General features: G+C 69.8%; 51 protein-coding genes (1 of these 51 running past the window's edge). 30 read left to right on the forward strand and 21 right to left on the reverse strand.

Going from position 1 to position 57,671, the window contains the following annotated elements; genetic code table 11:
* Positions 1-39 precede the first annotated feature (39 nt).
* From lpxK to JCR33_RS18430, 5 genes are all read right to left on the reverse strand, one after another.
* Complete coding sequence (gene lpxK, locus JCR33_RS18410; protein WP_198883592.1) at positions 40-1,050, reverse strand: tetraacyldisaccharide 4'-kinase; 1,011 nt, start codon at positions 1,048-1,050, stop codon at positions 40-42.
* Complete coding sequence (locus tag JCR33_RS18415; protein WP_198883593.1) at positions 1,047-2,765, reverse strand: 3-deoxy-D-manno-octulosonic acid transferase; 1,719 nt, start codon at positions 2,763-2,765, stop codon at positions 1,047-1,049. Before JCR33_RS18415 ends, lpxK begins: the two co-directional genes overlap by 4 nt.
* Positions 2,762-2,998 carry a DUF4170 domain-containing protein gene (locus JCR33_RS18420; RefSeq protein WP_198883594.1) on the reverse strand — a complete coding sequence of 79 codons (237 nt, stop codon included), beginning with the start codon at positions 2,996-2,998 and terminating at the stop codon, positions 2,762-2,764. The genes JCR33_RS18415 and JCR33_RS18420 overlap by 4 nt, the downstream gene beginning before the upstream one ends.
* Before the next feature lie 119 nt (positions 2,999-3,117).
* On the reverse strand, positions 3,118-3,909 hold the full coding sequence (locus tag JCR33_RS18425) for an inositol monophosphatase family protein (RefSeq protein ID WP_198883595.1): 792 nt from the start codon (positions 3,907-3,909) through the stop codon (positions 3,118-3,120).
* Positions 3,899-5,260, reverse strand: coding sequence for a TldD/PmbA family protein (locus JCR33_RS18430; RefSeq protein ID WP_198883596.1), 1,362 nt, complete (start codon positions 5,258-5,260; stop codon positions 3,899-3,901). The genes JCR33_RS18425 and JCR33_RS18430 overlap by 11 nt, the downstream gene beginning before the upstream one ends.
* Positions 5,261-5,459: 199 nt before the next feature.
* Here JCR33_RS18430 and JCR33_RS18435 point away from each other — a divergent pair, with 199 nt between their 5' ends.
* The 3 genes from JCR33_RS18435 (at position 5,460) to JCR33_RS18445 (ending at position 7,883) form a co-directional block, all read left to right on the forward strand.
* Positions 5,460-6,089 carry a DUF6101 family protein gene (locus JCR33_RS18435; RefSeq protein ID WP_198883597.1) on the forward strand — a complete coding sequence of 210 codons (630 nt, stop codon included), beginning with the start codon at positions 5,460-5,462 and terminating at the stop codon, positions 6,087-6,089.
* A 212-nt stretch (positions 6,090-6,301) separates the two neighbouring features.
* Complete coding sequence (locus tag JCR33_RS18440) at positions 6,302-7,258, forward strand: hypothetical protein (protein ID WP_198883598.1); 957 nt, start codon at positions 6,302-6,304, stop codon at positions 7,256-7,258.
* Positions 7,259-7,436: 178 nt separating this feature from the next.
* The gene (locus JCR33_RS18445) at positions 7,437-7,883 is read left to right on the forward strand and encodes an acyl-CoA thioesterase (RefSeq protein ID WP_198883599.1); all 447 of its coding nucleotides are present in this window, start codon (positions 7,437-7,439) and stop codon (positions 7,881-7,883) included.
* 165 nt (positions 7,884-8,048) lie between these two features.
* Here JCR33_RS18445 and bcsN read toward each other — a convergent pair whose 3' ends face one another.
* The gene (gene bcsN / locus JCR33_RS18450; protein WP_198883600.1) at positions 8,049-9,137 is read right to left on the reverse strand and encodes a cellulose biosynthesis protein BcsN; all 1,089 of its coding nucleotides are present in this window, start codon (positions 9,135-9,137) and stop codon (positions 8,049-8,051) included.
* Between the two features lie 560 nt (positions 9,138-9,697).
* Between bcsN and bcsA the strand changes: the two genes are divergently transcribed.
* From bcsA to JCR33_RS18465, 3 genes are all read left to right on the forward strand, one after another.
* Positions 9,698-12,031 (forward strand): UDP-forming cellulose synthase catalytic subunit, encoded by a 2,334-nt coding sequence (bcsA, locus tag JCR33_RS18455; protein WP_198883601.1) that lies wholly within the window; start codon positions 9,698-9,700, stop codon positions 12,029-12,031.
* 11 nt (positions 12,032-12,042) lie between these two features.
* Complete coding sequence (locus JCR33_RS18460) at positions 12,043-14,823, forward strand: cellulose biosynthesis cyclic di-GMP-binding regulatory protein BcsB (RefSeq protein ID WP_198883602.1); 2,781 nt, start codon at positions 12,043-12,045, stop codon at positions 14,821-14,823.
* Between the two features lie 211 nt (positions 14,824-15,034).
* Positions 15,035-17,821 carry a tetratricopeptide repeat protein gene (locus JCR33_RS18465; protein WP_198883603.1) on the forward strand — a complete coding sequence of 929 codons (2,787 nt, stop codon included), beginning with the start codon at positions 15,035-15,037 and terminating at the stop codon, positions 17,819-17,821.
* A gap of 523 nt (positions 17,822-18,344) precedes the next feature.
* Here the strand turns inward: JCR33_RS18465 and JCR33_RS18470 are convergent.
* The 7 genes from JCR33_RS18470 to JCR33_RS18500 all read right to left on the reverse strand — a co-directional run bounded on the left by JCR33_RS18470 (position 18,345) and on the right by JCR33_RS18500 (position 25,877).
* Positions 18,345-18,665, reverse strand: coding sequence for an ArsR/SmtB family transcription factor (locus JCR33_RS18470; protein ID WP_198883604.1), 321 nt, complete (start codon positions 18,663-18,665; stop codon positions 18,345-18,347).
* Between the two features lie 216 nt (positions 18,666-18,881).
* Entirely contained in the window at positions 18,882-19,529 is a 648-nt protein-coding gene (locus JCR33_RS18475) for a BA14K family protein (protein WP_211110407.1), read from the reverse strand.
* Between the two features lie 134 nt (positions 19,530-19,663).
* Positions 19,664-22,090, reverse strand: a complete 2,427-nt coding sequence (gyrB, locus tag JCR33_RS18480) for a DNA topoisomerase (ATP-hydrolyzing) subunit B (RefSeq protein ID WP_198883606.1) — start codon at positions 22,088-22,090, stop codon at positions 19,664-19,666.
* Positions 22,091-22,320: 230 nt separating this feature from the next.
* Positions 22,321-23,919, reverse strand: coding sequence for an NTP transferase domain-containing protein (locus tag JCR33_RS18485; protein ID WP_198883607.1), 1,599 nt, complete (start codon positions 23,917-23,919; stop codon positions 22,321-22,323).
* Positions 23,916-24,629, reverse strand: a complete 714-nt coding sequence (locus JCR33_RS18490) for an XdhC family protein (protein WP_198883608.1) — start codon at positions 24,627-24,629, stop codon at positions 23,916-23,918. Before JCR33_RS18490 ends, JCR33_RS18485 begins: the two co-directional genes overlap by 4 nt.
* A complete protein-coding gene (locus tag JCR33_RS18495; protein ID WP_198883609.1) occupies positions 24,626-24,952 on the reverse strand; it encodes an XdhC family protein in 327 nt (108 codons plus the stop codon). The genes JCR33_RS18490 and JCR33_RS18495 overlap by 4 nt, the downstream gene beginning before the upstream one ends.
* Before the next feature lie 175 nt (positions 24,953-25,127).
* Entirely contained in the window at positions 25,128-25,877 is a 750-nt protein-coding gene (locus tag JCR33_RS18500) for a HugZ family pyridoxamine 5'-phosphate oxidase (RefSeq protein ID WP_198883610.1), read from the reverse strand.
* 147 nt (positions 25,878-26,024) lie between these two features.
* On the opposite strand from JCR33_RS18500, the gene JCR33_RS18505 reads away from it, so the two are divergent.
* From JCR33_RS18505 to JCR33_RS18575, 15 genes are all read left to right on the forward strand, one after another.
* Positions 26,025-26,723, forward strand: a complete 699-nt coding sequence (locus tag JCR33_RS18505) for a response regulator transcription factor (RefSeq protein ID WP_198883611.1) — start codon at positions 26,025-26,027, stop codon at positions 26,721-26,723.
* Positions 26,724-26,731: 8 nt separating this feature from the next.
* Complete coding sequence (locus tag JCR33_RS18510) at positions 26,732-28,444, forward strand: stimulus-sensing domain-containing protein (protein WP_198883612.1); 1,713 nt, start codon at positions 26,732-26,734, stop codon at positions 28,442-28,444.
* Between the two features lie 26 nt (positions 28,445-28,470).
* Positions 28,471-28,986: an HPr kinase/phosphorylase gene (locus tag JCR33_RS18515; protein WP_198883613.1), complete on the forward strand. Its 516-nt coding sequence runs from the start codon at positions 28,471-28,473 to the stop codon at positions 28,984-28,986.
* The gene (locus JCR33_RS18520) at positions 28,983-29,384 is read left to right on the forward strand and encodes a PTS sugar transporter subunit IIA (protein WP_198883614.1); all 402 of its coding nucleotides are present in this window, start codon (positions 28,983-28,985) and stop codon (positions 29,382-29,384) included. The genes JCR33_RS18515 and JCR33_RS18520 overlap by 4 nt, the downstream gene beginning before the upstream one ends.
* Positions 29,365-29,667 (forward strand): HPr family phosphocarrier protein, encoded by a 303-nt coding sequence (locus tag JCR33_RS18525; protein ID WP_198883615.1) that lies wholly within the window; start codon positions 29,365-29,367, stop codon positions 29,665-29,667. The genes JCR33_RS18520 and JCR33_RS18525 overlap by 20 nt, the downstream gene beginning before the upstream one ends.
* A 90-nt stretch (positions 29,668-29,757) precedes the next feature.
* Positions 29,758-31,851 (forward strand): putative bifunctional diguanylate cyclase/phosphodiesterase, encoded by a 2,094-nt coding sequence (locus JCR33_RS18530; RefSeq protein ID WP_198883616.1) that lies wholly within the window; start codon positions 29,758-29,760, stop codon positions 31,849-31,851.
* Between the two features lie 96 nt (positions 31,852-31,947).
* On the forward strand, positions 31,948-33,294 hold the full coding sequence (locus JCR33_RS18535; RefSeq protein WP_198883617.1) for an SH3 domain-containing protein: 1,347 nt from the start codon (positions 31,948-31,950) through the stop codon (positions 33,292-33,294).
* Entirely contained in the window at positions 33,279-34,082 is an 804-nt protein-coding gene (locus JCR33_RS18540) for a hypothetical protein (protein WP_198883618.1), read from the forward strand. The genes JCR33_RS18535 and JCR33_RS18540 overlap by 16 nt, the downstream gene beginning before the upstream one ends.
* A 61-nt stretch (positions 34,083-34,143) precedes the next feature.
* On the forward strand, positions 34,144-35,763 hold the full coding sequence (locus JCR33_RS18545; RefSeq protein WP_198883619.1) for an AMP-binding protein: 1,620 nt from the start codon (positions 34,144-34,146) through the stop codon (positions 35,761-35,763).
* A 208-nt stretch (positions 35,764-35,971) separates the two neighbouring features.
* On the forward strand, positions 35,972-36,244 hold the full coding sequence (locus JCR33_RS18550) for a hypothetical protein (protein ID WP_211110408.1): 273 nt from the start codon (positions 35,972-35,974) through the stop codon (positions 36,242-36,244).
* A 115-nt stretch (positions 36,245-36,359) separates the two neighbouring features.
* Positions 36,360-37,373, forward strand: a complete 1,014-nt coding sequence (locus JCR33_RS18555; protein WP_408628772.1) for an ArsR/SmtB family transcription factor — start codon at positions 36,360-36,362, stop codon at positions 37,371-37,373.
* Complete coding sequence (gene metF, locus JCR33_RS18560; RefSeq protein ID WP_198883621.1) at positions 37,370-38,242, forward strand: methylenetetrahydrofolate reductase [NAD(P)H]; 873 nt, start codon at positions 37,370-37,372, stop codon at positions 38,240-38,242. Before JCR33_RS18555 ends, metF begins: the two co-directional genes overlap by 4 nt.
* A 23-nt stretch (positions 38,243-38,265) precedes the next feature.
* Positions 38,266-41,967 (forward strand): methionine synthase, encoded by a 3,702-nt coding sequence (metH, locus tag JCR33_RS18565; RefSeq protein ID WP_198883622.1) that lies wholly within the window; start codon positions 38,266-38,268, stop codon positions 41,965-41,967.
* 23 nt (positions 41,968-41,990) lie between these two features.
* Positions 41,991-42,863 (forward strand): 2-keto-4-pentenoate hydratase, encoded by an 873-nt coding sequence (locus tag JCR33_RS18570; RefSeq protein ID WP_198883623.1) that lies wholly within the window; start codon positions 41,991-41,993, stop codon positions 42,861-42,863.
* Positions 42,864-42,917: 54 nt separating this feature from the next.
* Positions 42,918-44,591 carry a tetratricopeptide repeat protein gene (locus tag JCR33_RS18575; RefSeq protein ID WP_198883624.1) on the forward strand — a complete coding sequence of 558 codons (1,674 nt, stop codon included), beginning with the start codon at positions 42,918-42,920 and terminating at the stop codon, positions 44,589-44,591.
* A 9-nt stretch (positions 44,592-44,600) separates the two neighbouring features.
* Here JCR33_RS18575 and coaA read toward each other — a convergent pair whose 3' ends face one another.
* Genes coaA through hisB form a run of 7 tightly spaced genes read right to left on the reverse strand, consistent with a single transcriptional unit; the run spans position 44,601 to position 49,189 of the window.
* The gene (gene coaA / locus JCR33_RS18580) at positions 44,601-45,572 is read right to left on the reverse strand and encodes a type I pantothenate kinase (protein ID WP_211110410.1); all 972 of its coding nucleotides are present in this window, start codon (positions 45,570-45,572) and stop codon (positions 44,601-44,603) included.
* A gap of 28 nt (positions 45,573-45,600) precedes the next feature.
* Positions 45,601-45,921, reverse strand: a complete 321-nt coding sequence (locus JCR33_RS18585; RefSeq protein WP_198883626.1) for a phosphoribosyl-ATP diphosphatase — start codon at positions 45,919-45,921, stop codon at positions 45,601-45,603.
* 20 nt (positions 45,922-45,941) lie between these two features.
* Complete coding sequence (gene hisF, locus JCR33_RS18590) at positions 45,942-46,709, reverse strand: imidazole glycerol phosphate synthase subunit HisF (protein WP_198883627.1); 768 nt, start codon at positions 46,707-46,709, stop codon at positions 45,942-45,944.
* Positions 46,709-47,446 carry a 1-(5-phosphoribosyl)-5-[(5-phosphoribosylamino)methylideneamino]imidazole-4-carboxamide isomerase gene (gene hisA, locus JCR33_RS18595; RefSeq protein WP_198883628.1) on the reverse strand — a complete coding sequence of 246 codons (738 nt, stop codon included), beginning with the start codon at positions 47,444-47,446 and terminating at the stop codon, positions 46,709-46,711. Before hisA ends, hisF begins: the two co-directional genes overlap by 1 nt.
* The gene (gene hisH, locus JCR33_RS18600; RefSeq protein WP_198883629.1) at positions 47,443-48,093 is read right to left on the reverse strand and encodes an imidazole glycerol phosphate synthase subunit HisH; all 651 of its coding nucleotides are present in this window, start codon (positions 48,091-48,093) and stop codon (positions 47,443-47,445) included. Before hisH ends, hisA begins: the two co-directional genes overlap by 4 nt.
* Positions 48,090-48,584, reverse strand: a complete 495-nt coding sequence (locus JCR33_RS25065) for a DUF2628 domain-containing protein (protein WP_198883630.1) — start codon at positions 48,582-48,584, stop codon at positions 48,090-48,092. Before JCR33_RS25065 ends, hisH begins: the two co-directional genes overlap by 4 nt.
* Positions 48,585-48,595: 11 nt before the next feature.
* The gene (hisB, locus tag JCR33_RS18610; protein WP_198883730.1) at positions 48,596-49,189 is read right to left on the reverse strand and encodes an imidazoleglycerol-phosphate dehydratase HisB; all 594 of its coding nucleotides are present in this window, start codon (positions 49,187-49,189) and stop codon (positions 48,596-48,598) included.
* Between the two features lie 94 nt (positions 49,190-49,283).
* On the opposite strand from hisB, the gene pyrF reads away from it, so the two are divergent.
* The 9 genes from pyrF (at position 49,284) to JCR33_RS18655 (ending at position 57,488) form a co-directional block, all read left to right on the forward strand.
* Positions 49,284-49,982, forward strand: coding sequence for an orotidine-5'-phosphate decarboxylase (pyrF, locus tag JCR33_RS18615; RefSeq protein WP_198883631.1), 699 nt, complete (start codon positions 49,284-49,286; stop codon positions 49,980-49,982).
* Between the two features lie 84 nt (positions 49,983-50,066).
* Positions 50,067-50,720, forward strand: a complete 654-nt coding sequence (locus JCR33_RS18620; protein ID WP_198883632.1) for an arylesterase — start codon at positions 50,067-50,069, stop codon at positions 50,718-50,720.
* Between the two features lie 96 nt (positions 50,721-50,816).
* Positions 50,817-51,866, forward strand: coding sequence for an aldo/keto reductase (locus tag JCR33_RS18625; RefSeq protein WP_198883633.1), 1,050 nt, complete (start codon positions 50,817-50,819; stop codon positions 51,864-51,866).
* The gene (locus JCR33_RS18630; protein WP_198883634.1) at positions 51,863-52,618 is read left to right on the forward strand and encodes a sulfite exporter TauE/SafE family protein; all 756 of its coding nucleotides are present in this window, start codon (positions 51,863-51,865) and stop codon (positions 52,616-52,618) included. The genes JCR33_RS18625 and JCR33_RS18630 overlap by 4 nt, the downstream gene beginning before the upstream one ends.
* Positions 52,619-52,667: 49 nt before the next feature.
* A complete protein-coding gene (locus tag JCR33_RS18635; protein ID WP_198883635.1) occupies positions 52,668-53,594 on the forward strand; it encodes a threonine/serine dehydratase in 927 nt (308 codons plus the stop codon).
* A gap of 12 nt (positions 53,595-53,606) precedes the next feature.
* Complete coding sequence (gene leuB / locus JCR33_RS18640) at positions 53,607-54,710, forward strand: 3-isopropylmalate dehydrogenase (RefSeq protein ID WP_198883636.1); 1,104 nt, start codon at positions 53,607-53,609, stop codon at positions 54,708-54,710.
* Between the two features lie 148 nt (positions 54,711-54,858).
* Complete coding sequence (locus JCR33_RS18645; RefSeq protein WP_198883637.1) at positions 54,859-55,380, forward strand: hypothetical protein; 522 nt, start codon at positions 54,859-54,861, stop codon at positions 55,378-55,380.
* A 64-nt stretch (positions 55,381-55,444) separates the two neighbouring features.
* A complete protein-coding gene (locus JCR33_RS18650) occupies positions 55,445-56,410 on the forward strand; it encodes a DMT family transporter (RefSeq protein ID WP_198883638.1) in 966 nt (321 codons plus the stop codon).
* Between the two features lie 31 nt (positions 56,411-56,441).
* The gene (locus tag JCR33_RS18655) at positions 56,442-57,488 is read left to right on the forward strand and encodes a ligase-associated DNA damage response exonuclease (protein WP_198883639.1); all 1,047 of its coding nucleotides are present in this window, start codon (positions 56,442-56,444) and stop codon (positions 57,486-57,488) included.
* A 6-nt stretch (positions 57,489-57,494) separates the two neighbouring features.
* On the opposite strand, the gene JCR33_RS18660 is transcribed toward JCR33_RS18655, so the two are convergent.
* Positions 57,495-57,671, reverse strand: partial view of a S24 family peptidase gene (locus JCR33_RS18660; RefSeq protein WP_198883640.1) — the end only. The gene runs 462 nt beyond the window's last position; 177 of the gene's 639 nt are visible here — the last part of the coding sequence; the start codon falls outside the window, past its right edge; its stop codon occupies positions 57,495-57,497.

Raw genomic sequence — 57,671 nt, forward strand, 5'->3', positions numbered from 1 at the left:
TGGAGACGGTTCGGTGAACGCGGGTTCATTGACCCGGCTCTAGCGGCGGGCGGCTACCTCTTTGTCGCAGTCGCCCTGCCACACCGCCAGCACGCGGGCGAGGAAGGCGGGGTCGAGCTCGGCGTGCACCTCGGCGATGACCGACGCCGCGGCGAGGCGCTGCGCCGCGTCCGACCCGGTCGCGAGCCGCACCCAGTCCTTGCGCGTGGTGACGAGGCGCAGGCCGCCATCGACCGCGGCCCGCACGAGCGCCTCGGCCTCGCCGTCGCGGTAGGGGTGGTGATCGGGAAACGGCGCCGTCGCGACGAGCTCTGCTCCGAGCGCCGCGAGCCCGGCGAAGAATTTTTGCGGCCGGCCGATCCCCGCATAGGCGAGGACGCGCACCCCCGCGAGCGGCACGGGAGCGGACGAGACGAGCCGCGCATCGTAGGCGGGCACGCCGTCGAGCCCCGCGAGCGGCGCGGCGACGCCCTCCCCGGCATCGACGACGAGGAGCGCATCGGCGCGGGCGAGGTGAGCAGCGAGCGGAGCGCGCAGCGGGCCGGCCGGCGTCACCCGGGCGTTGCCGACGCCGACGGCCCGGTCGACCACGAGCACGCTGAAATCCTTCGCCAGGCCGGGATTCTGAAAGCCGTCGTCCATCACGATCACGTCGCCGAGGGTGGCGGCGAGCCGGCCGCCGGCGGCGCGGTCGCGCGCCACCACCGTCGGCGCGGCGCTCGCGAGGATCAGCGCCTCGTCCCCCACCGCGGCCGCGTCCTCGCCGACGACCACGACGGGTCCGGCGAGCCGACCACCGTAGCCGCGGGTGAGGAAGGCCGGCCGCGCGCCCGCCGCCTTGAGCGCCGCGGCGACGGCGAGCGCCACCGGCGTCTTCCCCGCGCCGCCCACCGTGGGGTTGCCGATGCAGATGACGGGACAGGGTGCCCGATAGCGCGCAGCCTCCGCCATCCGCCGCGCCGCGACGCGCCCGACCATCGCCCCGGCCGGAGAGAGGAGCCGCGACGCGAGCCCGGCGTCTGTCCGCCACCAGAAGCCCGGCGCCTTCACACCGACCCCTTTTCCGGCGTGATCGGGCTTTCCGGCGTCGTCAGGCGCGAAACCTCCTCCGCCTCGTTCTGCGACACGGGCCCGTCGCTTCGCTCGGCCTCATCGTCGGGCTTCGGCTCGGGCTCCGGTGCCCGCTCCGGCGCGGGCTCGGGTTTCGTCTCGTCCTGCGGCTCGAGCCGGTCGTCTGGTGCGGGCTCCGGCTCGGCGGCGGCGGGCGGCTCGTCGGCAGACGTGGCTTCGGCCGCCCGAGCCGCATCGCCCGGCTCCTCGCTCACCGCCTCCGCCACGTCGTCGGCGGGGCCGACGGCCGCATCGTCGCCCGTCTCGGAAGTGATGACGGACCCGACCGCACCGTCTTCCCCACCGCCCGGAATGGCGCTGGGCTCTTTCGGCACGGGGGTTTCCGCCCCCCCATCCTGCGGGCTCCTCGCAGCCGCGTCCTGCGGGCGCCTTCCCTCCGATGCCGCGGCGAGGAAGGGGGCGAGTGCCGCCATGACCTTGGCGAGCACGCCGCGCTCGGCCTCGAGCGTCGCCGCGGCGAGCTCGGCGACGGCCGCTCGCTCGGCGCCGGAAGCGAGGAGCGAGCTCACCGCGATGCCGAGCGCCGTCCGGTCGGCGACCACCCTCGCCGCGCCCGCCGCGATGAAGGGCTCGAACATCTCGCCGTGCGAGGGGCCGGTGAGGAGCGCCGCGTCGAGCGCCGCGGGTTCGGCCGGGTTGTGCCCGCCGAGAGGAACCAGCGAGCCGCCCAGAAACACCACCGGCGCCAGCGCGAAGAAGGTGCCGAGCGCCCCCATCTCGTCAACGAGGTGGATCGCTCCGGTCGGTGCCTCACCGCGGCTCATGCGGGTGGTGGGCGCCGTGCGCGCGGCGAGCGCGGCGACCTCGTCGCCCCGCTCGGGATGGCGCGGCGCGATGATGGTGAGTACCCCCGGATGGCGCGCCGACACCCGCCGATGGGCGGCGAGCACCATCTCCTCCTCGCCGGGATGCGTGCTCGCGGCGAGCCACACGGGGCGCCCCGCCGTCGCCTCACGCAGGGCGCCGAGACGCGCCGCGTCGGGCACCGGCGGCGGGGCATCGAACTTCATGTTGCCGACCGCCCGGACATCGGGCGCGCCGAGCGTCGCAAACCGCTCCGCCTGCCGCTCCGACTGGGCGAGAACGAGGCCCATCGCGGCAAACAGCGGATGCGCCAGCGCCGGCCGCTTGGCCCATCGGGCGAAGGAGCGGTCGGAGAGGCGGGCATTGACGTGCGCCTCGGCGATGCCGCGCCGGGAGAGGGTCAGGAGCGTGGTGGGCCACACTTCCGATTCGGTGAAGAGCGCCGCCCGCGGCCGCCAGTGGTCGAGAAAGCGGGCGAGGAAGGGCGGCGTGTCGAGCGGGGCATATTGGTGGACGAGCCGCGGTCCGGTGACCGCCGCCACCCGGGCCGCGGCGGTGGGCGTCGCGGTGGTGAGGACCACCGGCCACCCCTCCGCCACCAGCGCCTCGGCGAGCGCCGTCGCGGCGACGCTCTCTCCGACGCTGACGGCGTGCAGCCAGACGGGCGCCTCGTCAAAGGCCGGCGCCGAGGCGATGCCGCGCTTCTCGCCCGCCCGCGCCGCCTCTTCCTTGCCGCGCGCCGCCCGGCGCGCGAGGTAGGGCGCGGCGAGCGGCGAGGCGAGCCGCCCCGCAGCGCCATAGAGGCGCCAGAGGCCGGCCTCGGTGCTCATGCCCCCGGCTTGTTCGCATCCGGATCGAGCAGACGGTGCAGGTGGACGATGAAATAGCGCATCTCGGCGTTGTCCACCGTCTGCTGCGCCTTCGCCTGCCACGCTTTGTGGGCGGCCGCGTAGTTGGGATAGACGCCCACGACGTCGACCTTGTCGAGATCCTTGAAGGTGATGCCGTCGAGGTCGGCGAGCTCGCCGCCGATCACCAGATGAAGAAGTTGTTTGTCCGTCATTGAAGCCGCCTGTCGCCTCTCGCCTTGCTGCGCCGGGATATCGAATATCGTACCGCGCGTTGGTCGCGTCCCGCTGCACCGAAGACCGGCGAGGGGGGAGCGCCGCGGACCGGCGGGGCTCAGGCGGCGCGGGACTCGTGCGCGACGGCGAGACGACGGAGGGCGTCGACCAGGCCGAGAGGCCCAGCGACGGCCGGACCGTGGCTCGTCGCATCCGTGTCGTAGCGCAGCACGGTGCCCGTCAGGGTCGTGAGCGTTCCGCCAGCCTCGTGCACGATCAGATCGGCCGCCGCAAGGTCCCAATGGTGCGGGCCTTGCTTGGTCACGCAGCCGTCGATCCGGCCCTCCCCCACCCGCGCCAGCCGCAGGGCCAAAGAGGGGATCCACTTGCAGCGCTCGACCCCAGCCTCGCGAAAGCCTCCGTCGCGGTAGAGCGGCCCGGGTAGCGCCACCTGCGCGCCGTCCAGGCTCGTCCGCATCGAGACGTGAAGCCGCTCCCCGTTGCGGAACGCGCCGGTGCCGACGGTCGCCGTGTAGCAGGCATCGCGCATCGGCTCGAACACCGCCGCGGCAACGGGTCGCCCTCGCTCCACAACCGCCGCGACCACCGACCAGGCCCGCTCCTTGCGCAGGAACGCGCGGGTGCCGTCGATGGGATCGACCACGAAGGTGCGCATCCCCTCCCCGGCGAAGCCGAGCTCCTCCGACAGCCAGCCGTAGCCCGGCCGAGCCGCCCGCAGGATCTCCGACAGGCGCTGATCGACGGCGATGTCCGCTTCCGACACGGGGCTCGCGTCGTCCTTCATCCACGACTTCACGTCGCCGTCGAAAAAGCGGCGCGCCAGCGTGCCGGCAGTCCGGACGGCCTCGACGAGCAGGGCGGTGTCGCGCGCGACGTCGTCAGCGGCCACCGATGGTCAACCCCTCGATGGCGACCGATGGGGCGTCGACGATGTAAAGACCCGGCGCATCGTCGGCGAAGCGGGCGCGGGCGAACATGTCGGCGAGGTGGCCGGCGATGGTGATCTCGGAGACCGGGTGGACGATCTCGCCGCCCTCGAACCAGAAGCCTGCCGCCCCGCGGCTGTAGCTGCCGTTGACGATGTTCGCCCCCATGCCGATGAGGTCGGTGACGAGCAGCCCGGTCCCCGCGTCCTTCAGAAGATCCTCCATCGTGCCGCTTCCGCCGTGAACGGTGACGTTCGTCGTCGTCGGCGCCGGGGAGCCCGTCCCCCGGCCTGCCCGGCCGTTCGGATCGAGGGCGAGCTTGCGGGCCGTGGCGAGGTCGAGGACGTAGGCGGCGAGGACCCCGTCCGCGACGATGTCGAGCGGGCCGCAGCCGAGCCCCTCCCCGTCGAACGGGCGCGAGGCGAGGCCGCGCACGAGAGAGGGATCGTCCCGGATGGTGATGCCGTCGGCGAGCACCTTGGCGCCGAGCTTGCCGGCGAGGAGGCTCGCGCCGCGCGCCACCGCGGACCCGTTGACCGCTTGCAGCAGGTGGCCGACGAAGCCCGATGCGGCTCGCGGCTCGAACACGATGGTGGCGGTGCGCGTGGTCAGCCGCTCGGCGTCCATCTTCCTCACCGCCCGCTCGGCGGCGATGCGGCCGACCGCCGCGATGTCGGCGAGGTCGGCGAGGTGACGCCTCACCGACGACCAGGAGTCCCGCTCCATCCGCGTTCCCTCGCCGGCGACGGCGGTCCCGCTATGGGCGTGGCGGCTCGTGAGGTAGCCGGCCGAGAAGCCGCCGCTCGTCGCGAGCCATCGGCCGGCCCGCGTGGCCGAGGCGAAGGCGCCGCCGGAATTGGTGACGCCCGGCACCTTGAGCATGGCGTGTTCAAGCCGGTGGGCGCGGTCGGTGAGCTCGTCCATCCGCGGCCGGGCGGCATCGGCGATGTCGAGGGCGTCGGCATCGATCGCGGTGGCGAGGAGCGCCGGGTCGGGGAGGCCCTGGGTCTCGTCCTCGGGCGCGGCCTTCGCCATCGCGACGGCCCGCGCCGCGGCCTCGGCGAGGTCGGCCTTGGGGCTCACCCCGACGAGCGCGCTGCGCTGGCCGACGAAGACGCGCAGCCCGAGATCGGTGGCTTCGGCGCTCTCGGCCTCCTCCACCACGCCGTTGCGCACCGTCGCCGACAGCGCGCTCGACGTTAACGCGACGGCATCGGCGGATTGCCCGCCGGCGGCGAGGGCGGCATCGACCGCGCGCTCGGCGAGCGCACGCAGTCTATGAAGATCGATGGGATCGGGCGCGTCATTGGACATGATGAGATGGTTTAGAAATCCTGAATGGCGGAGACAAGCCGGCGAAGCGATCGCCAGGGTTTCTGCGGCGGTGGCCGCAAAATGGTTAAGCGGTCGTCAATCTCCCCGGTTTGATTCGGACGCTTCACTTAGCGAGGGCGAAAATCGGGCGGGAGTAGGGTCATGGCGTTGAACGAGTTGTCTCGCGGAGCGCAAACCCATGAACGCCGTTGGCCTGAAATTCGCCGCCATCCGGACCCCTGCCCCCGTGACCGCCACTCCGCCCGCCGCCGCCCTCGTCGCGCAGGCCGCCAACGATGTCGGCGCCGCGCGGTCGGAGCCGATGACGGTGAGCTTGCCGACACGCCTCCATGTGGGTGGCCACCGCCATCCGGCAATGGCCGTCGACATCTCTCGCGAGTGGGTGACGATCCGCGCCCACGCCGATGCGGCGGTGACGAAGCCCGTCACGTCCTACCGCGGTGTCGCCGTGATCGTGGAGCGGGGTGCGGGCGAGCCGGTCTTCCACCTCTCCCTGCTTCACGAGGACGTGTTCCACTCCGTGCCGCTCGCCTCGGGGACCGAGGTTGCCGCGATCGCCCGCGAGTGGCAAGCTTGGGCCAAGGCGTTGTCGCTGCCGCTGATCGCCGTCGAGGCGGACGGCACCGTGCATGCGGAGCTGAACGCGCTCGGCGTCGTGCTCGCCGAGCGTCCGTCGCCGCGGCGCAAGGGATCCGCGCTGGTCGGGCGCCGGTCACTCTACGCCCGGCGCCGTCGGGCCGCAGCCCAGCGCCCGCTTGCCGAAATGCCCCGCATCGAGGGGGCTCGGGAGATTATCGCGCGCAACTGAGCGACCGACGGCGACACCGCACAAGACGGCGCGCCGGACCCCGGTTGAGGGTGGAGCCTCTGCATCGGTTTGCGTAAACCCGCGGTCGGCCGGCTGGTCTGGCCGACCGCGGTCCCGTCCGCCATAGTGCGCCTCCAACCGGCACGGCCGACAAAGGAGGCGACGATGAGCGGACGACCATCGAGATCATCGCCGTCGTTCGGCAGGCCGTCGTGAAAGGCCAGGCCGTCGTCTCCTGGGGCAGCGTGCTCGCCGGGCTGCTGGTGGCGCTCGCGGCGCTCGTGGTCCTGGTGCTCGCCGGCACCGGCGTCGGGCTCCTGCGCGTCGACGCGGAGCGGACGGTTGCCGACGTCGGCCTGCGTACGGCGGCGTGGTGGGTCCTCGCCCTGCTGCTGTCGCTCTTCATCGGCGGCTTCGTGGCGGCGCGCCTCGCCGGCGTGCGCTCGCGCACGGTCGGCGCCCTCCACGGCGCGCTCGTCTGGTCCGCGGCGGCGCTCGTCGGAACCTGGCTCGCCGCCGGCGGGCTCGCCGACGTCGGCGCCGCGGCGACCGGCGCCGCCACCCAGTCCGCCGCCGCCCTCGCCACCCGCTTGGGCATCGTCCCGGCGACGCCCGCCGAAAGCGCGGCGCCGCCCGACGGCGCCGGCGAGCAGCCCACCGCCGACGGGAGCGCCATACGCAGCCGCGTCACCGACACGATCCGCTCCGAGGCGACGGCGCTCGTGCGCGCGCGGCTCGCCCGCAGCCCATCCACCGATGCGACCGCGCCCGTCGCCTCCACCGCCGGCGACCTCGCGCCGTCTTCCGCGAACGACCCGACGACCGATTCCGGGGCCGAGGCCGCGGCCCTCGCGACCGTCGACGACCTGCTCGCCCCGGGCGAACCGTCGCCGGGAGCGCTGGCGAACGCCCGCGCGATGCTGCGCGACCGTCTCTCTCTCGGCGCTGCCGAGGCGGAGCGCATCGTGGAAGGATGGCGCGCTCGAATCAGCGAGGCCGAAGCCCGGGCGCAGGCGGCGGTCGCCCGCCTCAAGGACAGAGCGCGGGAGGCGGCGCGGACGGGCCTCCACCTCGCGGGCGCCGCGGCGGCAGGGTTCGCCCTGGCGCTGGTCGTCGGCCTTCTCGCCGCGCTCGCCGGTGCTCTCGCCGGCCGCCCGCCGCAGGACTGAGCTCCGCCTCGCCCCGGCCGGACCCCGCTCCGCCCCCATCCATCGCAGCCACCTGGAACGCGGCTTGTATCGACGCCGCGGCTGAGCAGAATGATGCCGGCCCGCCTCGGGGCGCTCGATCGACGCCGCCCCTCCTCCCGCCAGACGACCGGCGCCAGCGATGGCCCAAGGAGCAACGATGGCCCTGCGCCTCCCCCCGACGCGGCGATCCGACTTCCCCCTCTCGGAGACGATCGCCAGCCGGTGGGCCGACAACGACATCTACGGCCACCTCAACAACGCCGCGTACTACGGTTTCATCGACACGGCGGTGAACCGCTACATGATCGCCCGCGCCGGCATCGACATCCACGCCGGCCCGCTCATCGCCCTGGTGGTGGAGACCGGCTGCCGCTATCACCGCGAATTGCATTTTCCACAGAATATCGAAGTCGCCATGAAGGTCGCCCGCCTCGGTACGTCGAGCGTGACCTGGTACGTCGCGCTGTTCGAAGCGCCCGCGGGGACGACGACGGAAGCGGCGGCGGACGCCCACTTCACCCACGTCCTCGTCGACCGAATCACGCGGCGGCCGACGCCGTGGCCGGACCCGATGCGCGACGCTCTCGCCGGCGCGATGGGCTGAGAGCGGAACGAAAAGACCCCGGAACGAAGCGTTCCGGGGCAAGTCTATGAGGCAGATTGACGACCGCATGCCGCTGACAGGGGGACGCGGCCGTCGATGGTGCGGCCCGGCAGGCGGGCCGTTCGCCGCCTCGCCGCGGCGAACCGCCGGCGAGGCGAAGCTCGATCAGCTCGGACTCCCCACGATCCGCACCGTCGGGGAGCGGACGCTCGGCGGGCTCGGCAGCACCACGCTCGGGCCCGAAGGCGGTGGCGCGATGGTGGGTACGGCCGTGCTCTGCTGCTGGGTCGTCGACGTGGAGGACGGCAGCGGCACGGTGTATCGCGGGGCGGTCGCAGGCGCCGCGCTCGGCAGGTTGGAGGTCTGCACGTCCGGCTCGGAGAGATCGGTGTTCTCCGGCCGAGGCACCACGGCGGCCCCTGCCACCGGCTCGTTCAGTGGCGTCCGCTCCACCGTCGTGACCGTCGGCCGCACCGTCGTCGTGCTGCGGCGAGGCCGCGAGATCGTCCGGCGGGGCGTCTCGGCGTAGGAGACCGGGGCGATCACCGTCGGGTCCACCACCTGCTCGGGCAGGATGGTCTCGCCCGGCTTGCCGATCCGCGGGTCCGCCTCGGGCGGATCGCCGTAGGGATTCCAGCGCTGCGACAAGAAGTAGCCGTTGATCGTCAGACCGTAGGCGAGGAGCAGCAGCGAGCGCGCGTCGCTCCTCGAATCGCACATGCGCAGGCGCCACGTGATCGCACCGCGCTGGAACTTGAAGAAGCCCGCATCGGCGGCGATTCGCTGCCAGGCGTAGATGCAGTTGGTGCCGCGGCCGCGCCCCGTCGCGTAGCTGAACGGGCCGTAGCGGTTCTGCACGTAGAGGCCCGAGGGCTGCATGTTCACGCCGGGGAAGCGCTCGCGCATCTCGCGGCGGATGTTGTCGAGCGACACGTAGTCGTCGCTCATCGTCCCGTTGCCGCGATCCCGGCCCATCGGCCCGTAGGCCTTCACGTAGATGACGTTCTGACCGGACACGTTGCCGCCGCCGGACAGGATGATGTCCTGCGCCAGACCGTTTTCGTACCGATTCTCGAGGACGGCGATCACCGCCGGCCCGCCGGGCGGAGGCGTGATGAACGCGTTCTCGACATCCACCTTGGTGTTCAGCGTCGCGGTACGGACGCCGCCTTGGTCGTAATACCCGCAGCCACCGACCGCGGCCGCGATCATGACGGCGATCGCTCGGTGCGCGTAGCGCGAAGTCAGTAGCATCGCATCCGGCCTCTCATTCTGATCTACGCCCCGCCATGCGGTCGGGGGGCGACCGATTCGCGTGATCGGCGCCATGGCGAGAGGATGAGTCGATATTCCTTGAGCGTTTGTTAACCTTGACCAGTGTTAACGTTAATCGAGCCGGCGACCTGCGTCGGTCCGATCCCGACGTGGCGCCTGCCGGCACGCCGGGGCCGGGCGTGCCGCATGAATGCCATTGCCGTCCGTCATGCCGAGTCGCGAGGACAGTCCGCTGCCGAGGGTCAGCCAACAGATCGACAGCATCCGGGAGGATCGGTGCACGGTCCCCGTCGGCCCAAATGCGTTTGCATTGCGGCTATACGGTCCGTTGATCGCCGGCTCTGAAACCAGTAGTCACATGCGGCGGCAGTCTGAACTCTCTCAGATTCCAAAGAGAATGTGGGCCGTGACCGATCCAGTTCCGCGGACGGCCTGCCCGCCGGCCAGGGCACCGCTGTGTCACGGCCAAGGCATTTGCGCTACTATGACCCATTCGTGGCGATTGCAGGTCAGGACGGCGACAGGGTGAGGACGAGACGATGAGATTCCTGGTCTTTCTGTTGTGGCTCGCCACGACCGCGGTGGTGATCTTCCTCGTTACCCAGCCGGTGAGCCTCAATACGCACTTCATCACCTCGATGGTGATCGTGATCATCATCGCCGTTCTGAAGATGTTCGATCGAAAAGGCATGCTCCGCGCGATCGTCCTCGCCCTCGGCACGGCCGTGGTGTTGCGCTACGTCTACTGGCGTACCTTCACCACGATCCCGCCGGTCGAAGAGCTGCAGAACTTCATTCCGGGCATCCTCCTCTACGCGGCGGAGATGTACTCGGTGCTGATGCTTTTCCTATCGATGTTCGCGATCGCCGATCCGCTGAACCGCCCGAAGAAGACGCTGAAGCCCGATTCGCCCAAGCCCACCGTCGACATCTTCGTGCCGACCTTCAACGAGGACGCCCAGCTGCTCGCGACCACCCTCTCGGCGGCCAAGCAGATCGACTACCCGTCCGACCGGATGAACGTCTTCCTGCTCGACGACGGCGGCACCGACCAGCGCTGCGAGAGCGCCGACCCGCGCGCCGCGGCCGCCGCCCAGGAGCGCCGGCGCGAGCTGCAGCAGCTCGCCCGCGACCTCGGCGTCAACTACCTGACGCGCTCGGCCAACATCAACGCCAAGGCCGGCAACCTCAACAACGGGCTCGCCCACTCCACCGGCGAGTTCGTGGTGGTGTTCGACGCCGACCACGCCCCGTCGCGCGACTTCCTGCAGGAAACCATCGGCTACTTCTACGACGACCCGCAGCTCTTCCTCGTCCAGACGCCGCACTTCTTCATCAACCCGGACCCGCTCGAGCACAATCTCGAAACCTGGAACCGCATGCCGTCCGAGAACGAGATGTTCTACGGCGTCATGCAGAAGGGTCTCGACAAGTGGAACGCCACCTTCTTCTGCGGTTCGGCGGCGGTGCTGCGCCGCTCGGCCCTCGAAGAGGTCAGCGGCTTCGCCGGCACCTCCATCACCGAGGACTGCGAGACCTCGCTCGGCCTGCACGCCCAGGGATGGAACTCCGCCTACGTGGACCGGCCGATGATCGCCGGCCTGCAGCCGGAGACGTTCGCCAACTTCATCGGCCAGCGGTCCCGCTGGGCGCAGGGCATGACGCAGATCCTGCTGCTGAAGAACCCGCTCTTCAAGGGCGGCCTCAGCCTGGCGCAGCGGATTTGCTACCTCTCGTCGATGTTCTACTGGCTGTTCCCATTCGCCCGTCTGACCTTCCTGTTCTCGCCGCTGTTCTATCTCTTCTTCGGTCTGTCGATCTTCGACGCCTCGGGCGCCGAATTCGCAGCCTATACGATCACCTACATTCTGGTGAACATCCTGTTGCAGAACTACATCTGGAGCCGGGTGCGGTGGCCATTCATCTCCGAGCTCTATGAGACGATCCAATCGGTCTACCTCATCCGCGCGCTGGGCGCGGTGGTGCTCAACCCGAAGCGACCGAGCTTCAAGGTGACGACCAAGGGCGAGACCAACCGGCGCTCGCGAATCTCCGAACTCGGCGGCCCGTTCTACGTGATTTTCTTCATCCTCGCGGCCGGCGTGGTCGCCACCATCTACCGCCTGGTGTTCCAGCCCTTCGCGGCGGACATCGCGATGGTGGTCGGCGGCTGGAACCTCTTCAACATCCTGCTCATGGGTGCCGCGCTGGGCGTGGTGGCCGAGCGGCGCCAGCTGCGCACGTCGCAGCGCGTGTCGATCGACCGGCCCGCCGAGATCATCTACGGCGACCGCGTCATCCCGGCGAAGATCGACGACGTGTCGATCACCGGCGCGCGCATCCTGGTGCCCGGCAACGTGCTGCGGCAGATCAAGCCGGGCGAGCAGATCATCATGCGCTTCCAGCCGATGGCGCCGCTCGCCTCGAACGAGCTGCCGCTGACGGTGCGCTCGGTGGTGCGCGACGAGGGCGGCGCCGCCCTCGGCTCGGAGTTCACCGTGGTCGATCCGCGCCAGTACGAGCTCGTCGCCGACCTCGTGTTCGCGAACTCCGACGAGTGGGTTCGCTTCCAGGCCTCCCGCCGAAAGGACATCGGCGCCTTCCGCGGCATCGTCGAGTTCATCTCGCTGGCGGTGTTCCAGATGGTGCGCGGCCTCTCCTACCTCTTCACCACCGCCGCCCCGCGTGGTCAGCGCGGGGGCGACGCGCCGGCCGCGTCGCCCGCCAGCGTGCCCCAGGCCCAGGCTCAAAGCCGGCGCCCAGCCTTCGTCGGCGCCGACCCCAACGCCGTGGTCACCTCCGGCGCCGGTGCGACGGCGGCTCTCCACGGAGCCCCGGTGGCCCGTTCCGCCAACCCACGGCCCGATCGCTGAGGACCCCGCCCATGCGTGCCCACATGCGTGCCCACTCTTCCGCCGGTCTCGCCCTCACCGTCGCCGCGGCCCTCGCCTTCGCCACACCGGCGCTCGCACAGAGTCCCTTCTCGATCCGCAGCTCCGCCGCCGAGCAGCCGAGCTCGCCCGTCACCCAGCAGCGCATCGCCGAGGACGAGGCGACCGTCGTCTCGCCCGACAACCCGCAGACCCGCACCAACGTGCCGGCTGCGGTCGCCACCACGCCGGCGCCGTTCGACATCAACGAGGACGGTCGCTCGCCCGTGGTGGAGCTGCCGGAGGAGGAGCAGGAATTCTTCCGCCCCTCCACCACCACCTCGCCGCTCGCCAGAGGCCGCGAGCCCACCGCGGTGGTCCCGATCGACGCCATCAGCGAAGACCAGCGGCGCGACCTCACCCGCCTCCTGAAGCAGGACGCGGGCACGGTGCGCGAGCTGCGCGTCAACGTGGAGAACGATCAGACGTGGGTCGATTCGGTCGTCGACCGGCCCATCGTCCCCTATCGCACGCTGCGGCTCGACGGTGAGATCGACTTCCGCTCCTGGACCGTGTTCCTCTCCGCCTCCGAGGCGGCGCGGGGCGGCACGCTGTCGATCGCCTTCACCAACTCGGTGCTGGTGCTGCCCGAAGCCTCGCGCCTGCGCGTCTTCCTCAACGGCCGCCAGATCGCCCAGACCGCCATCGACAGCCCGGACCGGACGAAGGTGATCGCGCTGCCGGTCTCCTCGGAGCTCCTGCGGCCGGGCGAGAACGCCATCCGCCTCGAGGCGGAGATGCGCCACCGCATCGACTGCTCGCTCGACGCCACCTACGAGCTGTGGACGCGCATCGACACCCGCCTCACCGGCTTCTCCTTCACCGGCGGCCGCATCCCGCTGTCCGGCCTCAACGATCTGCCGGCCGTCGGCGTCGGCACCAACGGCGCCACCCGCTTGCGCGTCGTCCAACGCCAGGGCACCGCCACCGGCAACATCGACCGCATGCTGCGCGCCGTTCAGGCCGCCTCGCTGCGCGGCCGCTTCGCCCAGCCGCTGGTGGAGGTGGTCGACACCAACGCCACCCTCGACCCGGCGCCGGGCGTCCTCAACATCGTGATCGGCCCCTACGACGTCATCCGCACGGTGTCGCCGGACATTCCGCGCGAGGGCTCGGTCGGCCCCATCACCACGCTGATCGATCCGCCCGGGATCGGCGCCACCGTCGTCATCACCGGCCCCTCCGAGCGGGACGTCGATGCCGCCCTCACCCGCTTCGACGCGCCCGCCCTGCCCGACCAGCCGCAAAGCTCGATCGCCGCGACGCCGCCCTGGCTGGTGCCCGATTCGGTGCGCATCAACGGCGCCGCCACCGTGACGCTGCGGCAGGCGGGGGTGGAGACCATCAACTTCTCCGGCCGCCGCTTCAGCACCAACTTCCAGGTCACTCTGCCGCCGGACTTCTACGCCGCGGCCTACGGCGAGGCCCGCCTCCTGCTCGACGCCGCCTACTCGGCGGACGTGCAGCCCGGCAGCCGCCTCACCGTGCTCGTCAACGGCGTGCTGTCGACGGCGATCAGCTTCACCTCGTCGAGCGGCGAGGTGTTCGAAAAGTTCCCGATCGTCCTGGTGATGCAGAACTTCCGCCCGGGCATCAACAACATCGAGATCGTCGTCGAGCTCAACACCGCCGCCGATCAGGCGTGCTTGCCCGGCGGCACCGTGCCGGCGCGCGACCGCTTCGCGCTGTTCTCCTCCACGCGCCTCGTCTTCCCCAACTTCGCGCGCATCGGCCAGCTTCCCAATCTCGCCTCGTTCACCACCAACGGCTTCCCCTATCAGCTCTCCTCCGAGCCGGTGCGGGTGCGCGTCGGCGGTGAGGCGCCCGACACGGTGGGCGCGGCCGGCACCCTCATCTCCCGCGTGGCGGTGAGCCGCGGCGCCTCCTTCCCGACCAACGTCATCGAGGAGGTGGCCCCGTTCGGCGACACGGGGGTGATCGTGGTCGCCCCGCTGCAGGACACCTCCAACCTCACCCTCGACACCACGGGGGCGGCGAACGTGGTGCCGGCGACCTGGCTGCAGCCGGGCACCACCGGCGCCAGCCCGGCGGAACCTGCGGGCCTCGAGCGCTACGACGACGTGCTGCGCCGCCTGCGCCAGCAGCTCCGCCAGGAGGAGGTGCGGCTCGACCGCTCCAGCGCCGCCGAGCTCACCGACCGCACCGACCGCGAACGCTCCCTCGATCAGCGCAACGAGACGCAGCGCACCCGCGAGCGCTGGTTCGAGGAATTGTCCCAGCAGCAGGGTCTGACGCGGCTCATCAACGACGCGTTCCGCTCCCTGCGTGATTCGATCAACATCAATCTCGACCTCAATTTCGGCGAGGAAGAGGACGAGTTCGCCGCCCCGGTGCTGTCGGAGGGCGCCTCGCTGATCATCGCGCAGGCCGCCTCGCCCAACAATTCGGACGCGGCCTGGACGCTCATCACCGCTCCGACGGCCGGACTCTTGTCGACGTCGATGGCCGCCGTCACGTCGTCCGAGATCTGGACGCGAATCGGTGGCCGCATGTCCGCCTACGACCTCGAGAACAACAGCGTGCAGGTCGTGCCGGCGGACCAGGTGAGCTACCTCGCCACGGTGCCGCTGTCGTTCACCAATCTCCGATTGATCGCGGCCAACTGGTTCTCGATCAACAACGGCGTCTACGCCGTGGCGCTCGTGATCATGGCGCTGGTGCTCGGTATCGTCACCTGGGCGCTGATCACCCCGCTCGGCCGGCACAACGACTAGTGGTTCCGCGGCAGACCCTCCGGCCCTGTGGGCCCCCCGCCGCAACGCCGGAGGACTTACAATTCGTTAACCGTATTCCTTCATCGTTTTTGACGGCGATTCTACCGGATCGGATGTCGTCTTCGCGGCGGCGAACCATCAACCACGGGTCGTCTTCGTTAAGGGGCGTATGGTGAAGCACCTGATCGACACACATGACATCAAGCCGCCGATGGCCCTCCGTCCGCGGACCCGGACTTCGGTCGAGGATCGAGCCCGGCGCGTCATCGCCCGGGCCGAGACCAAGGCACGCAAGCTTCCCATCCGGATCGCTCCGCCGCTTCGCCCGGTGGTGCTGGGCGTGGCGGCGGCCCTGCTCATCGGCTTCGTGCTCGACATCGGACCATGGAGCCGGATCACCGGTCACCTCCTCGGCCGGGCCGACGCCCAGGAGGCGCCCCAGTCGACGGTGTCCAACGACCTCTCCGTGCCGTCCGAAGCGGACCGTGCCGCGCTGCGCTACTTTGCGCGCGAGGGGGCGGTCGACCGGCTCGAGGCGGAGCTGCGGCGGCTGCGCGCCCTCTATCCCGGCTGGCAACCGCCTCGCGATCTCCTCGACCCGCAAGGCGAGGACACCGAGCTGCAACGCATCTACGATCTCGTCGGCGAGCAGCGCTACGACGAGGCGCGCGAGGCGATCGCCGAGCGGCGCCAGCGCGACCCGTCGTGGACGCCGCCGGTGCGCCTGACCGACCTTCTGGAGCTCGCCGACGCCCGCGCCCGGCTTCGCGCCGCGAACGAGGCGGGCAACAACTCCGAAGTGCTGCGGATCGCCGAAGACAACGAGCGCATCCTCACCTGCGACGATCCGGCCTCGATCTGGGCCGTGGCCGAGGCGTTCGCCGAGACCGGCCGGCCGAAGCGCGCCTACGACGCCTACGCCTACATCATCAACACCTGCAAGGATCAGCAGCAGGCCCGCGCCTCCAGCCTCCAGAAGGCGGCCGACACGCTCGACGCGAGCTACGTGACCGACCTCTTCAATCTCGGCGCCACCGACGAGACGGGCCAGAACGAGTTCCTCAACGCCCGCCTCGACATCATCCGCGGTGTCGTGGCGCGCGGCGGCCAGGACGCCCAGCAGACGGCGCCGGACGAGTGGCTCGAGCTGCTCGCCGACCACGCCCGCACCGGCGAGAACCTGCAGGACGCGATGCTGGTGGGCTTCTACCTCTATCGTCACGGCGCGCCGCAGGAGGCGGCCCAGTGGTTCCGCTTCGCCCTCGACAACGGGCTCGGTAGCGACGCGGCCGAGGGCTACATCGTGGCGCTGCGTGCCATCGGCGACCGCGAGGACGAGTTCCTCGCCCGCGAGGTCGCCTACCAGTGGCGCGAGCAGACGCCGGAGCTGATGGAGTCCTATCTCGACGCGATGGCGACGGTGCTCACCGCCGATGCTACCAGCGAGCCGTCGATCTTCGACGTCGAACAGGCCTCGGTGGACCGCTTCGTGCCCGTCGTGATCCAGCAGCGCGATCCGAACGGCGCCCAGGCGCTCGGCTGGTACGCCTTCAACACCTGCCAGTTCATCATCGCGGAGGAGTGGTTCATCACCTCGGCGAACTGGGTGCCGACGGAATCGGCCATCTACGGCCTCGCTCTCGCCCGGCTGCGCCTCGGCGACCAGGACGGCTTCGACGAGGTGGTCGACGAGTGGGGTCCGCTCTACCGCTCGGTGGCGCAGCTGCGCTCCGCCGGCTCCACCGCGCCGGCGCCCCCCACGAAGGCCGAGGACGACCCGACCAGCCAGATCGGCCTCAGCTCGGTGATCTGCGATCCCAAGGAGCGGGAGCGGCTGCGCCAGTTCTTCGTGGAGCAGCAGCAGTCCGAGCTCGATCCGGTGAGCTACACCGAGGCGGGGTCGCTCACCTCCACGCCGATGACGGTGCGGGCCCTCACCTCGCGCCCGGCCGATTCGGTGCGCCCGGCGACCCCCCGCCGTTCGGTGGTGATCCAGCCGAAGCCGGCTGAGCGGCCCAAGAGCCTCCTCCACCGGATCCAGGCCACCATGCTCCCACCGCCGCCCGGCATCGACACGTCGGTGCCGGACACGAGCAACCTGCTTCCCCCACCATCGCCGACGCCGTCGCTGCAGCAGCCGGGACCGGCGACCACCACCACCACGACGACCACCACCGTGCGACCCACGGTGACGACGCGTTCTGGGCAGCCCGTGCGGCCGATCGAGCGGCGCACGACGGTGGTGACCGGCGCGAACCGGGCCACCAACACCGGCGGCAGCACCGTGACGCGGCGCGTGCGTCAGGGCACCGTCACCCGCCGCCGCACCGTCGACGACGACGTGCACGACATCGTCAACCGGCCGCGCACCGTGCGGCGCCGGGTGCGCAGCGCGGCGTCGGCCCAGGCCGCTCTCGGAAGCGGCAACTACAGCGCCTGCGTGTCGGCGACCGACAACTCGATCCGTGCCGGCACCTTGAGCGCCGCGGAGGCGAGCGCGCGCGGCTTCTGCCTCCTCCAGCTGAAACGCCCCGTCGAGGCGGCGCAGGCCTTCCAGCTCGCCCGGTTGCGCTCGCGCTACGGCAGCGCCAGCATGTCGGACGCGGCCTACGGCGAGACCCTCGCCTCGATCGCCTCCAACCTCACCTCGGAGGCAGCGATCGCCGCGACCCAGGCGCCGATGTCACGCCCCCGCCGCACCGAGGTGCAGATCGGCATCCTCACCCAGCGGGCCATCGCCGCCAACCGCGACGGTCGCTACGTCGAGGCGCTCTACTATCTCGATCAGCGCTCGCGCATCGCTCCGCTGCAGAAGGACCTGATGATCCTGCAGGGCTTCGCCTACTACAACGCCGGCGACTATCGCTCCGCGGAGCGGATCTTCAAGGCGGTGAACAAGGCGGGACCCACCAGCCAGTCGCTACGCGCGATGAACGTAATCGCCGAACGCAACTATCCGGCGCCGCTTCGCACCACACCGGGGAACGGCTTCCGCTGATCCCCGGCCGGCGGCACCACCGACGCAACGTCACCACCAAGGGCCAGGCCGCGCGCCTGGCCCTTTTGCATTGCGGTGCGACGAGGCGACGGAAACTCCGCGGCGACGAGCCCCGATGCAGCCATGCCGGCGTCCTCGCAGGTTCATCTCGATCGACGCGGCAATACCGACGCCACTCCTGCCGCCGGCCGGCCTCGGCCACCCGGCGTTCGTCTGTTGGATGTTCCGCGACGCGCTCGGCCTGTCGCAAGGCCACCGTCGATGGCCCGACAGCCGATGCCGCTCGCGCGGTTCTGCTTCGGCGGTGTCGGCACGGCCGAACGCACCGGTCACGATGTCGTCGGCGGCCGAACCGCCGATCCCGAGGGCGGCCCGACGCGTTTCGGGTCGCCGGCGGATCCGTGTCGACCCCGGTCGCGACGTCCACGTCGCGGAGCCCGTCGGTCGACGCATCCGATGAAACATTACTCTACGTGTGGTCGTGCGTCGCCCTCGGCGGCGCGACTGTGCTCGGAGGCCGGTCTCAGGCGTGGATCGCCATCGGCCCTTTGTCCATCGCGTGACCCGCGATGATGCCCGACTGCTCGCCCAGCCATTCGCTGATGACGTCGAGCGCTTCGGGGCGGACGCGGATCATACGCCGCTGACGATCGATCCGACGCTCCACAAGACCCGCGGTTTCCAACACGCGCAGGTGACGGGAGATTGCAGGCGGCGTGACACTGAAGGGGGCAGCGATGGCACCAACCGGCAGCTCACCGTCCTGCAAGAGGCGATTGACGATCGCAAGCCGCGTGTCGTCCGACAGCGCCGCAAAGACAGCCAGGAGTTCGCTATGCGCCATTTCAACTCGCTCCTCAAGCAATGGTTGAATGAGACACGTTTTACGATGCCTAATCCGGAAATGCAACCATAAGAAGTAGCCTACCGCTTGAATTCGTCTAAGCTGATTTAAGAATGTGGTCGAGTTATGACGCGGTTTAATGCCGATATGAGAAAGCCGGCCCGAAGGCCGGCTTCCTCACGCATCCGTGACGGTATGGGGTGATCCCGAAGGATCTCAGGGCAGGCGGCAGCGATGGCGCACGCCGTCGTAGCCGAGGAACGTACCGTCGCTGGCGCGGAACGAATTGTACTTCAGGTCGCACTGACGATACCACTCTGCCGTGTAGGGCGCGGGCACGCCGTAGGCCGGCTCGTCCACGACGACGGTCTGACCGCTGTTGGACATGGCGGAGCCGATCAGCGCGCCGGTCGCCAGCCCGATCAAGCCTGCCGCGACGTAGGCGCCGCTGTCGTCGTACCACCGGTTGCCGTCATAATAGTACCAGCGGTTGTTGTAGCGGTGCCGGCGGACATAGCGGCGGTTGGCATTCTGGTGCCGGTTCACCTGACGCCGATTGACGTTCTGCTGCCGGTTCACCTGCCGACGGTTGACGTTCTTTTGCCGGTTCACCTGACGGCGATTGGCATTCTTCTGCCGCTGCACCTTGCGGCGTTTGGCGTCGTTGTTCTGGGCCACCTGGATCAGCTCGACCCCGGTCGACGTCGACGCGTTCGCCGTCGTCTGCGCCAGTTCCGGGGTGATCGTCAGAGCCGTCGGCTGACCGTGCGTCGCCGCCATGGCTCCCCCCGCCGGAGCCACGAACGCCAGCGCCGCAGCGAGCGACGCCCACGCTCCGGCGCGGCGAATTCGGATGAACATCATGGAACGTACCTCCTCCATTGTCGGGCCGCGGGCATCCCACCGCGGCCACCGTCTCACCCAATATAGGTGCTGCGGCTGAACTGGCGTTGAACCAATGGAGAAAAGTTTCAAAGGGTTCCAAAGAGACGATGACGCTAGACGTCCAGATTGGCGACCTGCAGCGCGTTGTCCTGAATGAACTCGCGCCGCGGGTCCACCGCGTCGCCCATCAGGCGGGTGAACACCGAATCGGCGTCGTCCGCCTCCGAAATCCGCACCTGCAGCAGCGTCCGGGCGTTCGGATCGAGGGTCGTCTCCCAGAGCTGATCGGCGTTCATCTCGCCGAGGCCCTTGTAGCGCTGGATCGTGAGACCGCGCCGGCCGGCGGCGAACACGTTGCTCGCCAGCGCCCGGGGGCCGTGAATCACCACGTCCTTGTCCTTGCGCCGCAGCATGGCCTGGCCGCCATAGGTCTCCGTCAAGTGCTCCGACAGCGCCGCGAGACGCTTGGCGTCGGACGAGGCGAGCAGCGCCCCGTCGACCAGAGCATATTCCTTGACGCCGCGCACCGTGCGCTCGAAGGCGAGGCCGCCGTCGTCGGTCACGCTGCCGACCCAGCCCTTCTCGAAGTCCTCGGCGATGGCGTCGAGCCGGGCGGCCACCGTCGCGGCCACCTCGGAGGCCCCCTCCGGCGAGGCGAGCTTTTCCGGATCGAAGGCGCCGGCGATCGCCGCCTGCTCAACCACCGTGCGGTTGTAGCGCGTGTGCATCCCGTCGAGGATGCCCGCCACCTGACGCGCCCGCATGGTCACGTCGGCGAGGTCCTGGCCGACCAGAACCTCCCCGGAGGCGAGGGTCAGCGCGGTGTCCTCCAGCCCGGAGGCGGTGAGATAGTCCTCGAGCGCGGCGTCGTCGTGGAGATACTGCTCGGACTGGCCACGGCGGACCTTATAGAGCGGCGGCTGGGCGATATAGAGATGACCGCGCTCGATCAGCTCCGGCATCTGCCGATAGAAGAAGGTGAGGAGCAGCGTGCGGATGTGGGCGCCATCGACGTCCGCGTCGGTCATGATGATGATCTTGTGGTAGCGCAGCTTGTCGGGCTGGAACTCGTCCTTGCCGATGCCGGTGCCGAGCGCGGTGATCAGCGTGCCGATTTCGTTCGACGACAGCATGCGGTCGAACCGCGCGCGCTCCACGTTGAGGATCTTGCCGCGCAACGGAAGCACGGCCTGGTTGGCGCGGTGGCGGCCCTGCTTGGCCGAGCCACCGGCCGAGTCGCCCTCGACGAGGAAGAGCTCGGCCTTCGACGGGTCGCGCTCCTGACAGTCGGCGAGCTTACCGGGCAGCGAGGCGATGTCGAGCGCGCCCTTACGCCGCGTCAGCTCGCGTGCGCGGCGCGCCGCCTCACGCGCCGAGGCCGCCTCCACCACCTTCGAGACGATGATCTTGGCTTCGGCGGGGTGCTCCTCGAGCCAGGTGCCGAGGCCCGCGTTCACGAGCCCCTCGACCACCGGGCGCACCTCAGACGACACGAGCTTGTCCTTGGTCTGGGAGGAGAATTTCGGGTCCGGTACCTTCACCGAGAGGACGCAGGTGAGACCCTCGCGGCAGTCGTCGCCCGTCGGCGTGACCTTTTCCTTGCGCGAGGAGCCGCTCTGGTCGGCGTAGCCGGTGATCTGCCGCGTCAGTGCCGCACGGAAGCCGGCGAGGTGGGTGCCGCCGTCGCGCTGGGGGATGTTGTTGGTGAAGCAGAGGACGTGCTCGTGGTAGCTGTCGTTCCACCACATGGCGACCTCCACCGTCACCCCGTCGCGCTCGTCGGCGAAGGTGATGGGCTTGGCGAACAGCGGCGACTTCGCCCGGTCGAGATACTTCACGAAGGCCTCGAGGCCGCCGTCGTACAGCATCGTCTCCTCGCGCCGCTCCACGCCCCGATCGTCGATCAGGCGGATGGTGACGCCGGAATTGAGGAAGGCGAGCTCGCGCAGCCGCCGTTCCAGGGTGCCGAAGTCGAAGTCGATGTGGGTGAACGTCTCCGTCGACGGCATGAAGCGCACGTCGGTCCCGGAGCGGCCGGCGGCGTCGCCCACCTCCGCCAGCGGCTCCTCGGCGACGCCATGGCGGAAGCGCATGAAATGCTTGCGCCCGGCGCGCCAGATGGTGAGGTCGAGCTCGGAAGAGAGGGCGTTCACCACCGAGACGCCGACGCCGTGGAGCCCGCCCGACACCTTGTAGGAGTTCTGGTCGAACTTCCCGCCGGCGTGGAGCTGCGTCATGATCACCTCGGCCGCCGACACGCCCTCCTCGGGGTGGAGGTCGGTGGGAATGCCGCGGCCGTTGTCCGACACGGTCACCGAGCCGTCCGCATTGAGGACGACGGTGACGGCGTCGTTGTAGCCGGCGAGCGCCTCGTCGATGGCGTTGTCGACCACCTCGTACACCATGTGGTGGAGGCCTGAGCCGTCGTCGGTGTCGCCGATATACATGCCGGGGCGCTTGCGGACCGCATCGAGGCCCTTGAGGACCTTGATCGAGCCTGCACCGTAGTCGTCCGCCAGGGGCTGGGGTTCGCCTTGCATCAGTATCCGAATCGTTGTCGCGGAAGCATCATAATAGGCGGCGCGAGCGGCCGCGATAGACACTCTATATATAGGGGTGATGTGCGCTTTACAAAGCGCCGGCCACAGCCGCCAACAGGCTTGCGACAGTGGCGTGACGCGGCGCGCCCACCTCGGTCGGCCTGGCGGCGCGCGCTCCTCAGTCGACCTGGCGGCGCACTCTCCTCAGTCGGCCTGGCGGCGCACTCTCTTTAGTCGGCCTGCCGGCGCACTGCGGCGAGCGCCTCCGGCGTGTCGGCGTCGAGGCTCGCGGCCGCGCCGATCTCGACGTCGACCAGATCGTCGGCGTAGCGCGACAGGAGGCTGCGGCCACCGGCATCGCCTTCCGTCGCCTTCAGCTCCGAGAAGAGGCGGCTCGACCAGGCGACCGGGTTGCCGCGCGCCCCGTTGGCGGTCGCCATCGCGATGAGCGCGCCGTCGCCGAGAGCCCCGAGCACCTTGTCACAATCCTCCGCCGTCACGAGCGGCATGTCGCCGAGGAGGATCAGCGCCGCGTCGACACCGTCGGGCAGCGCGTTGAGCCCGGCCTTCAGCGAGGTCGAGAGGCCGTCGGCGAAGGCGGGGTTGTGCACCAGCCTCACATGGAGGCCGTCGAGGCTCTCGCCCACCCGGGCCGCCTCGTGCCCCGTCACCACCACCACCTGCTCGGCGCGGCTCGCGAGCGCCGCCTCGGCGACGCGGCGGACCATCGGCACGCCCCCCACCGCCTCCAGCAGCTTGTTGGGCCCGCCCATGCGGGTGGAGCGGCCCGCCGCCAGAACGATGGCGACGGGGTGGCGCGGCGCGGTGTCGTCCATGGTGCCTCTCCGTGGGCGCGGGCGCAGGGCCGTGTCGGTGAGGAGGCCGCCCACGCCCATGCCGATGATGTCGGCGGGGGTGACCTCGAGACCCGCGAGAAGCCGGTCGAGCACGAAGTCGAAGCCGTTCTCCTTCGGCGATCGGGCGCAGCCCGGGGCCCCCACCACGGGCGTGCCGCCGACCTCGCCGAGCACCAGGAGATTGCCGGGATCGACGGGCATCCCGAGCCGGATGATCGTCCCGCCGGCGGCCCGGATCGCCGCGGGGATCACGTCGGCGGCGTCGACCACGGCCGAGGCGCCGAACACCACCACGAGCTCCGTCTCCGCCGCCGCCTTCGCGATCGCCGGCGTCAGCGCCTCCACCCTATGGGCGACGCGCGTCTCGTGGGCTATGGCCGCGCCGGGTTCGGCGAGGCGCCGCTCGAAGATCCCCAGCGTCTTGTCGATCACGCTCTCCTTCAGCGACGGGAGCGTGGTGGAGATCGCCGCCACGCGGCGCACCTTCCAGGGCGCCACGGAGACCAGCGCCGCGCGTCCGTCGAGCGCGGCGGCGAGGCTCGCATCGGGGGCGGCGAAGGGGATGATCTTCACCGTCGCCACCATCTGCCCCACCGGCACGCGCTTGTAGGCCGGCAGCGTCGCAAGGGTCAGCGCGGGATCGACGGCGTTGAAGCCGTCGACGGCGGCCTTGTCCACCACCACCAGCCCGTCTATGGCGGCATAGAGGTTGGAGCGCCCGGTGTCGGCGCGGTCGACGCGCACCCCCGCGCCCGCCACCGCGTCGGCGATGCGGCGGGCGGCGGCGTCCTCGTGCACGTCGCCTGGGTCGAGGCGCGCCACCGTCACCTCGGCGATCCCCGTCGCCAGAAGCGCCGCCACGTGGTCGGCCGTGAGCCGCGTGCCCTTCTTGATCACGCCGCCCTCGGTGCGCTGCGAATGGGCGAGATAGGCGCCCGCCGCATCGACGAGCGCCACCCGGCCGAACCTCACGCCGCGGTCTTTTCGCTCACCCGGGCGGTGGTCCTTGCCGGCGGAGCGCGCAGCACGGCGATGATCTCGGCGAGCACCGACACGGCGATCTCCGCTGGGGTGGCGGCGCCGATATTGAGGCCGATCGGCGCGTGGATACGGTCGATCGCGTCGGGCCCGTAGCCCGCCGCCGTCAGCCGGTCGACGCGCTTGCCATGCGTCTTGCGGCTGCCGAGGGCGCCGACATAGAAGCAGCCCGCGTCGAGCGCGGCCATCAGCGCCGGATCGTCGATCTTTGGGTCGTGGGTCAGCGTTGCCACGGCGGTCTGCGGGTCGAGCCCCAGAAGCTCGGCGTCGGGCCATTCGGCGACGAGGTTGAAGCTGCCGAACCGCTCCTCCGTCGCGAAGGCGGTGCGCGGGTCTACGATGGTCACGTCGAAACCCGCCGCGATCGCCATCGGCGCGAGCACCTGCGTCACGTGCACCGCCCCGATGATCGTCAGCCGCGGCGACGGATTGTGGACGCGCACGAACACGTCGCCCGCCGCCGTCGACACCCGACCGGACTTGCCCGAGGCGAAACGGGCGGCGAGCTCGTCGGCGAGCGGATCGCCGGCCGCCTCGTCGGCGAGCACCACGCGGCCGGCACTGCCGTCGAGCGGCGTCACCACCGCCACGGGCCGCCGTCCCTCCCGCGCCAGATTGACGCGCTTCAGATCGTCGAGCCTCACGCCGCCGCCTCCAAGGGTTCCACGTAGATGCGGATGGTGCCGCCGCACGACAGCCCCACCTCCCACGCGGTCTCGTCGGCCACGCCGAATTCCAGGAGGCGCGGCGGCGCCCCGGCGGCGATCTCGGCCGCCTCGGCCACCACGGCGCCCTCCACGCAGCCGCCGGATACGGAGCCCTCGAAGGCCCCCTCGCCATCGATCACCAGATGGCTGCCCACCGGACGGGGCGCCGAGCCCCAGGTGTCGACCACGGTCGCAATCGCCACCTTGCGCCCTTCCTCGCGCCAGCGCGCGGCCACTTCCAAGGGATCATCCTCAGTCATCGGACCCGTCCTTTCGAAAGAATGCGGGTGAACGGCATTCGCCGCCCAACCGTTACGCCTCGGCGCCGCGGGTGGGCAAGAGCGCACAGCACCCCGCGAGCCTCCCCATGGAGATCTCATGCCTCACCACCCCGCGTTCAAGATCGGAACGCCCCTCGCCCGGCACGCAGAGGGCTCAGGCGACGGCCTCCGCCTGCAGCGCCCGGCCCCGATCGGCGAGCACCTTCAGCGCCATCCTGAGGCCTTTGCCGTCGCTCACCGGCGCATCGTACTCCACCCGCACGACGCGACCGCCCGCCGCCATGTCGATGCCGAGCGCATCGATGGCGATCGCCTTCCAGTCGCCCTCCGGCGCGCCGGCGATCGCCTCGGCCATCACCTTCAGCGCGTCGAGGTGATCCTCGTTCATGTGCTCGCAGGCACCACGGTCCATCGCGACCAGCGCCTCGGCCGGCGGCACGACCACCGCCGTCACCGGCAGGCTGGTGATGCGGCCGAAGCCGGCCACGAGATAGACGTCGTCCGGCACCAGCGTGAGCAGGCGGAAATCGGCGAAGCCCGCGTAGGCCGTCGCCTCGGGATGGCGGCGCAGGAAACGATCCATCGCCGGCTCCCGCTCCGCCTCGGCCACCGGCTCGAGACGGCCGCTCAGCGTCACCCGGGCGCGGGCCGCCCCCGCCTCCGCCGCCGGACCGACATAGAGGAGGGAGGCGCGCGGATCGGCCGCGGCATTGCGGGTATGCCGGGCGAGGGTCGACACGAACAGGAGTGGCGCTCCGTCGGCCGCGCTCGCCACGTCGACGTGCGAGACCTCCGGCGCGCCGCGCTCGTTGAGCGTGCCCAGCGCCGCCTCGTTGCCTTCATGCGTCAACCCGCGCACCAGTCGCGCAGCCGTCTCGGTGTCGAAGGCCGGCTCGGTGGTCATGTCATTCTCCTTGTAAAAGCAGGGGATTGCCCTTGAATACGGCGGCAATGCCACGACAATCGCTCACCCGTCACAATTCGCACACAAAGCTCGACATTTTTGTAGTCTGTGTCTGCGGATCAGTCGTGTGGAGATCGGATACCGAAGATGGCAACCATCGCGCTGGTCGATGACGACCGCAATATTCTCACCAGCGTCTCGATCGCCCTCGAGTCCGAAGGCTTCGAAGTCGAGACCTATACCGACGGCGCTTCCGGTCTTGAAGGGCTGACGCTCAATCCGCCGGACCTTGCCGTGCTCGACATCAAGATGCCGCGGATGGACGGGCTGGAGCTCCTGAGACGGCTGCGCCAGACCACCGACCTGCCGGTGATCTTCCTCACCTCCAAGGACGACGAGATCGACGAGCTCTTCGGCCTCAAGATGGGCGCCGACGACTTCATCCGGAAGCCGTTCTCGCAGCGCCTCCTCGTCGAGCGCATCCGCGCCGTGCTGCGCCGGGCGCAGGCCCGCGCCGCGCCCGAGCGGGACACCGACGCCCAGCGCGTCCTCGAGCGCGGCAACCTCGCCATGGACGGCGAGCGCCATACCTGCACCTGGAAGGGCTCGCCGGTGGTGCTGACCGTCACCGAGTTCCTTATCCTGCAGGCGCTCGCCCAGCGGCCCGGCGTGGTGAAGAGCCGCAACGCGCTGATGGACGCCGCCTACGACGACCATGTCTACGTGGACGACCGCACCATCGACAGTCACATCAAGCGATTGCGAAAGAAATTCAAACAGGTAGACGATGACTTCGACATGATCGAAACCCTCTACGGCGTCGGCTACCGCTTCAAGGACGAATAGGCCCGGAGATGAACGTTCGGGAGCGGTTCGGCGCGGCCTCGCGCGACGCCTTCGGCCCCAATCGGCGCCGCTTCCCGAACCTTGCGGCCTATGGCGTGTCGCGCCTCGCCGCGAAGATCATCGTGGTCGCCCTCGTCGGCCTCACCGTCCTGCTGTTCGCCACGCTGCATCAGGCGCAGCTGCGCGCCGTGATGACCGACGCCGTGCTCGAAAGCCTGCTCGTCCAGGCGGACGCGATCGCCAACGCCATCGGCGGGGTGGGCGACGCCTCGCGGCCGCCGCTCGTCACCCTCAACGCCGTGGAGGACGCCGCCAGCGAGGCGCCGACGGAGCGCACGCGGATCGACCGCGACCGGGTGGAGCGGGTGTTCGCCGAGCTCCTCGAAGGCACGGCCACCCGCGCCCGCCTCTACGGCATCTCCGGCGACGAGCTCGCCGACAGCCGCTTCGCCCTGCGCAGCGGCCTCGACGTCACCCACGCGCCGCTGCCCCCGCTCGGCGAGACGCAGCCCTCCACCCTCGGCGGGCTGTGGAACTATCTCGCCGGCCTCGTCACCACGCCGCCGATCACCCTCGACCCGAACGGCGCCACCCTACCCGGCAATCCGCGCGAGATCCGCGTCGCCCTCACCGGCGTGAAGACCGCCGAGCAGCGCCTTGCGCCCGACGGCGACATCATCATCAGCGTCGCCGCCCCGGTGCTCGACGCGAGCGGCGCCGTCGCCGGCGCCCTCCTCGTCACCAGCGGCTCCGGTGCGGTGACGGAGCCCGCGCACGCCCAGGAAACGGCGATCCTCAAGGGCTTCCTCGCCGCGGGTGCGCTCGCGATCGTTGTGTCGCTGCTCCTCGCGGCGAGCATCTCGCGGCCGATCTCGCGGCTCGCCCGCGCCGCCGAGCGCATCGAGCGCGGCGGCGCCTACACGCCGATGCCGGAGCTGCGCGATTCGAGCGAGATCGGCGACCTGAGCCGCGTCCTCCACGACATGACCGTCGCCCTCTACATGCGCATCGACGCCATCGAGGCGTTCGCGGGGGAGGTGGCGCACGAGCTGAAGAACCCTCTCACCTCGCTGCGCAGCGCGGTGGAGACGCTGCCGCTCGCCCGCACCGACCGGGCCCGCGACAAACTCCTGTCGGTGATCCAGCACGACGTGCGCCGCATCGACCGGCTGATCTCCGACATCTCCGACGCCTCCAAGCTCGACGCCGAGCTCAACCGCTACCGCTACGAGCCCTTCGACCTCGTCCACCTGCTGCGCGCCGTGGTCGCCACCCAGTCGGAGCTCGCCGCCGAGCGCAATCAGCAGGTCGACCTCGCGGTGCGCAGCCCGGGCGGCGACTTCACCGTCTTCGGCAACGACGGCCGCCTCGGCCAGGTGTTCACCAACCTCATCGACAACGCCCGCTCGTTCACCCCGATGGGCGGGCGCGTCGTGGTCTCGGCGCAGCGCTTCGCCAGCTTCGTGGAGGTGGTGGTGGACGACGAAGGGCCCGGCATCGAGGAGGCGGTCATGGAGCGCATCTTCGAGCGCTTCTACACCGACCGCACCGAGCAGCAGTCCTTCGGCGACAATTCCGGTCTAGGCCTCGCCATCTCGCGGCAGATCGTCGAGGCCCACGGCGGCGAGATCTTCGCGGAGAATCGCTACCGCACCACTCTCACGCCCGACCGCGACGTCGCCGGCGCGCGCTTCACCGTCCGCCTGCCTGCGGCGTCGTGACCTGCGGCGCTCGGACCCTCGACGGCTTGACCGTCCATGCCACGGCGCTCGCCGTCGGCGAGGCCGGCCTCCTGGTGCGCGGCCCGTCGGGGGCCGGCAAGAGCAGCCTCGCCCTCGCCCTCATCGTGCGTGCCCGCGCCGCCGGCCGCTTCGCCCGCCTCGTCGCCGACGACCGCACGATCCTCAGCGCCGCGGGCGGGCGCCTCCTTGCCGGCTGCCCGCCGCCGCTCGCCGGGCTGATCGAGATCGCCGGCCACGGCATCGCCGCCGCCGAGCGCCTGCCGGCCGTCCGCCTCACCCTGGTGGTGAACCTCGTCGCCCCCGCCGACGTGGCGCGCATGCCGGAGGCCGAGGCGCGCGAAATCTCCCTCCACGGCGTCCCGATCGCCCAAATGGCGCTCGCCATGCGACAATCGGCTCATTCCGCGCTCGTCCTCGAGGCCCTTCTGGAGGGCAACGGGTTGACGGATCGGCCGTTGCGCGCCCAACGTCGCCGCGACAAGGGCTCGGCACCGAGCCGACAACAGGGAGACGTCAGGTGATCGGGCTTGTACTTGTCACCCACGGCCGGCTGGCGCAGGAACTGCGCGCCGCGCTGGAGCACGTGGTCGGCCCACAAGAGGCCGTCGAAGGCATCTCCATCGAACCCGACGACGACATCGAGCAGCGGCGCGCCGACATCGTCAACGCCGTGCAACGGGTCGAGAAGGGGCAGGGCGTGGTGATCCTCACCGACATGTTCGGCGGCACCCCCTCCAACCTCGCCATCTCGGTCATGCCGACGGGCAACGTGGAGGTGATCGCCGGCGTCAACCTGCCGATGCTCGTGAAGCTCTCGAGCGCGCGGGCGACCATGGACCTCACGGCGGCCGTCCATGCCGCCAAGGAGGCCGGCATCAAGTATATCAGCGTAGCGAGCCATGTCCTCCAGGGCCATTGACGACCCCGTCACCCACTGTCGCCTCACCCTGACCATGGTCAACAAGCGCGGGCTGCACGCCCGCGCCGCGGCCCGCTTCGTGCGCGAGCTCGAGGGCTACGGCTCGGAGGTCACCGTCACCAAGGACGGCCACGCCGTCGACGGGCGCTCCATCATGGGCCTCCTGATGCTCGGCGCCCCCTGCGGCGGGACGATCTCGGTCGACGTCCGCGGGCAAGATGCCGAGGCCGCCGCCGCCGCATTGTCACGCCTCGTGGAAAACGGATTCGGCGAGGTCGATTAACGCCAGACCAATTCACCACTATCTCTTATTCATAGACATGATGGGTGCATCGACCTCCCATCGTGGGCAAGGCGAGGAGAAGGCGGCTCTTTGGAGGACACGGACGATCCATTTGAGGAGCTCGCGGCATCGGCCTGCAACCTGCTCGCCGACAATGTGGGCGTGCGCTACAGCGGCGTCGTGGCGATGGAGACGGAAAGCCTCAAGACGGGCTCCTCCGAGTTCCTGCGCCTGCCGGAGGAGCTGCGCCATCACGTCGTCTCCGCCATCGTGTCGACCATCGGTTCCGCCGCCTTCGACGAGGACGCGGCCCGCTCCAGCCAGCTCATCGAGGTGGCGGTGGACCAGGAGCTCGGCGGCCGCGCCGCGAGCCTGTTCTTCCCCGAGACCGAGACCGTGGTCTTCCTCCTGCCGATGTCGGATCAACCGGTCGACGTCACCCGCTTTCGCCGCGCTGCGGTCTCGGCACTGCCGATCATCTACCGCATCGACGACCTCAGGGAGGAGCGCGCCCGCCTCGTCCAGAAGCACGGCCTCCTCTCCTACGTCGAGGAGCTCGCCAAGGTCGGCGGCTGGGAGCACTCGCTCGCGACCGGCCGTCTCCTCTGGTCCAACGAGCTCTACGCCATCCATGGCCTCGAACCGGGCGACGAGCTGACGCTCGACCGCGTGCTGCAGCTCTATCCCTCGCCGGGGCGGGAGAAGCTCTCCATCGAGTTCGAGCGCGCCGCCGCCGAGGGCGGCAGCTTCGACATGACGGCGCCGATCCGCACCCCCGCCGGCGAGCGGCGCATCGTGCGCACCGTCGCGCGCTCGGGCACCGGCCGCGCCGGCCGCATGCTCTACGGCATCACCCAGGACGTCACCGCCCAGCTCTCCGCCGAGCGGCGCCTGTGGTGGGCGGCGAACCACGATCCGGTGACGAGCCTGCCGAACCGCCTGCTCTTCGAGGACCGCCTGTCGGTGGCCGTGCAGCGGGCGCGGCGCGACAAGCGCACCTTCGCCCTCGTGCTCATCGAGATCTCCGACTTCGCCCGCCTCACCGACCGGGCCGGCTACACGGTGCCCGATTCGCACATGATGGAGGTCGCCGGCCGCCTCGGCACCGTGACGCGGGCGAGCGACACCATCGCCCGCGTCTCGCTCAACGAGTTCGCGCTGCTGCTCTACGACATCAACGACAACGAAAGCCTCAAGGCGCCGATGAGCCGCCTCAAGGGGCAGATCGAGGAGATGCAGAGCCTCGACAAGGGCGACGGCATCCTGATGAGCGCCGGCGTCGCCTTCTATCCCTCCCACGCCACCGGCGCGGAGGAGCTGATGCGCGCCGGCGAGATGGCGCTCGCCCAGGCCAAGCGCAAGCTCTCCAATCCCATCGTGGTGTTCGACCGCCAGATCGCCGACGACGTGGCGAAGCGCCGCGAGACCATCCTCGGCCGCGCCCGCGAGAGCCTCGCCAAGCGCGAGTTCGTGCCCTACTACCAGCCCCAGATCGACATCGAGACCAACGAGGTGGTCGGCGTCGAGGCTCTGGTGCGCTGGCAGACGCCCGACATGCTGCTCGACGCCAAGGACTTCACCTACGCCCTCGACGATCACGAGATCGGCAGCCGCGTCGGACGCGCCGTGCTCGACGCCGTCATCACCGACATCGCCAAGCTGCGCCAGATCACCGACCGGCCGTTCCGCGTGTCGATCAACGCCTCGCGCACCGAGGTGCTGCGCAACGACTTCCTCGACACGTTCCTGGAGCGCACGCGCAACGGCAACCTGAAGCCGAACGACTTCATCATCGAGATCACCGAGGACGTCATCATCGGCGTCGACGATCAGGCGCTGCACGACAAGATCTCGTTCCTGGTGTCCTCCGGCGTCGAGTTCTCGCTCGACGATTTCGGCACCGGCTACGCCTCGCTGATCCACATCACCAGCTTCCCGGTGAAGGAGATCAAGATCGACAAGCAGTTCATCTTCGGCATCGAGACCGACCGCCGCAAGCGGGCGATCGTCAAGGGCATCATCCAGATCGCCCGCTCGATGGGGCTGCACGTCATCGCCGAGGGGGTGGAGACCACCGAGCAGCAGGAGGTGCTGCGCGACATCGGCTGCCGCTACGCCCAAGGCTACCTCTACTCCTTCCCCGTCCCCTTCTCCCAGTTCGCCGACATGTTGGAGCGGCCGTGACGGGCCGGCCGTCGCCGCTGCAAATGTGGCGACATATGGGTGACATCCTTTCGGCCTGATGCTTCCATCGCCCTAAGCAGGCTGGAGGAGATGGTGATGATCGCGGCGCTTCGACGATTTCTCGGCGCAATGATGGCGGCGGCGCTCCTCGTGGGGCCGGCGCAGGCCGAGGAGTGGCTCGACCGAACCGCCGAGGCCGTTCGCGATCTGCAGCTCCAGGCCGCCTGCTTCGGCGGCGCCCGGCCCGAGAGCATCCACATCCTCGGCGTCACCACCGATGCGCGCCCGCTGGTGGAGGAGCCGAACCAGATCGAGATCCTCTCCAAGATCAGCGGCCTGTTGTCGTCGCGCACGGTGATGCGGGTGACGAAGGCCGACACCTTCCAATACGTCGCGACGGCGAGCCAGAGCATCTCTCCGACCCGATCGGACGAGATCAGCCGCCTCCTCGCCCGCTCCGACCGTGCCGACATCACCTTGATGATCCGCCCCTTCCGCGTCTCCGGCGAGACGGTGGACGCCGAGATCATCCTCGTCGCCCGCGACAATCAGGGTGGCAGCGGGGTCAACTGCACGCCCTCCTTCCTGGTCTCGATCCCGATCGCCGATCCGCGCTGCGCCACCTATTTCGGTCAGGTGAGCGGCGGCACCATCGCCGACCTCGAGGCCTTCGCCCGCTTCTTCCCCCACTGCCCGCAGGCCGAGGACGCCAAGCGGATGGTCGAGGACGCCAAGGAGCGCGAGGCCCGCGCCGCGTGCGACAGCGCCTTCGACGCCGCCTTGCGGGAGAACACCGTGGAGGCGTTCGACGAGTTCATCGCCGCCCACCCCGACTGCCGGCTTCGCGGTACCGCCGAGCGGATGCGTCAGGGACTGCGGCGCGAGGCGGACGAGCGCCGCGCCTGCAGCGACGGCTTCGCCGCCGCCGGCATCGCCGACACCGCCGACGCCTACACCCGCTTCGCCGAGCGCTACCCGAACTGCCAAGAGGCCGCCGTCGCCAGCCAGATGGCCCGCCTGCGCCGCGAGCAGGAGGCCGCCGCCGAAGAGACGCGCAAGCAGGAGGAGGCGGCCCGCCAGAGGGAGGAGCAGCGCCGGCAGGATGAGCTGCGCCGCCAGGACGAGGCCCGCCGCCTCGCCGAGGAAGCCGCCCGTCGGCGCGCCGAGGAGGAGGAGGCTCGCCGGAAGGCCGAGGAGGAAGCTGCGAAGGCCGCGCGTCGCCGCACGGTCGTCTGCTACGTCGCCGACGTGCGGCCGCCGGATGCCTGGCTCGCCCTCAGGACCGAACCGAGCACCCGGCGCGGCCAGCAGCTGCGGCGCCTGCCCTCCGGCACGCCCATCGAGATGCTCGGCGAGCGCTCCGGCACGTGGCACCGGGTGCGCATCTCCGACGGCACCGTCGGCTGGGTCTCCTGGCAGGTCTCCCGATGGATCTCCTGCTGAGCCGGGCTCGGCTCCGGGCAACGCCGCGATCGACAGGGACGGCGAGGGCGCTGCTCCGCCGCGCCCTCCTTCTGGCGCTGATCCTCACCGCACCGGCGCACGCCGAGGCCATCGACTGCCCGGCCGCCGCGACCGACACGCTCCGGCTTCTCCTCGTCGTCGCGCCGAGCATGTCGTCGGTCGCGGCCGAGGCCCGCCTCTACGAGCGTGCCGCCGTGGAGGAACGCTGGCAGCCCGCCGGCCCGCCCTTTGCGGTGGTGCTCGGCCGCGCCGGTCTCGGCTGGGCCTGGAACGAGCCCCATCGCGGTGCCGACGAGCCGCAGAAACGCGAGGGCGACGGCCGCACTCCCGCCGGCGTCTTCCGTGCCGGCCCCGCCTTCGGCACCGACCGGCGCGAGCTCGCCGACTATCTCCCCCTCCGCGCCGGGGAGAGCGCCTGCGTCGACGACGTGGCGAGCCCCCTCTACAACGAGATCGCCCCCCTCTCCCGCATCGACGCGGCGAGCCACGAGGCGATGTGGCGCATCCCGCTCTACCGCCAGGGGATCGTGGTGGAGCATCCCACCAATCGCGAGGCGGCGGGCGGCTCGTGCATCTTCCTCCACGTCTGGCGCGGAGCGGGGCACGGCACCCTCGGCTGCGTCGCCGCGCCCGAGGCCGACATCGTCGCCGTGCAGGACGCCTTCGACGGCGTCCCCGCGGCGATCGCCATCCTTCCCGAGGCGGCCCTCCCCCGCTTCGAAGGCTGCGGCCTCCCCTTGCCCGAAGCGGTCACCGAACCGCATTGACAGCGTCCCGCTCGCCCCATCAATTCAGCTCCCGCACAAGAACATCGGGGGAGGACGAGAGATGGACGAACGCGGCCTGGAGCAGCGCGCGGCGAACCATACGCCCCAAACGCCGCTGTCCTTCCTCGAGCGGACCGCCCGCGTCTTCCCCGACCGTCTCGCCCTCGTGCACGGCGAGCGCCGCGAGACTTGGGCCGAGGTCGACCGCAACGTGCGCCGCCTCGCCGCCGGCCTGCGCTCTCACGGCATCGGCGAAGGCGACGTGGTGGCGATCCTCGCCCCCAACACCCCCGCCTTCGTGGAGGCGAACTTCGCCGTCCCGCTCGCCGGCGCGGTGCTCCTGACGCTCAACACGCGCCTCGACCCCGGCACCCTCGCCTATTGCCTCGAGCACTCCGAGGCCAAGCTCGTGCTCTGCGACTGCGAGCTCATCGGCCTGCTCGGCGAGGCGGCGGCGGAGATGGCAGCCCGCCCCACCATCGCCCGCATCGACGACCCGCTCGCCGCCGCGCCCACCGACGGGCCCGCCGACCTCGCCTACGAGACGCTGTTCGCCGACGAGCCGATGACCTACGAGCCGCCCGCCGACGAGTGGGCGTCCCTCTCCCTCTCCTACACGTCGGGCACCACCGGCCGGCCGAAGGGTGTCGTCTACTCCCATCGCGGCGCCGCGACGAACGCCGTCTCGAACGCCGTCGACTGGGCGCTGCCGCCCTTCCCGGTCTATCTGTGGACGCTGCCGATGTTCCACTGCAACGGCTGGTGCTTCCCCTACACGGTGGCGATGACGGCCGGCGTCAATGTCTGCCTGCGCCACGTCTCGGCCGACGCCATCCTCGACGCCTTCGAGGCGCACGGCGTCACCCACCTGTGCGGCGCTCCGATCATCATGCAGATGGTCATCCAGGGCGCCGAGCAGCGCGGCTTCCACTCGCCCCACCCGGTGCGCATGATGACGGCCGCCGCCCCGCCCCCCGCGGTGGTGATCCAGAAGCTCGAGGCGATCGGCGTGGACGTGACCCACGTCTACGGCCTCACGGAGGTCTACGGCCCGTGCGTGGTGTCGGCCTGGAACCCGAAGTGGAACGGGCTGCCGGTGGAGGAGCGCGCCCGCCTCAAGGCCCGCCAGGGCGTCAACTACACGCTGCAGGAGGAGGTGTCCGTCCGCGACCCGGAGACCATGGCCGAGGTGCCGTGGGACGGGGCGACGATCGGCGAGATCATGATCCGCGGCAACATCGTCATGAAGGGCTACCTGAAGGACGAGGAGGCGACCGCGAAGGCGTTCGCCGGCGGCTACTTCCACACCGGCGACCTCGCCGTGCGCCATCCCGACGGCTATCTCGAGATCAAAGACCGCTCCAAGGACATCATCATCTCGGGTGGCGAGAACATCTCCTCCATCGAGATCGAGGACGCGCTCTACGCCCATCCGGCGGTGGCGGGGGCCGCGGTGGTGGCGATGCCGCACGAGAAGTGGGGCGAGACCCCCTGCGCCTTCGTCGAGCTCGCCGCCGGCCAGACGGCGGACGAGGCCGGCATCATCGCCTTCGTGCGCGAGCGCATCGCCCACTATAAGGCGCCCCGCCGGGTGGTGTTCGAGCCGCTGCCGAAGACCTCCACCGGCAAGGTCCAGAAATTCGCCCTGCGCCAGCGCGCCCGCGAGCTCGCCGGAGGCTGACGGGCTCCGCCGCGCGGCACTTTCGGCGTACCGGGCTCTCGCCTTTCCATCTCCCTGGACAAGCAAGCGTGGTAGTTTTCACGGCATCGACTTCACCCTCGGATAGGGCACCCCCATGTGGCGCTATTTCATCGGAACGCTTTTCTTCGTGTTGTGTATTTCCGCGTCCCACGCTGCCGAGGCCGGGAATTGCTTCGGGCCCAAGGTGTTGGAGCGCGTCATCGGCGGCGGCCACGTCGACTATGACCGCTTCTTCACCATGTGCCCCGGCACGGCGATCATCTCGATCGACACCTACGGCACCAACCCGACGGTGGGCCTGTTCATCCAGGCGGGCTCGTCCGGCCCCATCGTCTGCGACCGCCGGTTCGCTTCGGATTCCCACACCTGCACCTTCACCGTGCACCAGCGGCAACGCTTCTACGTGCGCGTGATCAACTACGCGCATCACGGCGTTCCCTACCGCTTCATCTCCAACTGATATCGAGGTCCCGAGCACCGCTCGGGACAGGCCGTGCCCGGCAAGACGTTGACTCTGCGCCGCTTGGAGCCCATAATCCCATAAAGAAATCTTTATATGGAAATGTGGGTAGGGCGTGTTCTTGGAACGCACCATCACGACGACGACTGGGCACGACGCACTCGTTACCGCGCTGCGGGCGGCGGGAGAGTCGACGCGGCTGCGCATCCTCGCGCTCCTCGCCGACACCGACCTGACGGTGAAGGACCTCACCACCATCCTCGGCCAGAGCCAGCCGCGCATCTCGCGCCACCTGAAGCTCCTCGCCGAGGCCGGGCTCGTGACGCGGTCCGCCGAGGGAGCCTTCGCCTTCTACCGCCTCGCGGAAGAGACTGAGGCGAAGCAGATCGCCGACACGATCCTCGCCCACCTCGATCCGAACGACCCCATTCATACCCGTGATCGCGAACGGCGCAACGCCACGCGCCAGGCCAACGCCGAGGTGGCGGCCGGCTTCTTCGCCGCCAACGCCGAGGTCTGGGACCGGATCCGCTCGCTCCACGTGCCCGAAGCGGAGGTCGAGGCGAAGATCCGCGAGATGCTGTCGGACCGCCAGATCCACCATCTCCTCGACGTCGGCACCGGCACCGGCCGCATGCTCGAGCTTCTCGCCGACCGGGCCGACCGTCTCCTCGGGATCGACGCGAGCGCGGCGATGCTGGCCGTCGCCCGGGCCAATCTCGCCCGCGTCGGCGTCGCCAACGCCCGCCTCGCGCAGGACGACGTCTACGCCCTGTCGCTGCCGCGCGACGCGTTCGACGTTGTCATCTTCCACCAAGTGCTCCACTATCTCGACAGTCCTGCCCGCGCCATCGCCGAGGCTGCACGTACGCTGCGGCCAGGCGGACGTATGCTGATCGTCGACTTCGCGCCGCACGGGCTGACCGCGCTGCGTACCGAGGCGCAGCATCGGCGACTGGGCATCGCACGGGCGGAAATGGCCGACTGGCTCGACGCCGCCGGCCTCGGCACCGTGGAGATCATCGATCTCCCGAGCACCGACCATGAACTCACCGTGACGCTCTGGCTGGCGGAGGACGGACGCATCATCACTGACGACACCCGCACCAAGGAAGGCGCTTTCGCATGACGAACCCGCTGGTTTCTTTCGAATTCTTCCCGCCCAAGACCGAGGCGATGGAAGAGACGCTGTGGGCGTCGATCGAGAAGCTTGCCCCGCTGAACCCCGACTTCGTGTCGGTGACCTACGGCGCCGGCGGCTCCACGCGCGAGCGCACCCACCGCACGGTGCGCCGCATCATCGAGGAAACGCACCTGAAGCCGGCCGCCCACCTCACCTGCGTCGCCGCTTCACGCGGCGAGGTCGACGAGGTGATCCGCGGCTACTGGGACGCCGGCGTGCGCCACATCGTGGCCCTCAGGGGCGACATGCCCGACGGCCCCGGCACGCCCTACGCCCCGCACCCGGACGGCTACCAGAACGGCGCCGACCTCACCGCCGGCATCCTCAAGATCGCCCCGTTCGAGGTCTCCGTCTCCGCCTATCCCGAGCGCCATCCCGACAGCGCCGACTGGGACGCCGACCTCGACATGCTGGAGAAGAAGGCCGACGCCGGGGCGACCCGCGCGATCACCCAGTTCTTCTTCGACAACGACCTCTTCGAAGCCTACCTGGAGCGCGTCGCCAAGCGCGGCATCACGATTCCGGTCATCCCGGGCATCGTGCCGATCCAGTCGTTCAAGCAGACGAAGCGCTTCGCCGCGATGTGCGGCGCCTCCGTGCCCGACTGGCTCGAGACCCGCTTCGAAGGGCTCGACGACGATCCGGAGACGCGCAAGCTCGTCGCCGCCACCGTCGCCGCCGAGCAGGTCAAGGATCTGATGAGCCGCGGCGTCGACCGTTTCCACTTCTACACCATGAACCGCGCCGATCTCGTCTACGCGCTGTGCCACCTCATCGGCATGCGCCCCGAGGGCGACATCGCGGACGCGGCCTGACCCTTAGACTTCCGGAGAACCCGATGCCCAAGCATCTCGCCGACGAAGCGCGCCGTCGCATCCTCATCATCGACGGCGCCATGGGCACCATGATCCAGAAGGAGAAGCTGGACGAGGACGCCTTCCGCGGCCTGAGCGGCCCGACTCCGCGTGCCTACAAGCTCGACTCCGACAGGGCCCAGGCCGGCAACAACGACGTCCTCAACCTCACCCAGCCCGGGCTGGTGGAGGACATCCACCGGCAATATTTCCTCGCCGGCGCCGACATCGTGGAGACCAACACCTTCTCCTCGACCTCGATCGCGCAGGCCGACTACGGGCTCGAGCACGCCGTCTACGATCTCAACTTCGAAGGGGCCCGCATCGCGCGGGCGGCGGCCGACGCCGTCACCGCCCAGGAGCCCGACAAGCCCCGCTTCGTCGCCGGCACCCTCGGCCCGACCAACCGCACCCTGTCGATCTCGCCCGACGTCAACGATCCCGGCTTCCGCGCCATCAACTTCGAGGATCTCGCCCACTCCTACATGGTGGCCGCCCGCGGCCTCATCGAAGGCGGCGCCGACATCCTGCTGATCGAGACGATCTTCGACACGCTCAACGCCAAGGCCGCGATCTTCGCCGTCGAGGGGCTGTTCGCCGAGGGGCTGAAGCGGGTCCCGGTGATGATCTCCGGCACCATCACCGATCGCTCGGGCCGCACCCTGTCGGGCCAGACGCCCACCGCGTTCTGGAACTCGGTGCGCCACGCCGACCCGTTCTCCGTCGGCCTCAACTGCGCGCTCGGCGCCAACGAGATGCGCGCCCACATCGCCGAGCTGTCGCGCGTCGCCGACACCCTCATCAGCGCCTACCCCAACGCGGGCCTGCCCAACGAGATGGGCGAATACGACGAGTCGCCCGCCTACATGGCCCGCCAGCTCGACGAGTTCGCCAAGGAAGGCCTCATCAACATCGTCGGCGGCTGCTGCGGCACGACGCCCGAGCACATCGCCGCGATCCGCGAGACGGTGGAGCAGTACCCGCCCCGCAAGGTGCCGGACCACAATCCAGTCCTGTCGCTGTCGGGCCTCGAGCCCTTCGCGCTGACGAAGGACATCCCCTTCGTGAACGTCGGCGAACGCACCAACGTCACCGGCTCGGCCCGCTTCCGCAAGCTGATCAAGGAGGGCGACTTCGCCGCCGCCCTCGACGTCGCCCGCGACCAGGTGGAGAACGGCGCCCAGGTCATCGACGTGAACATGGACGAGGGTCTGCTCGACTCCAAGGAGGCGATGAAGACCTTCCTGCGCCTGATCGCGTCCGAACCCGACATCGCGCGCGTGCCGATCATGATCGACAGCTCCAAGTGGGAGGTGATCGAGGAAGGGCTTCGCAACGTCCAGGGCAAGGCCATCGTGAACTCCATCTCGCTGAAGGAAGGCGAGGAGAAGTTCCTGAAGGAGGCCGCTTTGGTGCGCGCCTACGGCGCCGCCGCCGTGGTCATGGCCTTCGACGAGACCGGCCAGGCCGACACGCGCCAGCGCAAGGTCGAGATCTGCCAGCGCGCCTACACGCTCCTCACCGAAAAGGCGGGCTTCGCACCGGAAGACATCATCTTCGACCCGAACATCTTCGCCGTCGCGACGGGTATCGAGGAGCACAACAACTACGGCGTCGACTTCATCGAGGCGACGCAGTGGATCCGTGAGAACCTGCCGCACGCGCACATCTCGGGCGGGGTATCGAACCTCTCCTTCTCGTTCCGCGGCAACGAGCGGGTGCGCGAGGCGATGCACTCGGTGTTCCTCTACCACGCCATCAAGGCGGGGATGGACATGGGCATCGTCAACGCCGGCCAGCTCGCCATCTATGACGACCTCGAGACCGAGCTGCGCGAACTGTGCGAAGACGTCGTGCTCAACCGCCGCGACGACGCCACCGAGCGCATGCTGGAGGCGGCCGAACGCTGGAAGGGCGGCGCCGGCGCCAAACGCGTGCAGGACCTCACCTGGCGCGAGGGCACCGTCGCCGAGCGGCTGAAGCACGCCCTCGTCAACGGCATCACCGAATACATCGAGGCCGACACCGAGGAGGCCCGTCAGGCCGCCGAGCGTCCACTCCACGTGATCGAAGGCCCGCTGATGGCCGGCATGAACGTCGTCGGCGACCTCTTCGGCGACGGCAAGATGTTCCTGCCGCAGGTGGTGAAGTCGGCCCGCGTGATGAAGCAGGCCGTCGCCTACCTGATGCCCTACATGGAAGCCGAGAAGCAGGACAACGACCGCTCCAACGCCGGCAAGGTGCTGCTCGCGACGGTGAAGGGCGACGTCCACGACATCGGCAAGAACATCGTCGGCGTCGTGCTTCAGTGCAACAATTTCGAGGTGATCGACCTCGGGGTGATGGTGCCCTCCGCCAAGATCCTCGAGACCGCCAAGGCCGAGAAGGTCGACATCATCGGCCTGTCTGGCCTCATCACGCCCTCGCTGGACGAGATGTGCAACGTCGCCGCCGAGATGCAGCGCGAGGGCTTCGACATGCCGCTCCTGATCGGCGGCGCCACCACCTCGAAGATCCACACGGCGGTGAAGATCCACCCGAACTACGCTGCGGGCCAGGCGGTCTACGTGACCGACGCCTCCCGCGCCGTGGGTGTCTGCTCGCGCCTCCTCAACGACACCACGGCCTATCAGGCCGAGGTGCGCGAGGACTACGAGAAGGTCGCCGAAGCCTATTTGCGCGGCCAGAGCGACAAGAAGCGCCTGCCGATCGCCGACGCGCGGGCCAACCGCTTCGCCCCCGACTGGTCGAGCTACACGCCGCCCGAGCCGGCGATGCTCGGCCTGCAGTCCATCGAAGCGCCGCTGCCGACGCTGGTGCAGTATGTCGACTGGACCCCCTTCTTCTCCGCCTGGGAGATCAAGGGCGCCTACCCGCGCGTCCTGGAGGACGAGCGCTACAAGGACGCGGCCAAGCCCCTCTTCGCCGACGCCCAGAAGATGCTGGCTCAGATGGTGCGGGAGAAATGGGTGCATCCGAAGGGCGTCATCGGCCTTTGGAAGGCGCAGTCCGACGGCGACGACATTATCGTCACCGACGAGACCGGCGCCGAAACGCGCCTCCACACCCTGCGCCAGCAGATCGACCGCAGCGGCAAGCGGCCCAACGTCGCCCTGTCCGACTTCGTCGCCCCGCTCGGCGGACCGCAGGACTATATCGGCGGTTTCACGGTGACCGCCGGCGCCAGCGAGGAGGAGATTGCCGAGCGCTTCGCCAAGAAGAACGACGACTACTCCAAGATCCTCTTCCAGTCGCTCACCGACCGCCTGGCCGAGGCCTTCGCCGAATATGCCCACATGCGCATCCGCCGCCGCCTGTGGGGCTACGCCGCCGACGAGACGTTCACGCCGCAGGAGCTGATTGCGGAGAAATATCGTGGCATCCGCCCTGCGCCGGGCTACCCCGCGCAGCCCGACCACACCGAGAAGCGCACCCTCTTCAAGCTGCTCGACGCGGAGGCGCGGGCCGGCGTGCACCTCACCGAGAGTTGCGCCATGTGGCCCGCCTCGTCGGTCTCGGGCCTTTACTTCTCCCATCCCGACAGCTTCTATTTTGGCGTCGGAAAAATAGAGCGCGACCAGGTGGAGGACTACGCGCGGCGCAAGGGCTGGGACGTTGGCGAGGCCGAGCGGTGGCTGGCGCCGATCCTCAACTACACGCCCGAGCCGAGCCTCAAGGCTGCCTGACCCCGCGCCGAGCGGAGGACGTCATGAAGAAGATCATCACCGCCGCGGTCGCCACGATCGCGGCGGTCGTCGTTTCGGGCAGCGTCGAGGCGCAGATCTCCTGCGGCAGCTACCCCTTCGCCGAGCCCTACGCGGCGGCCTTCCTGGCGGGCAAGCCGTTCGACGCGGCGGCCCAGGCGGCCCAGACGATCCACACCATGGCCGACGGGGTCTGCCACCAGGACCGCGTGGTCGCCCTGCTCGAGGAGGAGCTCGGCAGCGTGGTCGGCTACAAGGCGGCCGCCACCTCGGCGGGCGCCCAAAAGCAGCTCGGCCTCGACGGCCCGGTGCTCGGCGTCCTCCTCCAGGGCATGATGCGGGAGAACGGATCCACCGTGGTGATCAAGGACGGCGCCCGGATGATCTTCGAGCTCGACCTTCTCGCCCGCGTCGGGAGCGCCGCGATCAACGAGGCCACCACCCGGGAGGAGGCTCTCGCCGGGCTCGACGCCGTCGTCCCCTTCATCGAGCTCGGCGACCTCATGGTGCCGAAGGGCGCGGCGATCACCGGTCCGCTGCTTCAGGCGATGAACGCCGGCGCCCGCCTCGGCGTCGTCGGCAACCCGATCCCCATCGACGGGCTCGACGCCGACGCCCTCGCCGGCGCATCGGGCGTGCTGACCATGAACGGCACGGTGGTGGCGCAGGCCCCGGCGACCGCCCTCCTCGGCCATCCGCTCGACGCGGTGCTCTGGATCGTCAAGGCCGCCAACGCGCGCGGCATGACGCTCAAGGAAGGCGACGTCCTGTCCCTCGGCTCGCTCGGCCGCTTCCAGCTCGCCGCCCCGGGCACGATCACCGCCACCTACACGGGCTTTTCCACGGAGCCGGCAACTGTTAGTGTCACGCTCGATTAGCAAGGCTATCTCTTAGGGAGACCTTGTGTGAGTGTATTTAGTTCGTTTTTTAAATTGTTGACTACCTTGGTCGGCTTCATCGGCGGCATCATACTTCTTGTTGCCGCCGTGGTGGTCGTCGCCGATGCGGCCTCCGGGATGCGCGTGGTGGTCGACCCCATCGGCATCCCGACCAAGCTGAAGCAGATGGGATACTCGGAGGAGGTCGCGGCGATCCGCCTCTACGACCACCTCCAGTCGGCCTACGTCGCGGCGGGCCTCGGCGGCGAATATATCGACATCCTGCCCCGCCGCGAGACCTTCGACTTCGAGATCCCCTCCACCGGTGTCGGCGTCTTCCGCCTGTCCAACTGGATCAGCGAGACGCTCATCGGCAACCGCATCCGCGTGTCGGGCGAGTTCGTCTGCATGAACGAGGCGTGCCACCCCAACAATCTCGACTTCCGACTGCGCGTGCGCACCCGCTCGATGGTTCAGCTCGTCACCATCGAGAACAATTTCGGCGCCTTTCCGGACGATCTGCTTCAGAAGGCCGCCGACCGCGCGTTGCGGCACATCAGCCTCACCGCCTGGACCGCCTATTCGCTCGGGCAGGGCCGGGTCGGCGAGGTGCGGCAGGAGCTCCAATCGCTCCTCCATCCGGAAAGCCGCGACCTTCTCCACGCGCTGCACCATCTCGCCATCATCACGGCCAACGAGGGCGATTTCGAAGAGTCGCTGCTCTACTACGACCGCGCCGCCCGCAAGGCCCGGGCCACCAGCACGATCGCCTACGCGAGCGTGCTCAACAGCTGGGGCATCACCCTCTACACCATGGGGCGCACCGAGGACGCCATCACCAAGCTGAAGCGGGCGACGCTCATCGCCCCGTTCGACGAGATCCCCTCCAACAGCCTCGGCTATGTCTATCGGATGAGCGGCCATCTCGACGCGGCGCTGATCCAGTTCAAGCGCTCGCTCAAGCGCAATCCGCACTCGCCGATCGTCCTCTACAACCTCGCCGAGTGCATGAGCCGCGCCGGCGACGAGGCCGCCGCCAGCGACTATTTCCGCCGCGCCTTCGAGGCCGACAGCAGCTTCGCCCCGGCGATGAGCGGGCTCGGCGCGCTGCTCTTCAAACGGGCCCGCCAGAACGGCGAGGACTACACGGATTCCATCGCCCTACTTGAGCGGGCGCTGCAGGTCGATCCCGACAGCGCCAACGCCATGAACACCCTCGCCCGCGTGCTGATGGCCGCCGGCAAGACCGACGAGGCGATCGCCCTCTATGCGAAGGCCTCGGCCGTCAAGCCCCGCAACAGCGCCACGCTCATCAACTGGCGTGCCGCTCTGCGGCTCACTCCGGACTACACCACGGCCGTGGAGCGCGTGGTGCAGTCGCTCGCCGTCGACGCCACCCTCAGTGTCGCCTACTTCCACTGGGGCGAAGCGATGGCCCTCACCAATCAGCCGGTGAACGCCGTCGAGATGTTCATCAAGACGCTCGAGCTCGACCCGACGCAGACCGATGCCCTCAACGCGCTGATGGCCCTTGCCACCGGCGAGCCCGCGTCGGCCGGCGTCCGGCGCGCCGTCCTCGCCTACAAGGAGCGTCTCGACGCGTCCGGCGCGCCGGGCGAGGCGATCCAGCGCATCCGCACGCACCTCCTCGGCCTGTCGCAATATTTCGAGCAGAACCCGCTGCCGAAGGAGGTCACCGCCCAGGCCGACGTGCCCGCCACCCAATAGGGACCCGCCTCACACCTTCCGCAGCGCCACCTGGTCGATGCGGTGGTCCTCGTCCTTGTGCAGAATCAGGTCGGCCCGCAGCTTGGTCGGCCCGACATTCTCGCGCAGATTCTTGAGGTTGATGCGCCGCCACAGCCGGCGGGCGAAGTGGGTCGCCTCGCCGTCGGAAATGCCGGCATACTGGTGGAAGTAGGAGCGCGGGTCGGTGAAGCGCGTCTCCTTCAGCCGCATGAAGCGCGTCATGTACCACCGCTCCAGCGCGTCCTCGTCGGCGTCGATATAGATCGAGAAGTCGAAGAAGTCGGACACGAAGGGCACCCGCTGCCGCTCGCTCGACAGGCGGCTCGTCTGCAACACGTTGAGCCCCTCGACGATGAGGATGTCCGGCTGATCGACCTCGATCGTCTCCCCCGGCACGCGGTCGTAGGTGAGGTGGGAGTAGACCGGTGCCTGCACGTGGCGCACCCCGGCCTTGATGTCGGCGAGGAAATTGATCAGCGCGCCGACGTCGTAGCTCTCGGGAAAGCCCTTCTTCTCCATCAGCCCTTCGGCGAGGAGCGTGGCGTTGGGGTAGAGGAAGCCGTCGGTGGTCACGAGGTCCACCTTGGGCGAGGACGGCCAGCGGGCGAGCAGCGCCTGAAGCAGGCGCGCCGTGGTGGTCTTGCCCACCGCCACCGAGCCGGCGATGCCGATGATGAACGGCACCCGCCCGCCGTTGCGCCCGAGGAAGGCGCTGGTGGCGCTGTGCAGACCCTGGGTCGCCTCCAGATAGAACGTCAGAAGGCGCGAGAGCGGCAAGTAGATCGTCTCGACCTGGTCCGGGTCCACATAGTCGTTGAACCCTTGCAGCGCTTGGATTTCGACCAATGACAAAGTCATCGGCTGGTCGGCGCGCAGCCGGGCCCACTCCACCTCGTCGAAGACGTGGTAGGGGGCCAGCTCGTCGCGCGAGCGACGCTCAGATGTCACGGCAACGTCCATGAGCCCCCCTCATAAGGAGGCCGCTCGACTAGGACAAGCGGCTGGCTTTTTCTTCGAGGCCCGAGCGGGCCGTGCGGCGATGCAGCTCCGTCAACACCGCATCCCACGACAGACCCGATACGGCGAGGAGCACGGTGAGGTGATAGACGACGTCGGCCGCCTCCGCCGTCAGCTCCTCGGGACTGCGGCGCACCGCGGCGATGACGGCCTCGACGGCCTCCTCACCGAACTTCTCGGCGCACTTGTCGGTTCCCTTGGCCGCCAGCGCACGCGTGTAGGACTTGGCGTCCGGATCGGCGAGGCGGTCGCGAATGATCGCCTCGAGGGCGTGGACGGAGAAGTCGCTCATCGGATGGCCGTCATAGCGGTTTAAGCATGGGGATCGAGCCGCATCGGAATGCCGGCGGCGGCCATATAGTCCTTGGCCTCGCCGATGGTGTAGGTGCCGAAGTGGAAGATCGAGGCCGCGAGCACCGCCTCGGCATGCCCCTCCTTCACCGCTTCGACCAGATGGTCGAGGGTGCCCGCCCCGCCCGACGCGATCACCGGGATCGTCACCGCATCGGCGATGGCGCGGGTCACGCCGATGTCGAAGCCCGCCTTGGTGCCGTCCGCGTCCATCGACGTCAGCAGGATCTCGCCGGCGCCGCGCTTCGCCATGTCCTTGGCGAACGCCACCGCCTCGATGCCGGTGGGCTTGCGGCCGCCGTGGGTGAAGATCTCCCAGTGGTCGCCCACCCGCTTGGCGTCGATGGCGACGACGATGCACTGCGCCCCGAACTTTTCCGAGGCGCGGCCGACGAACTCCGGATCGCGCACCGCCGCGGTGTTGATCGACACCTTGTCCGCACCGGCGAGGAGCAGGGAGCGGATGTCGGAGATCGTGCGGATGCCGCCGCCCACCGTCAGCGGCATGAAGCAGCGCTCCGCCGTCCGCCGCACGACGTCGAACAGGATGGAGCGCTCCTCGTGGCTCGCGGTGATGTCGAGAAAGGTCAGTTCGTCCGCCCCGGCCGCGTCGTAGGCGGTGGCGGCCTCCACCGGGTCGCCGGCGTCGACCAGATTCTCGAAGCGGACGCCCTTCACCACGCGCCCTTCGGCCACGTCGAGACAGGGAATGATGCGCTTCTTCAGCATCACACGACCTCCGGCTGCGGCAGGGTGGCGAGCGCCGCCGCGGCATCCACCCGCCCGTCATAAAGAGCCCGGCCGAGGATCGCCCCGTCGAGGATCGCGGCCTCGGGCGCGGCGAGGCGGGCGATGTCATCCATGCCCGAGAAGCCGCCGGAGGCGATGACCGGGGTCGACACCGCCGTCGCGATCGCCACCGTCTCGGCGAGGTTGAGGCCGGTCAGCATCCCGTCGCGGCCGATGTCGGTGTGGACGATGGCGGCGACGCCGGCGTCCTCGTAGTTGAGGGCGAGGTCGCGGGCGGACAGCTCCGTGGCGTCCGCCCAGCCGGCCACGGCGACCTTGCCGTCGCGCGCGTCGATCCCCACCACGATGCGGCCGGGGAAGGCGCGGCACGCGGTCTTCACCAGCTCGGGATCCTTGGCGGCGGCTGTGCCGAGGATCACCCGCGCGATGCCGCGCTCGAGCCAGCTTTCGATGTGCGCCATGGTGCGGATGCCGCCGCCGAGCTGCACCGGCACCGTGGTGGCGGCGAGGATCGCGTCGACCGCCGCCCCGTTGCGGCTCTCGCCGGCGAAGGCGCCGTTGAGATCCACGACGTGCAGCCGGCGGAAGCCGAGGGCGAGGAAGCCCGCCGCCGTCTTGCCCGGATCGTCGGAGAACACGGTGGCCCGGTCCATCTCGCCCTGGCGCAGGCGCACGCAGGCGCCGTCCTTCAGGTCGATGGCAGGGTAGAGGATCATGGCATCCACTTCAGAAAGTTCGCGATCAGAGCGAGGCCGAGGCGCTGGCTCTTCTCGGGATGGAACTGCGTGCCCACGATGTTGTCGCGACCGACGATGGCGGCGAAGGGCTCGCCGTGCTCGGACAGCGCGATGATGTCCTCGGCCCGGTCCGGCGCGATCACGTAGGAGTGGACGAAATAGGCGTGCCAGCCGTCCGGCCCCGTCGGGATCCCTTCGAGCAGCGGATGCGGCCGCACCTCCTCGAGCACGTTCCAGCCCATGTGCGGGATCTTCAGCGACGGGTCGCTGGGCTCCAGCAGGCGCACGTCGCCCGGAATGAGGTCGAGCCCCTTGGTCACGCGGTGCTCGAGCCCCCGCGTCGCAAACAGCTGCATGCCGACGCAGACGCCGAGCAGCGGCACCCTCTGGTGCACCACCGCCTCGAGCAGGGCGTCGACCATGCCGGAGGTGGAGGAGAGGCCGGCCATGCAGTCGGCGAAGGCGCCGACGCCGGGCAGCACGATGCGTTCGGCCCGCGCCACCCGCCGCGGATCGGCCGACACCACGATGGCATCCTGCATCCCCGCCTCGTCGGCGGCACGCATGAACGCCTTCTGCGCCGAGCGCAGGTTGCCCGACCCGTAATCGATGATGACGACGCTCACGCCCGCTCCCCTTTCGCCGCGCCGATCAAGCCCGGCGCAGCGCGCGTCGCCGGCGCCGGCGCCCACGGTGCGGCTCCGCCCGCCTCGGGAACCGGCCGATGGGTGTGCGGCGGAAGGTGCGGGGCGAGGCGATCGGTGAAATAGCGCCGCTCGGCGTCGCGATAGCGGCGGCCCTCGGCGACCGCGCGTATCCGCCAGCCACGCCGGGCGAGCGACCAGCGCCGCAGCCCCCGCGCCTCGAAGCCGAACCACACCATCAGCCCCAGCGCCACCACCCCCGCGACCTCAGCGGAAAGCGCCGTCGAGACCAGCCAGAGGATGGCGCCGACCAATACCCCGAGGACGACGAACAGCACCCACATATGGTTCGCGAGAAGCCACAGCGGCGGCGCGATCATGGCGAGCCAGGCGAACCCGTCGCGCACGAACACGGCGCGCTCCGCCTGCTTCTCGCCGAACTTCTCATGCTCCCACACGGTCCAGATGGCCATGCCGCCCCTCCTCAGAGCGCGCCCTTCGTCGACGGGATCGCCCCGCCGGGATCCTTGATCGCCACGGCCGCCCCGAGCGCCCGCGCGACCCCCTTGAAGCAGCTCTCCGCAATATGGTGATCGTTCTCGCCATAGAGCGTCTCGACGTGCAAGGTCAGCCGCGCGTTGATCGCGAAGGCCGTGAAGAACTCCTTCACGAGCTGCGTGTCGAAGGTGCCGATCTTCGGCGTGTGGAAGGTGCTGCGGAACACCAGAAAGGGCCGGCCGGAGATGTCGAGGGCGACGCGGGTCAACGTCTCGTCCATCGGCAGCAGGCAGTCGGCGTAGCGCGTGATGCCGCGCTTGTCGCCGAGCGCCTTCAGCACCGCCTCGCCGAGGGCGATCCCCACGTCCTCCACGGTGTGATGATCGTCGATATGGCGGTCGCCCGTGGCGGCGATCGTCATCGCGATGCCCGAATGGCGCGCGAGCTGGTCGAGCATGTGGTCGAAGAAGCCGACCCCGGTCGCGATCTCCCTCACCCCGCCGCCGTCGAGATCGACGACGACACGGATGTCGGTTTCGTTGGTCCGGCGCGCGACCTCGGCTTTTCGCGCAGGGAGCATCTGTGTCATTGGATGGCTTCTAGCGCGCTTTTCTTCCGCACGCCTACATCAATTCGCGCGGGGCTGCCCCGCCGCGGCAGCCGCTGGAGCCCCCATGGACTTTCCCACCCCCGAGAGCCGTCTCATCCTCGCCCTCGACGTCGCCGACAGCGCCGCCGCCGAGCGCCTGGTGCGCGCCACCGAAGGCGTCGTCGGCGTCTACAAGATCGGCCTGGAGTTCGCGATGGCCGGCGGGCTGGACTTCGCCGCCGAGCTCGCCCGGGCGGGCCATCGGACCTTTCTCGACATGAAGCTCCTCGACATCGCCAACACGGTGGCGGGCGGCGTGCGCTCGGCCGGGGCGCTCGGAGCGACCTTCCTCACCGTCCATGCCTACCCGCAGGCGCTGCGCGCCGCCGTCGCCGCGCGCCCCGACGGGCTCGCCATCGTCGCCGTGACCGTGCTCACCTCGCTCGACGACGCCGACCTGCGCGAAGCGGGCTACGCGATCGGCGCGGCGGACCTCGTCGCACAGCGGATCGCCGGCGCGGCCGCGGCCGGTGCCGACGCCATCGTCTGCTCGCCGCAGGAGGCCGCCGTCGCCGCCGCCAGCGGCCTCACCGTCATCACCCCCGGTATCCGCATGGCGGACGACGCCGCCGGCGACCAGAAGCGCATTGCGACCCCCGCCTCGGCGATCGCCGCCGGCGCCGACGCCCTCGTCGTCGGCCGCCCCATCAACGCCGCGGCCGACCCGCGCGCGGCGGCCGAGCGCTATCGCGACGCGATCGCCGACGCGCTGGCATCCGCGTAGGCGCCGAGTGCGGCGTCGCACCGGCTTGGTGACGGCGGCGCGCGGCCCTACCTCCGTCTCACCCGCAACGAGGAGAGGCCTTCCGTGCACCCGCTCCGCCATCTCGCCTTCGCCGGTGCGGCCTTCGCCGTCGCGCTCGCCGGCGTCGTCGCGACGCCCGCCGCGGCCGAGACCGTCACCATCGTAGCGCTCGGCGACAGCCTCACCGCCGGCTATCAGCTTCCCCCGGGCGCCGGCTTTCCCGCCCAGCTCGAAGGCGCCCTCAAGGCCGAGGGGCTCGACGTGAAGGTGGTCGACGCCGGCGTCTCCGGCGACACCACCTCCGGCGGCCTCGCCCGGCTCGACTGGTCGGTGGGCGAGGACGCCGACGCGGTGATCGTGGAGCTCGGCGGCAACGACGCGCTACGCGGCATCGATCCCGCCAGGACGCGGCAGAACCTCACTGCCATCCTCGACCGCCTCGAGGCGCGCGGCCTGCCCGTGCTCCTCGCCGGCATGCTCGCCCCACCCAATCTCGGCGAGGACTATGGCGACGCCTTCCGCGCCATCTACGCCGACCTCGGCAGTCGCGACCTCGTCTACTACCCCTTCTTCCTCGACGGGGTCGCCGCCGATCCCACCCTCAATCTCGGTGACGGCATCCATCCGACGGCCGAAGGGGTGGGCGTGATCGTCGAACACATCCTGCCCAAGGTGAAGGAGCTCGTCGACCGGGCGACGACCCAGGAAAAGACCTGAGCCTTCCGTTCTCTTTCCCGAGGGGCTAACAAGAACGTCCGCCGGCCACCGCCGCCGGCGTCTCCTCCCTTCCCCCCTCGAGGACCACGCGCCGTCATGGAATATCGCAAGCTCGGCCGGACGGATCTCACCGTCAGCGCTCTCTGCCTCGGCACCATGACCTTCGGGTCGCAGAACACCGAGGCCGAAGCCTTCGCGCAGATGGACATGGCGCTCGACCGCGGCATCAACCTCTTCGACAACGCCGAGATGTATCCCATCCCGCCGCGGGCCGAGACGAAGCATCGCTGCGAGACGATCATGGGCAACTGGTTCGCCGCGCGGAAGGGCGCGCGCGACAAGGTGATGATCGCCACCAAGGTGGTCGGCCGCTCCTCGCAGACCTGGTTGCGCGAGGACGGGCACGAGCCCCGCCTCACCGCCCGCGACATCAACGAGGCCATCGACGGCAGCCTGAAGCGCCTCAAGACCGACTATGTCGACCTCTACCAGGTGCACTGGCCCGACCGGCCGGTGACGCAGTTCGGTTCCAACCCCACCGTCTTCACGGTGCCCGACCGGCCGGCCGACGAGACCCCCATCGCCGAGAGTCTCGACGCCCTCGGCGCGCTGGTGAAGGCGGGCAAGGTCCGCCACATCGGCGTGTCGAACGAATCGACCTGGGGCGTGATGAAGTGGCTCGCCGCCTCCGATCCGCTGCCCCGCATCGTCTCCATCCAGAACGCCTACAGCCTGGTGAACCGCTCCTTCGAGGTGAACCTCGCCGAGGCGTGCCTGCGCGAGGACGTGTCCCTTCTCGCCTACTCCGCCCTCGCCCAGGGCTACCTCACCGGCAAATATCGCGACGGCGCGCTGCCCCCCGGCGCCCGCAAGACGCTGTTCGACCGCCTCAAGCGCTATGAGGGTCCGGGCGCCGTCGAGCAGAACGACCGCTACCTCGCGCTCGCCGAGGCGCACGGGCTCGATCCGGCGCAGATGGCCATCGCCTTCGCCGTGTCGCGGCCCTTCATGACCAGCGTGATCCTCGGCGCCACCTCCACGGCGCAGCTTCAGACCTGCCTCGCGGCGGCCGACATCACCCTCTCCCCGGAGCTTCTGGAGGCGATCGACACCCTTCACCGCACCCACGGGAACGTCAGCCCATGACCGCCCTCCTGCCCGCGGGTGTCGACCCTTGGGCCGCGCTCGCCCTCATCGTCCTCAGCACGCTGACGAGTGCCCTCTCCGCCTCGGTGGGGATCGGCGGCGGCGTCACTCTGCTCGCGGCGATGACGTTCGTCGTGCCCATCGACGCGCTGATCCCGATCCACGGCGTCGTCCAGCTCGGCTCCAATGTCGGGCGGGCGGCGATGCAGGCGCGCGCCGCCACGCTGCGCCTCCTCCTGCCCTTCACCGTCGGCGCCGTGGTGGGGGCGGTGGTGGGCGGCCTCCTCGTCACGGATCTGCCGGAGGAGGTGATCCTCATCGCCATCGGCCTCTTCGTCATCGTCACCACGTGGGTGAAGCTGCCGCCGCTCGGCCGGGGCGAGCGCGGCGTTCTCGCCATCGGCGGGGCGGGGGCGACCGTGCTCACCATGTTCGTGGGCGCCACCGGCCCCTTCGTCATGGCGATGCTGCGGCAGGCGGGCCTTTCCCACAAAAGCCTCGTCGCTACCACCGCGGCGGCGATGACCGTCCAGCACCTCCTCAAGATCCTCGCCTTCGGCTTCCTCGGCTTCGCGTTCGGCGCCTGGATCCCGCTGCTCGCCGCCATGATCGTCGCCGGCTTCATCGGCACCGTGATCGGCACACGCCTGCTCCACGGCCTGCCCGAGCAGTCGCTGCGCACCGCACTCAAGGTCGTGCTCACCCTCATCGGCGTCCAGCTCCTCATCCGCGCCGGGTTCGATTTGTGGTAGGCAGCGCCGGCCGGCCCCCCGTCGGCGCCGCTTTCTCCGGAGCCTCCCGATGAGCGTCACTCGCGAAATGATCGCCGCCGCCCAGAACCGGATCGCCCCCTACGTGCGGCGCACGCCCTTGATGCAGCTCGCCGACCCGGTGCGCTGCGAGCTGAAGCTGGAGCTCCTTCAGGTTACCGGCTCCTTCAAGGCACGCGGCGCCTTCAACGCTCTCCTCTCGAACGACGTGCCCGAGGCCGGCGTCGCCGCCGCATCCGGCGGCAACCACGGCGCCGCCGTCGCCCATGCCGCGACCCGGCTCGGCCATGCCTCCGCGATCTTCGTGCCGACCATCGCGAGTCGCGCCAAGCTGCGCGTCATCGAGGCGGCGATGGGTGACGTTCACATCGGCGGCGACCGCTACGCCGACGCCCTCGCCGCCTGCGAGGCCTTCCAGGCGGAGACCGGCGCCATCTCCATCCACGCCTACGACAGCCCCGCCACCGTCGCCGGCCAGGGCACCGTGGCCGCCGAGTGGGAGGCCGACAGCACGGGGCTCGACACCGTGCTCGTCGCCGTCGGCGGCGGCGGCCTGATCTCCGGCGTCGCCAGCTGGTTCGAGGACCGGGTGAAGGTGGTGGGCGTCGAGCCCCAAGGCTCGGCGTGCCTCCATGCCGCGCTCGCCGCGGGCGGACCGGTCGATGTCGAGGTGGACTCGATCGCCGCCGACTCCCTCGGCGCCAAGCGCACCGGCGCCCTCAACCACGCCATCGCCGCCCGCTATGTCGACGAGGTGGTGCTCGTGCCCGACCACTCCATCGTCGAGGCGATGCGCACGCTGTGGCAGACGGCCCGGCTCATGGTCGAGCCGGGTGGCGCCACCGCCTTCGCCGCGCTCCAGTCCGGCGCCTATACGCCACGGCCCGGCGAGCGTGTCGGCGTGCTCGTCTGCGGCGGCAACACCGATCCAGCACTCTTTGCGGAACTCCTCGGCTAGAAAGGATCCATCATGCCTTCCCTCCTGCTCCTCGCCGGCGACGGCATCGGCCCCGAAGTGATGGCGGCCACCGAGCGCGTCATCCACTTCTTCAACAAGCGCGGGGCGGGGTTCGAGCTCCAGAGCGGCCTCGTCGGCGGCACCGCGGTGGACAACGAGGGCGCGCCGATCTCCGAGGCGACGCTGGCCAAGGCGATGGCGGCGGACGCCATCCTGTTCGGCGCCGTCGGCGGTCCGCAGTATGACGGCCTCTCCTACGACATGCGCCCGGAGGCCGGCCTCCTGCGCCTGCGCAAGCACTTCGACCTGTTCGCCAACATCCGGCCGGCGATCTGCTATCCGGCGCTCGCCGACTCCTCCAGCCTCAAGCGCGAGGTGGTGGAAGGGCTCGACATCATCATCCTGCGCGAGCTCACCGGCGGCGTCTATTTCGGCGAGCCGAAGACCATCGAGGAGCTCGGCAACGGCCAGAAGCGGGCCATCGACACCCAGGTCTACGACACCTACGAGATCGACCGCATCGGCCGCGCCGCGTTCGACCTCGCCCGCACCCGCCGCAACCACGTCACCTCGATGGAGAAGCGCAACGTCATGAAGACGGGCGTGCTCTGGCGCGAGGTGATGGAGGAGACCCACAAGGACGGCTACGAGGACGTCACGCTCGACCACATGCTCGCCGATGCCGGCGCTATGCAGCTCGTGCGCAATCCCAAGCAGTTCGACGTCATCGTCTGCGACAACCTCTTCGGCGACATGCTGTCCGACATCGCCGCTCAGCTGACCGGCTCGCTCGGCATGCTGCCGTCGGCCTCGCTCGGCGCGGTGGATTCGACCACCGGCCGGCGCCGCGCCCTCTACGAGCCGGTGCACGGCTCCGCGCCCGACATCGCCGGCAAGGGCATCGCCAACCCGATCGCGATGATCGCGTCCTTCGGCATGGCGCTGCAGTATTCGTTCGGCATGGTCGCCGAGGCGAAGGCGCTCGACGCGGCCATCGCCGAGACCCTCGCCGAGGGCCTGCGCACCGCCGACATCGCCGCCCCCGGCGACGAGGCGGTGGGAACCACCGAGATGACCGACGCCATCCTCGGCAACCTCGAGATGTCGCTGCGCTGAGGCGCGTGCCGACCGCCGAGGGCGCGCCGCTCAGCCGGCGCGCCCTCGGCCCGGCAACGGCGACACCGTCCTCTGCCGCGACGGCGACGACGACAGCCGCGGCGGCGCGGGCACCGACACCGTCGGCTCCTCCGCCTCGCCCTGCGGCGTGACCGTCGATCTCTCCCGCAATCTCGACCGCGGCGGAGACGCCCACGGCGACACCTACGCCGCGGTCGAGAACCTGAACGGCTTCCGACACGACGACCATCTCACCGGCACCAACGACGCGAACCGGCTCTACAGCTTCGACGGCGACGACGTGGTCATGAGGCTCGGCGGCGACGACAGCCTCGCCGGCGAGGCGGGAGACGACACCACCGACGGCGGAACCGGCGACGACACGCTCGACGGTGTGCGCGGCGACAACGATCTGACGGGCGGCCCGGGCTACGACATCGTCGTCGCCGACTTCGCCCCCGGCGACACGGTCGTTCGGGACTTCGATCCCGGCGAGGACCGCATCCACTTCTATGGCGAGAGCTACGAGACCTTCATGGCTCGCGCGGTCCAAGACGGCGCGGATGTCGTCTACCAGCGCGGGAACACCTATCTCGGCTACGAGACGAGCCTGCGGATCGGGAACACGACGCTCGCCGCACTGACACCAGACGTGATGTTGTTCGACTGAGTCTGATAGGCGCGCGCCCGCGAATGCGTGTAAGGAGGGTGTATCTACCCGCCCGAGTCTTTCGATGCCCCAGACCGACAACACCCGTGGCGCCGCGCTCATGGCGGTGTCGATGGGCTTCTTCGCCGTCAACGACGCGCTCCTGAAGATCGCCTTCGAATCGCTGCCCCTCACACAGGCCGTGCTGATCCGAAGCGGTCTCGGAACCATCTTCATCCTCGGGCTCTGCTGGCATACCGGTTTCGATCGCTTCCACCCCACGGCGCGCGACATGATGGCGCTGGCGACGCGGTCCCTCTGCGAGGTGGCGGCGACCGCCACCTTCATGGTCGCGCTGTCGCAAATGCCGCTCGCCGATGCCGTGGCGCTGACGCAGGTCGCGCCGCTCGTGCTCACCATGGCGGCCGCCCTGTTGTTCGGCGAGCCGGTCCGCTGGCGGCGCTGGACGGCCATCGGCGTGGGCTTCCTCGGCGTCCTCATCATGATCCGGCCGGGCGGGGAAGGGTTCGACGCCCTGTCCCTGCTTCCCCTCGTCACCGTCGTCTTCGTGGTGGTGCGCGATCTCGTCACGCGCCTTCTCTCTCCGTCCACGCCGGCAGTGTTCGCGAGCCTCGCGACGCTCGTCACCATCACGGTCAGCTCCGCCATCGTCATGCCGTTCCAAGGCTGGCATCACGCCTCCGCCGTCGACTTCGCCGTCGGCGCGGGGGCGGCGCTCGCCGTCACCCTCGGCTACCTCATCAACGTGACCGCGCTGCGGCTCGGTGAGATCTCGGTGGTCTCCCCCTTTCGCTACACCGTGCTCGTCTATTCGTTCGTGCTGGGCTTCGTCATCTTCGGCGACGTGCCGGACGTGATGACCCTCGTCGGCGCAACCATCGTCGTCGGCGCCGGCCTCTACACGCTGTGGCGCGAGCAAAGGGTGGGGCGCAAGCCCGTCGCCGCCAGCGCCTCGCCGCGCCCCTTCGCCCCGCTGGAGGGCGAAGCCAACGCCGAAAGGGCCGAGACGCGCGTCAAGGTCGAGCCCTGACCAGCCGGCCCTCGTACCCTATGTTGGCCTCATGACGAGCGAGCCTCTCCTCACTCTCACCCCGGAAGGCCTCTACTGTCCGCGCGGTCGGTTCCACATCGACCCGATTCGGCCGGTCCCGCGCGCCGTCATCACCCACGGCCACGCCGATCACGCGCGGCCAGGCCACGGCAGCGTGCTCGCGACGCCCGAAACGCTCGCCATCATGGCGATCCGCTATGGCGAAGGGTTCACCACCACGCGCCAGCCCACCCCCTACGGCGAACCCGTCACCGTCGACGGCCTCGGCGTGAGCCTTCATCCGGCCGGCCACATTCGCGGCTCGGCGCAGGTGCTGATCGACCGCGGCGGCCACCGTGCCGTCGTCTCCGGCGACTACAAGCGCCAGTCCGATCCGACGGCCGCGTCGTTCGAGCTCGTGCCCTGCCACCTCTTCGTGACCGAGGCGACGTTCGCGCTGCCGGTGTTCCGCCATCCGGACGCCGCCGACGAGGTGGCGAAGCTGCTCGATTCGCTCAGCCTCTTTCCCGATCGGCCGCATCTCGTCGGCGCCTACGCGCTCGGCAAGGCGCAGCGGGTCATCGCGCTGCTGCGTGCTGCCGGCCATCACGCGCCGATCTATCTGCACGGCGCGCTGCAGCGCCTCACCGACCACTACGTCGAAGCGGGCGTCGATCTCGGCCGGCTCGAGCCGGTGAAAGAGGTGGAACCGAAGACGCTCGGCGGGTCCATCACCCTCTGTCCGCCGTCGGCGCTCGCCGACCGCTGGTCTCGCCGCTTCGGCGATCCGGTGACCGGCTTCGCCTCCGGCTGGATGCGGGTGCGCGCGCGGGCGCGGCAGCGCGGCGTGGAGCTGCCTCTCGTCATCTCCGACCATGCCGATTGGGAGGATCTGTGCACCACCATCGTGGAGACCGGGGCGGAGGCGGTGTGGGTGACCCACGGCCAGGAGGACGCCCTCGTCCATTGGGCGACGCAGGCCGGCATCGACGCCCGCCCGCTCCGCCTCCTCGGCTACGGCGATGGTGACGACGGCGAGGCCGACCTCATCGAGCCGTCCCCCGACGAGGCCGCCTGAGGTGTCCTATTGCGACGCGTAGACGATCTTCGCAATCCACTCGACGCTGTCGCACGAGAAGGCGACGTCCGGATGATCCGGGTTGACGGCGTGGAAGCTCACCTCGTTGCCGGTGTTGTCCTTCAGGATCTTCACCAGCACGTCGGTGTTGGTCAGCTTGACCACCACGCGGTCGCCGGGCCG

It is taken from the genome of Acuticoccus mangrovi, from assembly GCF_016411865.1.
Classification (GTDB): Bacteria; Pseudomonadota; Alphaproteobacteria; order Rhizobiales; family Amorphaceae; genus Acuticoccus; species Acuticoccus mangrovi.

Coding starts and splice junctions, on each gene's coding strand:
- JCR33_RS18415 (WP_198883593.1), bottom strand. CDS start 2,765: ATGAGCACCGAGGCCGGCCTCTGGCGCCTCTATGGCGCTGCGGGGCGG.
- JCR33_RS18420 (WP_198883594.1), bottom strand. CDS start 2,998: ATGACGGACAAACAACTTCTTCATCTGGTGATCGGCGGCGAGCTCGCC.
- JCR33_RS18430 (WP_198883596.1), bottom strand. CDS start 5,260: ATGTCCAATGACGCGCCCGATCCCATCGATCTTCATAGACTGCGTGCG.
- JCR33_RS18435 (WP_198883597.1), top strand. CDS start 5,460: ATGAACGCCGTTGGCCTGAAATTCGCCGCCATCCGGACCCCTGCCCCC.
- JCR33_RS18445 (WP_198883599.1), top strand. CDS start 7,437: ATGGCCCTGCGCCTCCCCCCGACGCGGCGATCCGACTTCCCCCTCTCG.
- bcsN (WP_198883600.1), bottom strand. CDS start 9,137: ATGCTACTGACTTCGCGCTACGCGCACCGAGCGATCGCCGTCATGATC.
- bcsA (WP_198883601.1), top strand. CDS start 9,698: ATGAGATTCCTGGTCTTTCTGTTGTGGCTCGCCACGACCGCGGTGGTG.
- JCR33_RS18460 (WP_198883602.1), top strand. CDS start 12,043: ATGCGTGCCCACATGCGTGCCCACTCTTCCGCCGGTCTCGCCCTCACC.
- JCR33_RS18465 (WP_198883603.1), top strand. CDS start 15,035: ATGGCCCTCCGTCCGCGGACCCGGACTTCGGTCGAGGATCGAGCCCGG.
- JCR33_RS18470 (WP_198883604.1), bottom strand. CDS start 18,665: ATGGCGCATAGCGAACTCCTGGCTGTCTTTGCGGCGCTGTCGGACGAC.
- JCR33_RS18475 (WP_211110407.1), bottom strand. CDS start 19,529: ATGATGTTCATCCGAATTCGCCGCGCCGGAGCGTGGGCGTCGCTCGCT.
- gyrB (WP_198883606.1), bottom strand. CDS start 22,090: ATGCAAGGCGAACCCCAGCCCCTGGCGGACGACTACGGTGCAGGCTCG.
- JCR33_RS18495 (WP_198883609.1), bottom strand. CDS start 24,952: ATGACTGAGGATGATCCCTTGGAAGTGGCCGCGCGCTGGCGCGAGGAA.
- JCR33_RS18500 (WP_198883610.1), bottom strand. CDS start 25,877: ATGACCACCGAGCCGGCCTTCGACACCGAGACGGCTGCGCGACTGGTG.
- JCR33_RS18505 (WP_198883611.1), top strand. CDS start 26,025: ATGGCAACCATCGCGCTGGTCGATGACGACCGCAATATTCTCACCAGC.
- JCR33_RS18510 (WP_198883612.1), top strand. CDS start 26,732: ATGAACGTTCGGGAGCGGTTCGGCGCGGCCTCGCGCGACGCCTTCGGC.
- JCR33_RS18525 (WP_198883615.1), top strand. CDS start 29,365: ATGTCCTCCAGGGCCATTGACGACCCCGTCACCCACTGTCGCCTCACC.
- JCR33_RS18535 (WP_198883617.1), top strand. CDS start 31,948: ATGATCGCGGCGCTTCGACGATTTCTCGGCGCAATGATGGCGGCGGCG.
- JCR33_RS18540 (WP_198883618.1), top strand. CDS start 33,279: ATGGATCTCCTGCTGAGCCGGGCTCGGCTCCGGGCAACGCCGCGATCG.
- JCR33_RS18545 (WP_198883619.1), top strand. CDS start 34,144: ATGGACGAACGCGGCCTGGAGCAGCGCGCGGCGAACCATACGCCCCAA.
- metF (WP_198883621.1), top strand. CDS start 37,370: ATGACGAACCCGCTGGTTTCTTTCGAATTCTTCCCGCCCAAGACCGAG.
- metH (WP_198883622.1), top strand. CDS start 38,266: ATGCCCAAGCATCTCGCCGACGAAGCGCGCCGTCGCATCCTCATCATC.
- JCR33_RS18570 (WP_198883623.1), top strand. CDS start 41,991: ATGAAGAAGATCATCACCGCCGCGGTCGCCACGATCGCGGCGGTCGTC.
- coaA (WP_211110410.1), bottom strand. CDS start 45,572: ATGGACGTTGCCGTGACATCTGAGCGTCGCTCGCGCGACGAGCTGGCC.
- JCR33_RS18585 (WP_198883626.1), bottom strand. CDS start 45,921: ATGAGCGACTTCTCCGTCCACGCCCTCGAGGCGATCATTCGCGACCGC.
- hisF (WP_198883627.1), bottom strand. CDS start 46,709: ATGCTGAAGAAGCGCATCATTCCCTGTCTCGACGTGGCCGAAGGGCGC.
- hisA (WP_198883628.1), bottom strand. CDS start 47,446: ATGATCCTCTACCCTGCCATCGACCTGAAGGACGGCGCCTGCGTGCGC.
- JCR33_RS25065 (WP_198883630.1), bottom strand. CDS start 48,584: ATGGCCATCTGGACCGTGTGGGAGCATGAGAAGTTCGGCGAGAAGCAG.
- hisB (WP_198883730.1), bottom strand. CDS start 49,189: ATGCTCCCTGCGCGAAAAGCCGAGGTCGCGCGCCGGACCAACGAAACC.
- pyrF (WP_198883631.1), top strand. CDS start 49,284: ATGGACTTTCCCACCCCCGAGAGCCGTCTCATCCTCGCCCTCGACGTC.
- JCR33_RS18625 (WP_198883633.1), top strand. CDS start 50,817: ATGGAATATCGCAAGCTCGGCCGGACGGATCTCACCGTCAGCGCTCTC.
- JCR33_RS18630 (WP_198883634.1), top strand. CDS start 51,863: ATGACCGCCCTCCTGCCCGCGGGTGTCGACCCTTGGGCCGCGCTCGCC.
- JCR33_RS18635 (WP_198883635.1), top strand. CDS start 52,668: ATGAGCGTCACTCGCGAAATGATCGCCGCCGCCCAGAACCGGATCGCC.
- leuB (WP_198883636.1), top strand. CDS start 53,607: ATGCCTTCCCTCCTGCTCCTCGCCGGCGACGGCATCGGCCCCGAAGTG.
- JCR33_RS18650 (WP_198883638.1), top strand. CDS start 55,445: ATGCCCCAGACCGACAACACCCGTGGCGCCGCGCTCATGGCGGTGTCG.
- JCR33_RS18655 (WP_198883639.1), top strand. CDS start 56,442: ATGACGAGCGAGCCTCTCCTCACTCTCACCCCGGAAGGCCTCTACTGT.